This window comes from Brevibacillus parabrevis, assembly GCF_003710905.1.
In the GTDB taxonomy this organism is placed as follows: domain Bacteria; phylum Bacillota; class Bacilli; order Brevibacillales; family Brevibacillaceae; genus Brevibacillus; species Brevibacillus parabrevis.
Genome location: NZ_RHHV01000011.1, coordinates 55,086 through 97,339, shown reverse-complemented (window position 1 = coordinate 97,339; position 42,254 = coordinate 55,086). Strand labels below are relative to the sequence as shown.

Below are 42,254 nucleotides of genomic sequence, written 5' to 3'. Positions count from 1 at the left end.
CCAAAAAGCCATCCCCCCGCCGCTCCTCTCCCCACCCTTCCTGCCACTCGCTCCTGCAAGCGGCAACCAAATGGGAACAGCACCAACGAAAAAATGGCTCTTGATTACTTTATACAATTTACTATTTTTGGATCTTCACTAGATTTTTACAACGCTCTATCTTTTTACCATCTACTACCTTTTCAAGACCGACAGGCTTTTCACAATCCCGCCAACAAAATTCCGCTTCCTTGCTCTTTCTTACCTTACCCCTGCTCCCTAATCCCTGCCCAAAACAACCACACAAAGATAGGTAGGTAACAATCCAAGCCACCTAAATCCTCTCAACCATCAAAACCGCCAACCTACGCAGCAACGCATTTACCCCGCCTGCTCGGTTCCCCCGGCCTTTTCCTCCACGCGCAGCTTGGCTTCCCCGCGCTTGAGTGCTTCGGCTTCCAAGCGGGCTTGTTCTGCTTCCTGCTCATCCCGCATGCGGTGAGCCATGCGGCTGGAGGCGTTTGCGGCCACGCTGGCTACGAGGTCGTCGAGGAAGGTGTGGACGCGGCCCTCCTCCGATTTGGTGTCCAGTCTTTTGATGACGCCCACTTTATGTTTGTCCAAGTGACCAAAAGTGGTAACTGCGATGCTGCCGTATCCGAAGACGGAGCCTAGTGCCAATGTCTCGTCGCATCCGAACAGGCCTTCGTCCGTTGCGATGATCGATTGGAGCGGCTCGGACAACAGTCCTTTTTCCGCCAGCGTATCCAACTCAACGCCTACCAAAATGGCGTGCTGCATTTCCCTTTTTTCCAAGACGGCTTTTACGCTCTCGATGCACGGTTCTATCGTCAGGCCAGGGTGATAGGGGGCCTGCATGAGATAGACAATCTCAGCGATATCCTCCACCGTGACGCCACGTTCTGCCAGACGGTTGAGAGCAGCGTTTCTGACTTCGATGCTGTGTACTTGCTTCTTCATATAAGAGACAACCCCTTCCACAAATCGAGTGAAGTCGTTTCCTACCATAGTATCACATGGTGACAAAATTGCGACAATCTTTCGCCCAAATAATTGGTAATTCGCCCTCCTGCCCCGCCACAGCAAAATGCTTGAAGGGCAAACTAGCTCGCGACGATGCGCGGGAGCACACGAAAGCATTGGGCAGGTTATGTGCTCTCCTGTATAATAAATTTTGCGAAGAACACCCAGAAGGAGGACACTGCTGTGGCCCTTGAGGAAATCGTCTTGGACAGCCGGCTGCTCGGAACGCCGGAAAAATTGATTGTCTATACCCCGAAACGTTACTCGCCGCTTTACTCCTATCCGGTTCTTTACGTGCAGGATGGCGACGATTACTTGGCAATGGGCAGAATGGCGACCTTGCTGGATCAGATGATTGCGGACAAAGAAATTCCCGACCTGCTCGCCGTTTTTCTTCCCGTCGACAAAGCCAAACGCTTCGACCGCTACCATCCGGATGGGAAAGAGCATTTTGCCTATTCCCGTTTTCTCGCGGATGAAGTGGTCAGCTTCATTGATTCGCATTACTCCACGCATCCATTGGGCAACGGACGCACGTTGCTGGGTGAATCGCTTGGCGGCGTCGTTTCGCTGTTCACCGCGCTTGCTTACCCGCATACGTTTGGACAAGTTGCCAGCCAGTCAGGTGCTGTGGACGAGCAGTTGAACCGCCGGATCGCCCAAGCTGATCTCACCGTGTCCCAAACGTTCTACCTGGAGATTGGGACAGAAGAAACAGCCGTGAACTCTTCTCGCGGCGTCTTGAACCTGTACGCAGCCAACGAGGAGCTGCGGGCGATTTTGCAAACGAAAAAAGCCACCCTCTATTACGAAACATTCGAGGGTGACCATACATGGGGCCACTGGCAGAAAAATTTACCGCGCATGCTACGGACGCTTTACGGGTAAACTTACCGTGGCTGTTCTTCCTTGGGACCTTCATCTTTTAAAGGCGAGACGAGTGCTTCTTCGAACTCTCCTTTGCGGATCGCTGTCAAAATGGTGAAGGTCAGGACGGACAACAAAAGCAGGACGAGAAAAATGAATGTAATCATCATGGCCGTGTACATGCAGCGCGGCACCTCCTTGCACTACACAGTGTTTCCTGACGCGGCTGGAATATACGGATCGGCGCATAACATTACACAAATGAAGAATTTTCTGTTAAAATAGTTTCTTGTAGAGCATGATAGATAGTAAGGAGGAGTGGTTCTTATGTTGTACAGTATCGTAGTCTTTCCATCCAGCAAGGTGCAGGAAGTAGCCAACTCTTACCGGAAGCGTTATGACCCGGCATACGCATTGGTCCCTCCATATATCCGCTTGAAAGAAGCTTTTGACCTCGATGAAGCCAAGCTGCCAGAACTGGTGAGCCATCTGGAGCAGGTTGCCTCTTCTTCGGAGAGCTTTACAGCGCACTTCCATCGGGTATCTTCTTTCCATCCTACAACAAACGTGATCTACCTGGCTGTGCAAAACAAAGAGCCTTTTACCGCACTGCACGAGCAAATCGTGAACAAGTGTGTTTCGGAAAAGGAAACGTATGCGTACGTTCCGCATCTGACCATCGGGCGCGATCTGTCCGACGATGAGCTGCGTGATGTAACCGGACAATTGAGCATGGCCAAAATCGATTTGACCAGCGAGATCGATCGCTTCCACCTGATTTATCAACTGGAAGACGGAATCTGGAGCGTTTACCAGACATTCCTCTTGAACAAATAAAGCATTTCTCTTCCCCTCCTCGCGAGCCTGACTTGCCGGGAGGGATCTTTTTACTGCCACCAGAAAAGGACGTGTCCCCACAGTGAAACAACAATCTTATGCGATTCAAAAAGTAAGCTCGGAAAAAGAAATGCAAGATGCGCTCACGGTGCGCAAAGCAGTGTTCATCGACGAGCAACAGGTTCCTGCCGAGCTGGAAATCGATGAGCATGACGAGCAGGGCAGCGGCACGGTGCACTTCGTCGCTTACAACGAACAGGAACCAGTCGGAGCGAGCCGCTTGCGTCCGTACACGCCTGGCGTTGGAAAAGTCGAGCGCGTCGCTGTGCTGCAAAGCGAACGCGGAACCGGACTTGGCCGCCAGATCATGCTCGTGATGGAAGACGCGGCGAAAGAACTCGGCTTCGACAGCCTCAAACTAAACGCCCAGACGCACGCGCAGCGTTTTTACGAAAAGCTCGGTTACGAGCCGCACGGAGATGTTTTTGATGAAGCAGGCATTGAGCATATCGCGATGGTCAAAGCATTGCGATAGATGCGTTGTCCCAGGCATCACAGACGTTCCTTGCGCTACATAAACCACTGGCAGGTCGCCTCCTTAGCAACCTGAGCTTTTCTTTTGCCCTCCCCTCTTTGTCAAAGCAGGCGGAGGGCGTTTTGCTCTTGACGATTTTTGCCATCTGGATTAGGATAGAAGCAAAACATACGCAACCGTATCTTTAGAGGTGAAGCATGCAATATACGCGAGAAGATTGGGTTCGCGCAGGGCTGAATACGTTGGCGGAGGCGGGAGTGGAAGCTGTGCGCGTGGAAGCCATTGCGCGGAAGCTGTCCATTAGCAAGGGGAGTTTCTACCACCATTTTGCCGACCGCCAAGATTTGCTGAACGCCATGATCGACTACTGGGAGCTGCACGCCACGGAGCGGATCATTTCTGCGCCGGAAGCCGAGCAGGCTACGTTGGAGCAGCTCTTGTCGTTCGTGTTTGCAACCGAGCGCAAGACGGAAGCAGCGATGTACGCCTGGGCCAAGCAAAACCCGGAGCTGGGCAAGCGCGTTGCCGGGATTGAAAAACGCAGAATCGGCTACGTAGCTGCCTTGTATGCCAAAAAAGGACTCTCCCCGGACGAAGCAAATGCCCGCGCTCACCTCGCTTACCTCGTCTACATCGGTTGGCTGGTGCGCGGGGAGCTGGACGAGCCGTTTGACATCGCTGCGCCGTTGCAGCATTTTTTGAAATGGACAACGTGAAAGCTTGCCTTGCTGTGGAGACTTCGTAGAGGTAGGGCTGTGTACGATGATGAGCCATATGGTTTCCATCCGGCAACATGAAAGCATTTCTTTCTGAGTGAGCTTCCTCATGCTGGGTACGATGATGTACCGTACAGCTTCATCTGACAACATGAAAGCATCCTTTCTTTCTGCGGAACTTCCTCGATCTAGGCACGATGATGACCATATGGCTTCATCTGACGACCTGAGAAAGTCCCTATCTGCGGCGAACTTCCTCATGCTGGGCACGGTGATGTACCGTACAGCTTCATCTGACACATGAAAGCCTCCTTTCTGCGGAACTTCCTCGATCTAGGCACGATGATGACCATATGACTCCATCTGACAACATGAAAACATCCTTGCTGCGCGAACTTCTTCATGCCGGGTACGATGATGTATCATATGGCTCTATCCGACGACCTGAGAACGTCCCTTTCTGCCCCCTCCCTGCACTGGGGGATTCTCGCGCCCGAAACATACGCTTGCGTATCTTTTGCAAAAAAACGCCCACGAAGCTTTCACCAAGGAGGCACTCGCATGACCACATTCGTCGTCTTATCTACTGCGATTATCCTGGCCGTTCTGTCATTGTTGCATGTGTACTGGGCATTCGGCGGCCGTTGGGGAAGCACTGCGGCCATCCCCGTTACTGCGCACGATTCCCGCCCGCTATTTCGTCCCGGAAAGATCGGGACGCTCATAGTCGCTGGCCTGCTGCTTTTCGCCGACTATTTGCTGCTCGCGCAAAGCGGTTATTTAGCGCCGCTGATGGCGCCCGCCTTGATTCAATGGGGCTGCATCTTCGGTACTGCCGTTTTTTTCTTGCGTGCTGTCGGCGACTTTCGTTACGTGGGCTTCTTTAAAAAAGTCCGGCACACCGTCTTCGGCCGCCAAGACACCAGATTGTTCACTCCGCTCTGCCTGTGGCTCGGAATGGCGTTTTTGCTGACGGTTCTGTAATCCGCCAGTCACGGTAGTTGCCGACATTTCCCAGGCACAAGGCAATATGTAATTTGCCAGACAAAAAAGCCCCTTCATCCGGTTCAGCCAATCGTCTGACGGATAAGGGGCTACTTTTCTACTTTTCTGTTCCAACAGGCAGGGGAGGCTACTGCGTTATTGCTTTTTGCTCCAACAGACAAGACAAGCCCCTGCGTTCTTACTTTTCGCCCCAACAGACAGGCTAAGCCCCTGCGTTATTACTTTTTGCTCCAACAGACAGGCTAAGCCCCTGCGTTATTACTTTTTGCTCCAACAGACAGGCTAAGCCACTACGTTATTACTTTTTACCCCACCAGCACAGGCTAGACTGCTGCGTTCTTACTTTCTACTCCAACAAGCAGACCAAGCCCTTGCATTATTACTTTTTACTCCGACAGACAGGCCAAGCCCCTGCGTTACTACCTTTCACTCCAACAGGCAGACTAAACTACTGCGTTATTACCTTTCACTCCAACATATAAACCCATCTGCTCCAATTACCCCTTCCGCCTCCGAGCAATCTCACGCAACTGCTCTACCGCCTCTGTCGGCGCCGTGTGCGAGCCGAGCATGGCGTGAAAAGGCTCCTCGCCGCGCCAGCCATGAAAGTCGGAACCGCCTGTCACGACGAGGCCGTGCTCTTGTGCCCACTTGCTGTAGCGCAGCTTTTGCAGCTCATCGTTGTCCGGATGGTTGACTTCGATGCCGTCCAGCCCGAAGACGATCAGCTCGCGCACAAGCTCGTCATCGTCATACAAACCTGGATGCGCCAGCACGGCCGCGCCGCCCGCCTCCTTGATCAGCGTGATCGCCTCCTGAGGCGAGATGCGCGGAGGATTGACGTAAGCCGCTCCCCCTTTGCCCAAATACTTGTCAAACGCCTCTTCGATTGTGGCCACGACGCCCAGCTCGATCAGCTCTTCGGCAATATGCGGGCGACCGATGTTTTTATCTGTGCCTTGCTTGCGGCGGTAGACGTTTTCCAGCGTAATCGAAATACCCAGCTCCTGCAGGCGGGCAATCAGCAACTCGTTGCGCTGGTGGCGCGTTTCTCGCAAGCCCACAAGTCGCTCTTGAAACGCCTGATCCTCATATGGAACAAAATAGCCTAACACGTGAATGTCTTGCCCGTTTCCTACCGAGCTTACTTCCACGCCCGGAATGATTTCCACCCCGAGCCTCGCTCCCGCTTCGATCGCTTCTGCCACGCCCGCCACTGTATCGTGGTCGGTAATCGCCAGAGCGGCAAGTCCCGCTTCTTTCGCCAGGCGCACGTTTTCCGCAGGTTCGCAGGTCCCGTCCGACGCCTTCGTATGTGTATGTAAGTCTGCTTGCAACAGCATATTTTCTCCACTCCTTCTTTTCTTTTTCTTCAAGTCTGAAATCTGCCCACCGCACATAGGATGGTAGCAAACCCGAATTTCTCACAGGTTGAGCCGAGGAGGATGTCCATGCGGTTAAAAAACAAGACCCTGACCGGTGTCGTGCAGCCACTCTCCTATGTCGACAAAATGCTCAGACAGCAGGGGTTTCACCGATCAGGCGGGGACGGCATGCCCACGTACGATGTCGTCATGTACGATTCTGCCAGCAGCAGCACGTATTTCCTGCGCATTCCCACCAATTTTACCACCTCGTCCACTGGAAAAGGCGAGATGACAGTCAAGCTGGGCCATCCGTATCTGGAAGCAAAATTTTATATGAACACCTCTGAAGAGATTTTTTTCATCCCCAAATCCGTTCGGGAAGCAGCCGAGCATAAATTGGCCGAAATTGCCGATTATCTCTCTTCTTCGTCTGGTCCATCCTGAACCGTGCTCCACAACCATCTGTTGGCACAAAACCGATAGGTCACTCTCTTTTCTTTTACCAGTCCGACGAGATAGCCCATGAAAGCCGTCCGAAACAAGGCGTAGCTTCCGGCGTTTTCTATGGAAATGTGCAAGCGTTCACACAGGAGGGCGAGAGCGTCTTCTACTCCGCGCTCCTCTCTTAAAATGTCTTCGATGACAGCGTAAATCCGTTCATGCCATTCCATATTTTTGTGCACCGCACCTTGAGAGGAGGTGGTGTACGCTCCGTGACCTGGCAAATATCCTGTGCATGTGGTCGCAAGGAGCTTGTGCAAACTGTTCATCGTCTCATGCGCATCCACAAGAAACGGCAATTTGTGCTTTTCCAATACTTCCTCACCCAAATAGCTGTCGGCTGCAAAGCATATGTCGTCGCAGATCAGACCGACCTGCTGATAGCTGTGCCCCGGCAGAGAAAGGATCGTAAAAGGCACACCGTCGATTGCAATCGTTCCTTCTAATGGAAGGAGGTGGTCCACCCGGGAAGCTTGCGCCAGCAAAAACTTGTTTTTCAGATCGGCAAGAGGTTCTGCCCCCATGTTCAAATAGATGGGTTCCAGAATCGGATAGCGAATGATCGCTTCTTCCAGCGGTGGTGCGTATACTTTGGCTTCGGGCCAGCATCCGAGCAGGTAGGCGTTTCCTCCGAAGTGGTCGGCATGAGCGTGTGTTTGAATGATCGCGCACAAGGGCTGGGCTATCGCGTCCAGCCCTTTTTTGATTTTCTTCGCCGTTTGCGCCTCCAGCCCGGAATCAATCAGGATGGCCCCGCTCTCCCCTATCACCAACCCGATGTTTACGTGACCGGGAAAATAGCCGACCCGCTCCGTAATCATTTGCGGTGTATGTGTAGACACAATGTTCGCCCCTCATTTCATCCTTTTCCTATTTATTTTCTCCAAAAACTTTGCTTCCCCTGCCCTGGTTCTTCCGGTTTGTTTTGCGCGTACAGATGCGAGCTGTTGTCTTTTCCTGTAAAAAACCGGCAAGACAGGAAAGGCTCGCAACCGTTCTTTGCTCCGCTCTGCGCGCAAAGTGTGCAGCGGGCCAACGATGGTATAAGGCGGATGCGGACGCCCGATCCCACTGAACATGTGTGTCGTAGCTGCGACGGCGACGATTGTCAGCAGCGAAAAGGCGGTGCGCACAAGCCCGATCGTATGCAGCGAGCAGGCCACGATCAGACCGTCAATCACCAGGATCAGCAAAGCCACAGGCAGACGAAAGCGCCGGGCCAAAAATTGCGCTACCAGATCCGTTCCTCCGGTATTCGTTTCGAAGGCGAGCATCAAGCCTACTCCCATGCCGATCAGCAAGCCCCCCGTTACAGACGAAGTCGCCGTAGACCAACTGTTGAAATCGCGCAAATCGGACAGGACATCGATCAAAAAGGCTGAGATCAGCATCCCGTGAAAACTGTGCAAAAACAGCCGACGATCGTAAAAAAACACGATGACATACACCGGAATACTGACGACAATCATGATTATCCCGGGCGGCCACTGCATGTAATACGTCGCCAACAGCCCGATCCCGATCATCCCTCCGTCCATGAGGCGGTGCGGCACCAAAAACAGATTGACGCCAATGGCAACCAGGACACTCCCCATGACGATCGCCACGCTTTTTTGCAGCCAGTACACACGCCTCCCCTCCCTCGGACAACTGCTCGTTTATGTGTATGAATCGAGGGATTCCCGTATGTCCGGACAATGTGCAAAATGCGCCCGGGCAAATCGGAACGTTTTGACTCTTCGGTTGACCTATTGGTATACTTACCTGTAACAAGGAAGTTACGAATGTTTATTCCTTTTGGTTCGTACATTTAAAATACAATTAGCGTAACGGAGGTGAATTCTCCACCTTTCGCACCGCGGAAGGCTGGAGGTGCGCTTGGAGAGTCCGATAGGGGAGATTACGCTGAATCTGCTGCTCGTGGTGTTTTTGGTCCTTTTGAACGGCTTCTTCGTCGCAGCAGAATTCTCGCTGGTTAAAGTTCGCCAAACTCGTTTGGCCCAGCTCGTCAGTGAGGGCAACAACAAGCGTGCCCACTACGCGCAAAAGGTCACCCGGGAGCTCGACGCCTATTTGTCTGCCTGCCAGCTCGGCATCACGCTGGCATCGCTTGGATTAGGCTGGGTTGGTGAGCCTGCAATCGCCCATTACGTCGAACCCATGATGGCATACTTTCAATTCCCGCCGTATATGGTAGGCCCTGTTTCTCTTGCCATCGCGTTTGCTATCATTACGTTTTTGCACATCGTTTTCGGAGAGCTTGCTCCCAAATCGCTCGCGATTCAAAAAGCGGAAGCGACTTCGCTGTGGACTGCTGCTCCGCTCATGTTTTTCTACAAGCTCAGCTACCCGCTCATCTGGTTTTTGAACGGAGCGGCCAACCTGTTCATCCGCCGCTTGGGCATCGAGCCTGCTACGGAGAGCGACCCGGCCCACACGGAGGAAGAAATTCGCTTGCTGGTCAATCAGAGCCATAAGAGCGGCCACATCGACCAAACGGAAATGGCCCTGGTGGACAACGTCTTTGATTTTTCCGAACGACTTGCCCGGGAAATTATGATCCCGCGCATCGACATGATTTGTTTGTACGATGACAACACGTTTGACGAAAATTTGCAAATCATCCGGGAATCCCGCCACTCACGCTTCCCTGTCGCCCATGAAGACAAAGACAGGCTGATTGGCTTCGTGCACACTTCCGACTTTTTCCTGTCGGCGCTGACAACCGGGAAAGCCGAGTTAAACGATTTCCTTCGTCCCCTGCTTACGGTGCCAGAGTCCATGGAAATCAGCCACGTGCTGCGGCTCATGCAAAAGCGCCGCTCGCAAATCGCGATCGTCATCGACGAGTATGGCGGCACAGCAGGGATTTTGACCATGGAAGACATCCTGGAGGAAATTGTCGGCGACATTCAGGATGAATTTGACGAAAATGAACGGCCTGAAATTGAAGAAAGTGCGAGCAATGCCCTCTCGGTTTCTGGAAAAACACTCTTGAGCGAGTTGAACGATTTTCTGACGATCGAGATCGTCTCCGATGAGGTCGATACGATTGCCGGCTGGCTCTACAGCCAACTGAACGAAGAAGTGGCATCAGGCAAAGCCGTCATGTACGAAGGCTACCTGTTTACAATTAGCGAGTTGGAAAATCACCGGATCACACGCGTGGCGATCACCCATCTGGATGAGGAAGAATCGGCCGCACTTCCGGAGGACACGATTTTGCTGCACGCCCAGTCATAGCGAACAACATTTGGCAAGTGTCCCCTTCAAGCCAGGGGGCACTTCTTGTTTCCACAGTCAGACCGTTGACAAAGAAGCTGTTTTTTCGAGGTGCCTACATGAACTATGCGTTACTAGACAACAAACCCATCCTGTTGCAGCCTGACACTTACAACCGCATACCGTTTTGGCGCATGGCAGCCCGACAGGACAAGGTTCGCTGTCCGGCCTGCGGCTCCCCGTTGCGCCTGGTTGCGGGCATCAGCTTTGAGCCTTATTTCGCGCATTCACTGGAAACGGACTGTCCGCTTTTGCCGCAAAACAGTCCTGCCACTTTTGAGTGGCTGCAAGCGTTGGACGAGACGGCAGCGGCGACGCTCCACCCTATCGTCACTGGCACCGCTGCTGTCGCCAGCACTGACGCAGTTGTAGAGCATACGCCAGCAGATGCAGATGGTACAAGCTCTGCAACTGGTGCACCAGCTGACGATTCGCTCGGCCGCGCGACGGAAAAAGCATCCGGCGAAGACGATCGCACGGAAACGGAAACCGACACCACAACGATCGGTTCCTTTCGCCTCCCGAAAAAACGGACGATTGGCAGCAGCGTCACACCAGCTCCGCCTCCGCCACAGCCCCCGGTCTTTCGCAAGCGCTTCATGCCGAAAAAGACGATCGCGCACTTGGCGGAGCAACAGCTTGACCAACCGCTCCACCCTACGCAGCAGCAGGCTGTGCATGCGACAGATGGGCCGCTTTTGATTCTCGCCGGAGCCGGCAGCGGCAAGACCCGCGTGATGACAGCGCGCACCGCCCACCTGATCAAAGATCTCGGTGTGGAGCCAAACCGGATCATGGTCGTGACCTTTACCACGAAAGCCGCGGAAGAAATCCGTCTGCGCATTGCCAGACAGCTTCCGTCCGGTCAGGCCCGCGAGCTGATTGCCGGAACGTTTCACAGTATTTTTTACCGCATGCTCTTGCACCATCAGCCGAACAATTGGGATCAGCAGCGGCTTTTGAAAAAAGACTGGCAAAAGTGGCGGCTCCTGCGCGAAACCGGGTCGCTGCTCGGACACGACGAGCTGGCTGCCTTAAAAGAAACTGACATCACCGAAGCGCTCGGCATCGTCAGCCGCTGGAAAAACGAATACATCCTCCCGCGTGAGGTTGCCTACCGTGAACTGGCGACCGATGCGGAAAAGCGGGCGGCACAGCTGTATCCGCTCTACGAGGAAGCGAAGAAAAAGCACCAATGGTTTGATTTCGACGACATGCTGCTCGGCTGCTACGAGCTTTTGCGCGACAATCAAAACTTGCTGCAGCGCTACCAGGAGCGGATTACCCACGTCATGATCGACGAGTTTCAAGATATTAACCGCATCCAGTACGAGACGGTCAAGCTGCTGTGCGCACCGCAAAACAACCTGTGCGTCATTGGCGATGACGATCAGTCGATCTACGGCTTTCGCGGCAGTGATCCCCAGTACATATTGGGCTTCACCAAAGATTTTCCCCAAGCCTCTACGATTACACTGGAAGTGAACTACCGCTCTCACTCTTCCATCGTCAGTCTCGGCTATTCGCTCATCGGCCACAATCGCGCCCGCTGGGACAAGGCGTGCCGTTCGTTCCACCGCGAGGAAGGCGACACGTTTTTGTTTGAACCGGACGACGAAGAAGAGCAGGCATCCCGGATCGTGGATGAAATCATCCATCGGCGCGAGCAAGGAACGGCTTTAGGCGAATGCGCCATCCTCTACCGGACAAACGAGTCGACGCGCCCGCTTTTGGAGCGGTTGAGCGAGGCGGGCATCCCGTTTCACTACACCCAGGAGGAAGAGTCGTTTTACCAGCGTCAGACGGTTCGCTGGACTTTGCACTACTTGCGGCTGGCGCTCAATCCGGACGACACGGATGCGCTCAGGGAAATCTTGCCGACGCTGTACATTTCCGGCGAGACATGGAATGCCGTGCGCAGCCAATCCATTTTGGAGGACAAGCCCGTTTTGCATATCCTCCCGCACCTGACACAGCTCAAACCGTACCAGCGCAAGCATATGCAAGTGATCAACGACATTCTCGCCGCGTGCAAGGATTGCCCTCCTGCCCAGGCGCTGGAGCTGATTTACGAAGACGGAAAGCTGCGCGACTACTTGAAAAAGCGGGCCCGTGACCGGGAAGATGGCCGGGAACGCTGGAGCGACGAGCTGCAACAAATTCTCGCCGCCGCCAAGCGGCACGCCACGATCGGCGACTTTTTGGCTTACATCGAGCAGATGACGCGACAAGAAAAAGAGTGGCGCAATATGCGGCCACTCCCGGGCGAAGCTGTTCACGTATTAAGCATTCATCGGGCAAAAGGGCTGGAGTACGACCATGTCTTCCTGCCAGACCTGGTGGAAGGCGCTCTCCCTCACGAGTACACGCTGGATGAACTGCGCAAAGGGCAGACGACCGCCATCGAAGAAGAACGCCGTCTCCTATACGTTGCGATTACCCGTGCCCGGCGCAGTTTGTGTATCGGTATCCCCCGGGAGCGCTTCGGCCGGAAGACCCGCCCCTCCCGCTTCGTCTCCGAAATGGGCAGGTAAATACTGAAAGCCGCCGCCCATGTAAATCAAAAATTCTTCCATGTTTGTAATCAACGGAAACATAAAAAGGCTCCCTTCGTCGCATTTTTGTATAGTATGCGAGCGGAGGGAGCCTGTTATTCGTTTAGCCGCCGATGATGCTGTAGCCAGCGTCTACGTGCAAAATTTCGCCGGTGATGCCGCGGGAGAGATTGCTGAACAAGAAGAGGGCCGTGTCGCCTACCTCTGTCTGGTCAATCGTGCGACGCAGCGGAGCTTTTTCTTCGATTTCTTTCAGGACCGCATTGAAATTGCGGATGCCTTTTGCCGCCAGCGTTCGGATCGGGCCAGCGGAAATCGCGTTCACGCGGATGTTCTCTTTGCCGAGGTCGTTCGCGAGGTAGCGTACAGATGCGTCCAGCGCCGCTTTTGCCACGCCCATGACGTTGTAGTTTTGCACCACGCGCTCGCCACCCAGGTAAGTCATGGTCACGATGCTTCCGCCTTCTGTCATCAGCGGACGAGCAGCACGCGCTACCGCTACCAGCGAGAACGCGCTGATATCCTGTGCCAATGCGTATCCGTCACGGGAAGTGTTGACGAATTCGCCTTCCAGCTCCTCTGTTTTGGCAAACGCGATGCAGTGTGCCAAGCCGTGAATGACGCCCACTTTTTCCCGGATCGTCGCGAATGCTGCTTCCACTTCTTCGTCCTTGGTCACGTCGCAGTTCACCAGCAAAGATTCCTTGCCCAATTTGGCAGACAGCTCTGCTACGTTTTCGCGCAGACGATCTCCCTGATAGGTGAAAATCAGGTTCGCTCCCGCGTTGTGCAAAGATTGGGCAATGCCCCAAGCGATGCTGCGGTGGTTCGCTACACCCATGATTACGATATTTTTGCCTTGCAACAGTGTATTCATTATGTATTCGCCCCTTCCCAAGCTATTCCCCGCCATTATAACCGATCTTGTCCTTCGTTACGAGAGGGGCGCGTGAAAAGAGCAGGAAACGCTTCGTTTCGACATCGGCTTCATCGGCTTAGGCAGGCTACTCGGTCGCCGCCGAAGACTCGCTCGGGGTGGGAACGAACGTCCCCCACGCTTCGTCAAAAGGATTCAGGGAAGTTCCCATGACCGGGAACTCGCTCGCCGCCTGCGCGGTTTCGTCGACTTGATTACGATTTTGTTCATTCATGCTCACCAAGGCTCCTTTGCGTCAATCTGTCATGCCATTCTGTTCATTAGGCTGGCAAGGAGCGCCCTGGTTTATGCATGAAGATGATTCGCGTGCAAGCAAGCAGACAACACGATATAGACCAGGACGGAACCAAAAAAGTAGACACCGTATTCCGCCCGCCTCGCCTGCACAATGTATGGCACCAGATGACTGGCCGACACGTACAGGAAAATTCCCGTGGTCATCGCAAGCATCACATCCGACCAGTTCGGCGGAAAAATACGCTCGGCAACTCCGAAGCTGCAAGCTCCGACAATCGTGGCAATCCCCAGGGAGGTCGCGGCCCAGAGCGCTTTTTTCCGCGAGTTTGTAGCCGCGAGCATCAGGGAAGCGACCGTGACCCCGTCCGGTATTTTGTGCAGCAGCATAGCCAAAAGGACGGACATGCCTACCTCCGAATCCACCGTCAAGCTTGCCACAAGCGACACACCTTCGACAAAGGCGTGCAGCAAAAATCCGCCTACGACACCGATGATGCTTGTCGAACCGATTTCTCCTCCGGCTTTCCCGAGCAATTCCAGGGCAAACATCGCCGCAAAACCGACGAGCACAAACGGCATCATCCGCATATTCGCGCCCTGGAGCACGTGCGGCATCAAGTCCAGAAACGTAATCGCCAAAAGCAGGCCCGCTCCGGCGCTGATCATGGCGAACAATGCCTTTTGCGACCAGACGCGCAGACAAAGCAACAGCCCGCCCACGCAGCTTGCCAGCGCGGCCGCAAGCAAAACTACCCAAAAGACAGGTTGCATCATCCAGTCCTCTCCTCATCCCGCATGAGTATGGGACGTGTATTCCCTCCATATGTACGCGCCTGTCCGGGCCATTATGAGTGGAAGCAGCCATTTCGTCCTGCTCGCGACTCTGTGACAAAAAACAACGGTCTGTCCAAATCAGACGAAATGCCACTACTTTTTAGAACCTTTGTCGATTCTCTCTTACCCGGAAAAAAATGGTGCTATAATGAGTCCACCGGGAATACCCAGGGGAAAAAGGAGTGATTCGGGATGGATGTACAAGTTTGGATGGCTTCGAAAGAGGTAGCTGATCGCCTTGACGTGCACGTTCGTACGCTGCGCAACTGGCTGGACTTGTTCGTACCTGTCAAGGAACGTCTGAAAAATCCGCAGGGTCACTATTTGATCAGTGAAGCAGGCTTCGCCCTGCTGCGAGAAGTAAAAGAGCGCAAGGATAGCGGAAACAGCTCCCTGAAAGAAATTCAGCGACAGCTCATAGATGAAGGCCGTTTGTCGGAAGAAATGCTGGCAGTCGAGGAGTGCGCCAGCGCGGAAGAAACGGCTGTAGCTTTCAGTGCGGGCACCCAGGTGGAGTCCGGCATGCGGGAAATGGAGCTTGCCGTCCACGAGACGCTGGTGAAGTTTCAGCAGGAACTGACGCAGCTGTCGTCTTTGAACAGCATGCAATCGACCATTTTGCAAAAGATCGCGGATATCGAGGAAATGCAGGAATCATTGCGCCTGGAGATGCGCCGCGTCACATTTGAAATGGATTTGATGCAGCAGCGCCTGACTCGTCGCAAGGAGCGCTACGCCCGTCACGAGCCGCGCTGGTCGTTGAATCCGTTCCGCTGGTTTACCCGCTCCGACCGCGCCGCCGAGCAGTAACAAGTGGAAAAAAACGACAATTTGGCGAAGTGACAGGAAGCGGTAGTGTCCCGGTCTTTCCATATGATAGAATTAGACTATACGATGTGACTGAAAATCAGGACTATTTACATTCTATCGACAAAGGACTGGGGCTTTCGTTGTGAGAAAATTGCATATTACTTCAGTAAAGCCGGGAGATATCATTGCCAAAAGCATTTTTCAGGAAAACGGAAACGTCCTCTTAGGTCTGGGTGTACAACTGACTGAACGCTACATTGAACGTCTCAAACAATTGGGGATTGATACGCTCTACATTCAGGACAAGCGCACCGAAGACATCATACCCGAAGACACGATCCGCGACGAGACGCGCAAAGAAGCCGTCGATACCGTCTACAAAACAATGACGACGCTGATGGATCAGCCGCAGATCAAGCGCCGCACATCCCTTCCTGATTTTGGGGGCACCTTTCAAAAGGTGTTCCGGGAAATTATGCAGGACTTGAGCAGCCGCAAAGACGTTTTGGTCAATTTGTCCAATCTTCATGTCATGGACGGCTATTTTTTTCACCACGCCGTCAACGTTGCTGTGCTCGCAGGAGTCGTCGGTCTGGCCAAAGGCTACAACCAGCAGCAAATGATGGAGCTGGGGATTGGCGCTCTGCTGTTCGACATCGGAATGACGCAGGTGCCAAAGGAACTGTGGAGCTTGCGCAAGGAACTGACCGTCGAAGAACGGCAGCGCCTGCAATACCACACGGAAGACGGCTTCAACATTTTGCGCAGCCAGCACAATATTTCTGTCGTATCCGCGCACTGTGCGCTGCAACACCACGAGCGCTACAACGGAACAGGCTACCCCCGTCAGCTCTGTGAAAAAAACATCCACGAATACGCGCGGATTGTCGCGATCGCGGATGTGTACGATGCGCTGATCTCCCCGCGTCCTTTTCGCAAAAGCTACTCGCCGAGCGATGCGACCGAGTATTTGTTTGCTTCGGGGAACACGTATTTTGACCTCGACCTGCTCAAATTGTTCTTGCAGCATGTCGCGATTTTTCCGATCTCCTCTACCGTCTTGCTCAGTTCCGGGCATACAGGGGTCGTCTCGCGGGTCAATCCGCTCGCGGTCAATCGGCCGATCATTCGCATCCTGACCAACGAGGACGGCTCAGAGGTCGCTTCTCCTTTTGAGATCAACCTGTACGACAAAGACTGGATGAGCGTGACCATCGTCAAAACGCTATAGATACGTTGTTATAAAGAAAGCAGCCTCTTCGCTGGAAGAAGGCTGCTCTTTTCTTTTATATGGGCAACTATTCGTTCAACAGACGGAACACTTGCTCGACGTCTTTGTCGCCTCGACCCGAGAGATTGACGATCAAAATCTGCTCCCGCGAAAGCGTCGGGGCGAGCTTGAGGGCATGGGCAATTGCATGGGCGCTCTCCAGCGCTGGGATGATGCCTTCCGCCTTGGACAGCTCCTGAAAAGCTGCCAGCACCTCTTCGTTCGTCACTGTGTAGTATTCGGCTCGTCCGCTCGTTTTGAGCTGACTGTGCTCCGGGCCGATTCCCGGGTAATCCAGACCGGCTGCAATCGAGTACGTCTTCTTCGGTTCCCCTTGTTCATCGAGCAGCACCAGACATTTGAACCCGTGCAGCACTGCCGGAACCCCTTCGTTCAAAGTCGGTGCCTGATCAGGCTCGACGCCGATCAAGCGCACGGAAGGCTCGTCGATGTAATGCGCGAACGCACCGATTGCGTTGCTTCCGCCACCTACCGCAGCGATCACGGCATCAGGCAGGCGCCCTTCCTTCTCCAAAATTTGGCGCTTGGATTCCTCGCTGATGATCGCCTGGAAGTGCTTGACCATCGTCGGGAATGGATGCGGCCCTACAGCGGAGCCCAACAAGTAAAACGTATTTTCGTAGTTTTCCACGAGGTCGTTCAGCGCTTCATCGACGGCGTCCTTCAAACGGCCTTGTCCTTTGGACACCCCGATGACTTTTGCCCCCAAAAGCTCCATCCGAAACACGTTCAGGGACTGGCGCTTCATGTCCTCTGCACCCATGTAAATGATGCATTCCATGCCGAACATCGCGCAAGCTGTGGCGGTAGCTACACCGTGCTGCCCCGCGCCAGTCTCCGCGATAATGCGATGCGCGCCCATGCGCTTTGCCAACAGGATTTGCCCGATGACGTTGTTGATTTTATGTGCACCTGTATGGTTCAAATCTTCGCGTTTCAAGTAGATTTTCGCGCCGCCCAGCTTTTCTGTCAGCTGGCGGGCGTAGGTCAGCGGATTTTCCCGCCCCACGTATTCTTTCAGGTAATACTTGAACTCTTCGTTAAATTCGGGATCGTCCTTGTACTTTTCAAACTGCTCCGCCAAATAATCCAGCACTTCCTGAAGCTGCGGCGGCACAAAGCTTCCGCCAAATTCGCCAAAGTATCCTTTTTTCGTCTGTCCTGTCAATGACATGCTCATCTCTCCTCAGCTAAAACTAGACTCTTCTAATTTTTTCAATCATATAAGATAGAAAGCGGATTTGTCAATGAATGTAAAGTTTATTCTGAAACTTCCTTTTCACAAAAAACGGGGAGCACAAACGCGCTGCTTCCCGCTTCATTCCTCCCGCTTGTCAACTCGCTTTTCCTTTTGACCGCTGCCTGTACCCTAACAGCAATACCGCCAAAACCAACACCGCTTTGACCAAAAAAGCCAGCCCCGGATACGGATCGACCCAGGCCCGAACCGTTTCCTCCGTCAAAATCATATTGGCCGCGGCGAGTGCGAGCACACCCGAGCCGAAGTAGACGAGCCAAGCAAACCGCTCCATCACGCGAAGGATCAGCTGGCTGCCAAAGACCATCAGAGGGACGCTGATGAGCAATCCGATGACAATCAGCAAAATGTTTCCCTGGGCTGCGCCCGCGATCGCAAGCACGTTGTCCAGCCCCATCATGATATCCGCAACTACGATTGTTTTCACGGCAGAAACCAGATCCTCGCTGGCATCAATGTCGTCCTGATCGTCTCCCTCGCGCAACAAATTGTAGCTGATCCACAATAATATCGTCCCGCCAATCAAATACAAATAAGGAATTTTCAACAGGTACACAGCGAGAATCGTCGCAATCACCCGCACGATAACAGCCAACGTCGTTCCCCAAACGATCGCCTTTTTCTGCTGCTCGGCAGGCAGCCTGCGGCAAGCAATCGCGATGACGACTGCGTTGTCTCCGCTGAGGACGATGTTGATGGTGATAATCAGCAAGAGCGAAGAAAAGAAGTCAGGATCAACCAAGGATAGTTCCTCCGTTTCGGTTTACTCGGTTCTGCTACTGTCATGAACAGCTTGTCCGGGCTTGTTGTCACTCCGCGATTTCAGTATGATGGTAACGAGGAGGGTTGTCGAAATGTCGAAACAATTCGTTATTGAAGCGATTATGTTGGCTATCTACGGGGAGTTGATGGTCCCATCGCAACCGGTAGAATATCTGATACCCGCGTCGACAATCTATGAATTGGACGAATTTATCCAGAGTCCTGAGCCAATCATGCCCTACTCCGGTGACGATCAGTATGTGCGCCGGATCATGCAGGAAATGAGCCAGTTTTTTGCCGATCCATTCAATCGCAAACGACTGGAAAAAGGACTGATTGCCCCTTGGTCGAAAGTTCCTTTTGCCTTTCCGAACGGCGTTACGCTGACCGTCATCAAGGTAGAGGACAATGCCATGTGGGGAGAAATATTTGATCCTGTCGAGACGCAGCTTTTGCTGACGTCCGTACGCTTTGAAGTCCCGCTGCTCACAGACCAGCCCGATTTTCAGGATCGGATTTTGGAATATATCGTGCCTGTTCAATTTTACGATGTGGATGATTTTGATTTCGCCCTGGAGCAAGGCATTTCGCTCAACGACTTGCGCGAGCCGTAATGCGCCCGTGTGCATGTTTGCGCCAAAAAACAGACGAACAGACTGACGAGCCTTTTCGCTTGTTGGTCTGTTCGTTTTCTATTATGGCTGTTTCTCGCCCGAAAAATTGCTCGCTTGGCAAACCGGGCACGAAGATGGAAAAAATGCCGCCCAACAGGTTTGTCCATGGTACAATATGGGTAAAGACATAGGAAAGTGGTCCGGGGAGGAATTGTATAGATGGAACTGACAAAGCGAAACAGCGGCACAGATTGGGAGGGGGAAGCTGCAACAGCCCAATCGATCTTGTTTAAAATGGGAAGTGAGTATTACGGGCTGTCCATCGCGCTGGTGCGCGAAATCATCAAGCCATTGCCGATCACCCGTTTCCCCAAATCGCCTGAGTATGTAGAAGGCGTCATTGACTTGCGCGGACGGATTTTGCCGATCGTCAACCTGCGCAAAATGTTTGGCCTGGAGCCGCTGGAACAAACAGACGACACCCGCTTTGTCGACTTGCAGCTGGAAGGGCTGAACATCGGGATCATCGTCGATGCGGTATCCGAAGTCATGAACATTCCGCAGCACCTGATCGAACCGGCTCCCCCTATCGTAGCGGGTGTCGAGGGCAAGTATTTGCAAGGCATTGCCCGTCTGGATGACAAGCTGATCATGCTGCTGGATATCGATGAAATTTTTGGTCAGTGGAAAAAATAAGCAGACATTTATGGCTGAAGGAAACCAGTACACGTTGTTGGTACTGGTTTTTTGCTGACTCTGTTCCTTTTTGCCGAGGATGTCACGCCAGGAAACTTGAACGCGACCTGGTTCGTACTAGCTGTTGAGATTTTTTGCATACGGAGCGTGATTTTCGATGCTTGCTCACCCGCTTTTCCCGCTGGCTCGTGCCATCCCGCTTGCTTTGAGCAGCGGACAATACTCGGCGCTGTATGACATGTGCAGCAGCGCTTTTCGGGACGAGGTTAGCAGGGAAGAATTTATTTCCTTCGCTGCCGATTTTCATCGCGATCTGGAATGCTACGAGGAACAGCCACTGTCTGTCGTGCCGCTGAATGCGATGACGCGCTTCGTCTGGACGGCTTGCGACGGACAAAAGGGCTTGTCTGCCGCCATCGATGCAGACGGGATCATTCACGGGCTGCGCCTTTCCCACCTGACGTCCCATCCAGACACAGACCAGGCTTGCAGCCGCCATCTGTACCGCCTGCCTTTTCAGGGAACGTGGTTCACTTTTTGGGGCGGGAAAAACGAACTGATCAACTATCACTACGCCTACGACAACCAGCGTTACGCCTACGACTTTTTGATCATGAAAGAAGGGCGCTCCTGTCACGGCGATCCTGCTGTCAACGAGAGCTATTACGCTTTTGATCAGCCCATCGTGGCTCCGTGCGTCGGAAAAGTGGTCAAGGTCGCAAGCGATGTGCCGGACAACGCGCCAGTCGGCGTGATGAACGAGGAACAGCCTGCGGGAAACTTCGTCGAGATCGCTCACGGGCAGGGCGAGTTCAGCCTGCTCGCCCATCTGAAGCAGCATTCCATCACGGTCAAGCCCGGTGACATCGTGTCGGCAGGAGAAATCATCGGACGTTGCGGCAACTCTGGCAACTCCAGCGAGCCTCACTTGCATTTTCAAGTGTCGAATGCCGTGAACTTGTACGCGGCGATTTCCATCCCGATTCGCTTTTCGGAAAAGGAACCGATCATCCAGGGCATGTTCGTCGGCGGCTGAACCGCCCCGCTCCTTCGCCCCTAGCATCGCTCAACCAACCGCTCAAACAAAAACAGGACGGGAGAGCCATTTGCCCCCGTCCTTTTCTGTCGTTACTCCCTGCCTCCGCTTGCCAAGTACGCATAATTGACCCATACCATTTCCTCAATCCCTAAAATCTCTTTGAACAGATCGACTGAGTCGTACAATAGTGAAGCCCCGGTCTCATCGTCTACGTCTGTCAGCAGTTGCAAGTCGAACAGCGAACGCAGTTGCTGCACCTGTTTGGGGCCCGCGATCCGGTTGAAGGATTGCGGTTTGATGCGGGTAATTCCCTTCCCTACCTCTCGCCGATACAACTCCGAACGCACAACCCGGTCCAGTATGTCTTCATACTTTTGCCGAACGTCCTCGCTGTCTGTAATTCTTTCCTGCAGGTCAATCTCCGGATAAAGTCTGCCGAACTCCGCCTCTGCCATCTCCACATCCAGTGAATAGCTGATCGTCGCCGAAGAGACCTCGAAGCCAGCATCGAACAGACGAAACCCCCAGCCATTGTCTTCTGCATCATGAAACCAAAGCAGCGGCACGAATTGCTTCGACAGTGTAAGCAAAAAATCAAGCGTCGAGGAGGTTTCAATCCATTCATCCTGCAGGAAAAATGCGTTCCAGTCGCCATTGATGTTTCTGTGGAAGTACGGTTGCGAAGACTTGGACAAGGCAATCAGCACTTTCGGTTCGTATTTGCGTGGATAAAGAATGCCGGTCGTGAACTCACCCATCCGTTTTCCACCGCTTTCTGGAAAGCTTTCCCCTGGTCCTTTTCTTAGTCTATTCAGGTACCGCTCGTTTTTTGCTGTGATCTTTATCAAACGTGCTCGTATGAATCACGGTATGCACGGCTCCTTCTGGCAAAAGCTCCGAACGGTACAGATGGACATGCCGTACTTTCCAGCGCGGCGAATCGGGAGCCAAAAACCGCTCGTTCCAGTCCATGAGCGGCAGTCCCTCGCTTCCTGCCTGCGGCCCGCGGGCAAGCGTGATGTGCGGCCGATAGCGCTTGCGGTCATACGCCACGCCCTCATGCAGCTCAAAACGTCTGGCGAGCAAGAGATGCAACTGCTTCAGCGGATTCGTTTGCCCGCGCAGCCCGAGCCACAAGACGCGGGGATGCTGGGCGTGCGGGAATGCGCCAAAGCCGCCGATGCGCAAGGTGAACGGCTCGATAATCGCGCTGACGATGTCCATGTCCTCGCAAACAGCCGGGACAAGCCGCTCGTCCACCTCTCCGAGAAAATGCAGAGTCAGGTGCAGATTGTGCAGCGGCTGCCATCTGTCTGCCATCACTTCCGGCTTGAGCCGTTCTTGGACAGCGGAAATATATTGAACCGCCTCTTCTGGAATATCCAATGCCACGAACAAACGCATAGACGTCTTTTCGTCCTCCTTTTGGCTGCCTTCTTGCCTCAACGAAAAATAGCCCTCCTGTGACGGAGAGCCATTTTACCATCTACGCCGCTTTAGGCAGCCATCATCTTTCCGGTTACGATGCCCAAAACGCTGCGCACATATTCGCCCAGTCGTCCAGAGCCAGGTTGATAGGTGAAGCGAAGTGTCAGCTCGACGTGCCCGACATGCCCCGCCGGAGGTATGTTCCAGAACAGGTCAGCTTCGCCGTACAAAATTTCCTCAATCCGCAGTTTTTTGCCCTCGATGTCCAGTTCCGGATCATGAGACAGCGAGAATTTCATCATGATGGAAAATGAGTCTTTTTTTACTCCGCCCCGCAAGTTTAGTTTGCCGTGGATCGCGACGAGTCCCGCTTCCCCCCACAAGTTGTACTCCAGCAAAGCCTGGCATTGGGGCTGCACCTGCAATTCAAGCGCAGGCAGACCTCCCTCAATCGTTAGTGCATGACGCTTTGCCAATTGTTCGATCTCCCCTTGAAAACGGTGAGCGCAATCGGAAACAGCCTGGAACAAATCGGGCTCTACAGCGTACATCGTCGTCACCTCTCCCCAACGGATTATCTGCTTTATTACTTCGTACTTCCCCTTGTCGTATCCTTTGTTGAAAAATGACTTATTTACCCTTATTTCATCGAAGGGCAAAAGATTCCTATGAAAATGCTATTTCACAATGTTGCAACATTTACTGATACGGGACAGGCATGCCCGGAAACGCTTTCACGAACAGGGTTTGCAGGTGCGCCTGTACATTTTCGTCCAGCTCCAAATGATAGAGTACGCCATTTTCATAGCGCAAAAGCGGATACGCGCCCAACCCGAGCGCAGAAACTTCTTTTGTCTCCACATATTCCGGCAGCGTCAACAGGAAGCGGGAAAACGGATTGGCGTCCTCCTCTGCCATGTGGATGACCTCAAACAAGTGCCCAAGCCCTGGGGTGACAATCAGATCGAGCAGTTCGCCGCGCTCCGCCACCCATACGGTAAACGCGGACTCCCGCACCTCGCTGCGCGCGTGTCTGCGCATCACCCAGACAGCCTGGCGAACGGTGCTCATCAGCAGATGCTGGGCGCCTTCTTCGCCATGTACGGCCTGCATCCGTCTGTAGTCGAGGACAAAAGCCAGCCCTTCTTCCGTGAAAACCGTGTCGGGAAAAGACAGTGCCGCGATGCTTCGCATTTCTTCCTCGCGCACCTGCGCTTCCTGCGGGATCGTCTCGACTTTCCCCTCAAAAAGGGAACGAATCATTTCCCGGGTGCGCTCGACCTCTCCTGCGGAAAAAAAGATGGACTCGGAGTAAATATGCGTCAGCTCGCCTTCCCCGTAAGCCAAATAGTGCAGGAGCGTACAAGGCTGTTCCAGCATTCGCAACGCCATTCCCCTCTGCTCCGCCAATTGGATGTCAAAAGTGAGCGGAAAGCCGAGCGGCTGGAGCGGATCAGACAGCGTCCAGATCACGCCCAAAAGCTTGCCTTGATACGTCTTGAACTCAACAGAGACAGCATCCCGCGTCTGCTCGACAAAAGCGTCCACCGATTCAAACACCAGGTACAGCTCGACCTCTCCTGTTCCGTTCATGCGGGCAAAATAGGGCAGCCCCGCTTCGCTGGCGAGCTGGTACAAGTCGAAAAAATCGTGCTTATCGAGAACCTCGCCCTGCGTCTCCTTGACGGGAGAGCGCAGAGCCGGGTCCGGGGCAAGCACGGGATTGAACTCCTCATTCATCTGGCTGCTCCCCCTGCTTTTCCCATGGCTGCATCAGCGGCCAGCCGTCCATCTGCTTGAGCAGCGAACGATCCGTGGCATCGATATGGACAGGCGTGACGGCGATGTAATCATGCTTCACCAGGTCGTAGTCATACGGCTCTGCAATCGGCATCACCTGCGGGTACTCCCGCATCAAAAAATATCCTTCTGCTGCTTCGCTGTACTTGTCCTCATAATGATGCAGCGAAAGCGTCGCCGGAACAATCCCTTTGACTTGCGCAAGCGGGACGTGCGGAATGTTGATATTCCAGAAAACTTCTGGCGCCAATTCGCCTTTTCCGGCTCGCTCCGCAAAATCTTTCACGAGCGGCGCGATCATCTGTACGACGTCGCCGTAATTTTCCTGGTCGTACCAGTTGTCATAGGACAGGGCAACGCCGGGAACTCCCAAAATAACCGCTTCTCTGGCCCCGCTGCATGTGCCGGAGTAATATATGTCGCGCCCCAAATTCGTCCCTACGTTGATTCCCGAGAACACGATATCGGGCTTTTCTTCTGCCGCAAACAGCAAATGATAGGCGGCTTTCACGCAGTCGGCGGGATTGCCGTTCACCGCCCACGCTTTGACGGGAAGACCGTAAAAGTCGCGTTTTTCCGTTGCCAGTGGCGTGCGATAGGTCACCCCGTGGCCAACGCCGCTTTTTTCCTCATCGGGAGCCACCACAAAGATTTCTGCCTGGTCCAGTACGAGCAGCGCTTCCACCAGCCGCTTGATGCCCAATGCCTCGATGCCGTCATCATTCGTAACTAAAATTCGCAACATAAGATCTCCTCCTTCATCGTGGCGCCTAGTCGCATTTGCTTCACACTTCCTTTTATTGTACTTTAGAAAGCTTTGCCAAGCCAAGCTTCCCGCCCGCAACTTGCGACACATCTGGACAATAAAAAAGACCCCAATGCGATTGGGGTCGTAATTAGTCGCCGACGATCTCTTTCCAGCGATCGCGCCAGGCGATCCCTTCGCGAATCCATTCTTCCACTTGCGCCTGCTTCTCCTGGGAAATGCCGATCAGGCAAGCGATGCGCGCGATTTCCTTCGTCTCCAGCGGCGACAGCTTCCGGTCAATCAGCGCCATATGGTACAGCTTGCGCATCATGACGAGCTTCTCGCTCTGGCTCAGGTCGACCATGTCTTCTACGATCACCTCGGGACGTTTCGGGTAATCGATGTCGTCCATGAGGATTTGCCGCTCTTTTAGCGTAAAATGTTCCGAATTGACAATGTCATGAATGCGGTCAACTTCCCGGGAACCTATATAACCGTCGGCATGCCCGACGCAAATCATCAAGCGCAAGGATGCAAACAAAATATGTTTGTCTTTTTCCGTTTTGGTATACAACGTGTCGTTCCTCCTCCGAACAAGTAATAAACAAACGATGATATCTACATCTAATAATACGATAAAAAAGGAAAGCGGTTTCATATGAATGTGTGACAAATTTTTGCTTCTCTTTGGCTGGTAGGCGCGATTTCGCCACATTTGCGGGCGAAGTCGGCCATTCCCTATATGAACAAAGGCAGAGAATGCGATTATCGCCCAAAGACCGTCCGAAAATCGATCCAGCCGTACGCGTCCAGGCTGATTCCCGACAGACGAGGGTGTGCTTTCATCTCGACGCGATTGGCGTACAGGGGCACAAAAATATGATCAGCCATCAGCTTTTCCATCATCGTGCGCACAATCGTCTGACGCTCCTCTGTCAGCGTAGTTTGCCCCAAGCTGCGAATCAGCCGTTCCAGCTCCGCTTTGCCGTGTGCAGTCAGATGGTGCGTGATGCTCAAAGCTTCTGCCAGCAAAAACTCGACGAGCGACAGCTCCGTTCGCTCGTCCACATTGGCGCTGTCGACGACGAGATCAGCGTGTTGCAGCAAGGCAGGTAAAGCCAGTTCTTCCGGAGTGGCGTACTGAATCTCGATCGGAATGCCGTACGCTTTGGCCTTGTCCCGAATCCATTCGGCATCCTCGATGTGATCCGCGTCTGGATAAGTGTACAGGCTGAGCGTCTCTTTGCCGTAGCCTCTTGCATCTACCAGGCGGGCGATTTCCGCTGGATCGTCTGGAGTGGAGCCTGCCGTCTGCCGATATCCTCCCCATACTTCCGCCTGCTCCCTGCCGCCTTGCAACTCCTCCCTGAGCGCAGGGCCAGCCAAAAGCTCCGCAAGCAAGCTGCGAAAGGAAGCGTCCGCCAAAGGGCCTTTTTTGGCTGCATTCAAACTGACGTACTGAAAGCATTTCTCCTGACGGGCGACTTCGTTCCACGCAAGCTCTGCCTCCGCTTCCTGGAGCGAACTCGCTTTCGCCACAGTCAGCACGCTCTCATCTGCCCAGTCCGCTTGCCCCATGCCAGGGACGCACCAGATTTCAATTTTGTCCAAAAACGGCCGCCCGGCAAAATACGGCGCGAACGCCTCAAGGACAAGCATGGAATCGTCGTGGCGCACAACGCGAAACGGCCCTGTCCCTACCGGCAACCGCGAGAACTGCTCTCCCATCTGCTCGGTGTAGTCACGCGGGACAATCGACAGTTGTTCTTTGCTCAACGCTTGCAAGAACAGCTCATCCCGCTCTTTCAACTCAATCGTCACGACATAGTCATCACAGACGTTTACCGACTCGATAGAACGAGCCAGCCAGCGATGCTTGAACGATTGCTCCATCAGGCGCAGCAAGGAAAAACGGACGTCGTCAGCAGTCAGCAGGCGGCCATGGTGAAACAGCACGCCTTTTCGCAAGTAAAACGTCCAGTGCTTTCCGCTCTCGTCCGTCTCCCAATGAAAGGCCAACTGCGGCTCTATTCGCTTCGTGAGCGGATCAAACCGGACAAGCGTATCGAACAGATGCTTGACCAAATGCGTTTGCGAACGCAGCAAAACATGAATCGGGTCCAGTGCTTCAAACGGGCGATCGAGCAGCAAGCGCAATGTATCGACTCGGCTATTACTACCCTTTTCCCGCGTCACCCGCGCTCCAAACTGACTTTTCATCCAGAGTGAAAAATTTTGCGAAAAAGTCGGCCACGCCTCCCCGTATTGCTGCATCAGTTCCTGGGACGCGCGAATTTCCCCTGTTTGGGCAAGCTCCTTGGCTACAGACAGCAGCAAATCTGCCGGTTCCAAAAGGAGGGTCAGAACGGAATGATTCCCCCTGCCTCGTCCCGGCTGCCAGCCGAGCCAGCCGCGGGCTTGCATTTTTTTCAATGTCAATGTGGCATTGCGCAGCGTACAGCACAAAATCGCCGCGACTTCTGCCAGCGTGATCTCCAGCGGACGACCGACCGAATCGGTTGGCCTCAGCGCACATAAACGAATATATTGTTCAACCAGTTGCATCTCATTTCACCGCCAATAAAAAACATGAAAAAATGATTCTCCTAATCGTACGCTTTTTCTGTGTCGTCCGCCAGCTTACAATTCGAAGAACCAACCACCAAGCCGGAACCTCCGGAGAAAGGACACACGTCTATGCATCTGCTCCCCGCTTCCTTCCGCAAATTTATCGCGGAATACCCTGCCTTGCTGTGGGTTCGTCTGTTCGGGGAAACGCTCACTTCCCTGTCCAGCACGATGATCGCGCCTTTTCTCGTCCTGTACTTGAGCGAAAACATCAGCGGCTCCGTCACACTCACCATGCTGGTGATCGGCTTGCAGCCGTTTTCCGAGATTTTGCTGACCTTGTTCGCGGGCGGATTGACTGACCGGATTCGGCGCAAAACGATGCTGCTCGTTGCCTTGCTGATTCAAGGCTTCGCCATGCTCGGGATGGCTTTTGCCGATTCTATCGCCGCTTTTGCCGTCCTGTACGTGCTCAACGGCGCTGGCCGCTCCCTGTTCATCCCGGCAAGCCGCGCCCATCTGGCCGATACGATCCCGCCTGGGCAAATGGCAAGTGCTTTTGCTCTGTTGAATACGTCCTCAAGCATCGGGGCAGCAATCGGGCCACTCCTTGGCGTGATTCTCTACAAGTACGATCCGGCGATGGCTTTTCTGTTTACCGCGATCTCGCTTTTCGTTTACGCGGCGGCGGTCTTGTGGAAAATCCCGCAAACACCGTTGCCGGAATGGGCGGAAGCAGCTCACGAGAAAGCGCCACGCTTCAGTAGAGGAGCATGGAAGGCATACCGCCCGGCATTGGCGATCATGACGCTTTCACTGCCGATCAGTCTGTTCTATGCGCAAACCGAAACAAATTTGCAGCTGCACATGAAAAATACGCTGCCCGACTATTTGCAAGCTCTCGCCTTGCTCATCGCTGTGAAGGGGATTTTGCTCATCCTGTTTGAATTTCTGCTCGTCAAGTGGACACAGCACATGCCCGCTCGCTGGCTCATTACTGCATCATACGGCTGCTTCTTCCTCGTCGCTCTCGGTTATGCCTACATCGATTCCTTGCCGCTTCTGCTCGCCATGCAAGTGCTGCTCGTCATCGGCGAAAGCGTCGGCTTGACCCAACTGCTCGCTTTTGTCACGCGGATTGCGCCATCCTCGATGCGCGGCCGATATTTTGCCATCACCGGAACACACTGGGATATTTCCCGCATGTGCGGCCCGTATTTGGGCAGTCTGGTCTTGCTGCACTACGGCGGTACGCTGCTGTTTACGATCGTCGCTGGCATCCTGGTCATTGGAGCGTTCGCCATGCACCGCTATTTGACCGTCAAAGAAAAAACCTTCCCGCTCGCGCAGGAAGGCTGATGAAAAGCGTTAGGTCAACAAGAATCGGTCTTCGCTGAAGCTCTCTCCGCCACGGGCTGCCTCGAAGGCGCGCAGCAAGTCTTGCGGCTTCATGGTTCGTTTTTTCTCATCCGGAATATCGAGAATGATCCCGCCGTCGTGCAGCATCAACAGGCGATTCCCCATGTTCAGCGCTTGCTCCATGTTGTGCGTGACCATGATCGTCGTCAGCTTGTGGCGAGCGACAATCTTGTCAGTCAGCTCGACAATGAGCTGCGCCCTTTTCGGGTCCAACGCTGCCGTATGCTCATCCAGCAGCAAAATTTTCGGTTCCGTGAATGTAGCCATCAACAGGCTGAGCGCCTGGCGCTGACCGCCGGAAAGGAATCCGACCTTTGTTTTCAAACGGTTTTCCAGTCCTTGGTCAAGCTGCTTCAACTGCTCGCGGAACAGCTCGCGCTTGTGGTTGTTCACTCCGAAGCCTAGCGTGCGGCGGCGTCCACGCCCGAGCGCGATCGCCAAATTTTCTTCAATCGTCATGTTCGGTGCAGTACCTGCCATCGGGTCCTGGAACACCCGGCCGATCAATTCGGCCCGCTGGTGCTCGCCCAGGCGCGTGACATCCTTGCCGTCAATCGTGATCGTTCCGCTGTCCGGGAACAGCCCGCCGGAGATCATGTTCATCATCGTCGACTTTCCGGCTCCGTTACTGCCGATTACGGTGATGAACTCTCCGCGCTTGACGTGCAAGTTTACATTGCGCAACGCGATTTTTTCATTGACGGTGCCCGCATTGAACACTTTGTTAACATAGGAAATTTTAAGCATTGCTGTTTCCTCCCCTTACCGAGCGTACCGCTTGTTTTTTCCAGATTCCTTTGGCAACGGTCGGAACAGTCAATGCGACAATCACGATCAAGGCGGTAATCAGCTTCATGTCGGACGGATTCAATCCCGCCTGCAAAGCCAGGGCAATCACCAAACGGTACACAATCGAACCGAGAATGACAGCGAGTGTGACGCGGAAAATGGAGGAGCTGCCGAACAGCACTTCCCCGACAATAACAGAAGCAAGACCAATCACAATCATCCCGATCCCCATGCCGACATCGGCAAAGCCCTGGAACTGGGCAACCCAAGCGCCAGACACAGCTACCAGACCGTTGGACAGCGCCAGACCGATAATCGTGGTCGTGTCCGTATTCACTCCGAAGCTGCGAATCATTTTTGGATTGTCCCCTGTCGCCCGCAGATCGAGGCCGAGGTCGGTGTGCAGGAACCAGTCAATTACCAGCTTGAGCACGAGAACTCCGACGAAAAATACGATGGATACGCCAGTCAGCAAAGTGACGCCGCCTACCGTCAAGTCGGGAATGCTCAAATCTTTTACATAGGTGAACAACGTATCTTCACGCAGCAAAGGCAAATTCGCCTTTCCCATAATCCGCAGGTTGATCGAGTACAGCGCGATCATGGTCAAAATCCCTGCCAGCAGTGCGTTGACCTTTCCTTTTGTATGCAAAACGCCGGTAAATGCCCCTGCCAATCCCCCGACGATGAACGCCAGGAGAGTAGCCAGGTACGGGTTGGTTCCATCGATGATAAACTTGGCTGCGATCGCTCCGCCCAAGGCGAAGCTGCCATCTACCGTCAAGTCAGGTACGTTTAGAATGCGAAAGGTCAAATACACGCCCAGAGCTAAAATTCCGAATAGCAAGCCCTGCTCGATGGCTCCCATTATTGCCAAATTCATAGAAGAAATCCTCCTGTTGCTGCGATTATTACTCGATCACTTCGCCAGCGCGGTCGAGCATGGATTGCGGAATGGTCACTCCCATTTTCTCCGCTGCTTTTTTGTTCAATACGAGCTTCATGTCTGCCTGCATCTCGACAGCCATGTCTGCCGGCTTCGCTTCGCCCTTCAAGATTTTTGCTGCCATGTCTGCTGTTTGTTCGCCGAGCTTGGTGTAGTCGATTCCGTAAGTAGCAATCGCACCGCTCTTCACGGAGTTTTCTTCCCCTGCGATGACCGGAATTTTTTGCGCTTCGGCAACGCTCAGGACTGCTGCAATCGACGATACGACCATGTTGTCTGTCGGCACGTAGAACGCGTCTACTTTGCCTACCATCGACTCAGCCGCTTGCTTCACCTCTGTTGCGCTGGTGATCGCTGCTTCCTGAATGGACAGGCCCAGCTTGTCCGCTACTGCTTTCGCCGCATCTACCTGCACTTTGGAGTTCACTTCGCCGGAGCTGTAGATAACTCCAACTGATTTCGCATCTGGCTTCAATTCTTTGATCAGCTTCAATTGCTCTTCCACCGGGTTCATGTCGGAAGTACCTGTCACGTTTGCTCCCGGTTTATCCATCGCTTTTACCAGACCTGCCTCTACCGGATCGGTTACTGCCGTAAACAAGATCGGAATGTCTTTGCTTGTTTGGGCAGCAGCCTGAGCGGTCGGCGTCGCGATCGCCAGTACGAGGTCTACTTTGTCAGACTCGAATTTTTGCGCGATGGAGATTGCTGTATCCATGCTCGCTTGCGCTGATTTGACGTCGATTTTCACTTGTTTGCCGTCTTCGTATCCGTTTTTGGCAAGCTGCGCCACAAAGCCTTCGCGTGCTGCATCCAATGCCGGGTGCTCTACGAACTGAGAAATCCCGATTTTAAACTGTTTGGTTTCAGCAGCTGGCGCCGGCTGGTTCGAAGCAGGTGGAGTCTGCTCGTTGCTCGCCGGGGTAGCGCTTTGCTGTCCACATGCGGTAACAGACAAAAGCAGCAAAGGAAATAAAAAACTCTGAATTTTTCTGATAGTCTTTTTCTGTTTGAACATGTGATAAATGCCCCCTTGAAAAATTTTTTCTAATTTTAACACGGATAAAACAGTTTTAAAAGAATAAAAAGAGAGCTTGACGCTCTCTTTTTACTTGGTGATTTCTTTCGCCTGCTGTTTGAGTGCCTCTGAAATCGTGAGACCAAACTTCCCGGCTGCTGTTTCATTGATGTACAGGTCGGCCTGCTTTGAAATTTCGACAGGAGTGTCTGCAACCGCTTGTCCTTTGAGGACACGGGCAGCCATTTCGCCTGTTTGCTTGCCAATCTGGTAGTAGTCGATGCCGTACGTGGCTACTGCGCCGCGTTTTACGGTGTCTGTGTCGGAAGCAAAAACAGGAATCTTGTTCGCTTCCGCTGCTCCCAGTACAGCCTCAAAAGAGGACACGACGGTATTGTCAATCGGAATGAACATGGCGTCGGCTTTTCCAGCAAGTCCCTGAGCTGCCAATTGCACCTCGGAAAGCTGCGAAATGCCCGCCTTGATGATTTCTACGCCTTCTTTGCTCGCTGCCTCTTCCAGCTCTTTTACCTGTACCTCAGAGTTGACCTCGGAGGTGGTGTAGATCACGCCCAGCTTTTTCAACTGGGGCAGGAAGGTTTTGATCAGCTTCAATTGTTGTTCCATCGATACTTTGTCGCTCGTTCCAGTCACGTTCTTGTCCGGTTTTTCCAGACTGCTGACCAGCTGAGCCGAGATCGGATCTGTTACGGAACTGAACAAAACAGGTTTGTCGGTAATCGCCTTGGCTGCAGCCTGAGCGGATGGAGTCGCAATCGCTACGACCAAATCCTTCTTGTCTCCGGCGTACTTCTGCGCAATCGATACCGTGTTGTTCATATCGCCATGGGCGTTCTGGTAGTCAACCTCCAGATTTTTGCCCTCTTCGTAGCCGGATTGTTTCAAGCCATCCAAGATTCCTTGATGAATCGCATCCAAAGCGGGATGCTCTACGAATTGCGTCAAGCCCAGCTTCACCGTTTGGCCTTGGCCGGAACTGGTCGCTGTTGCTTCATTTTGTCCACCTGTTTGATTGCCACATGCTGCCAAAGAAATGGCCAGCAAAGTGGTCAGTGCCATACTGACTGCTCGTCTCATCTGTACTTCCTCCTCTAAGCTCTGCTCTCTGTGCCTGATCACCCTCTGGTAACAAGGCATCTTGCATTTGTGCAACTTGTGTCCCATTATAGCATATTATTGCGTCCTGAAAAGCTTTTTTCATCAATCTTCCGTTCCGGTTTCTTCCTCTGCATTTGGCATTTTTTTCACGAGAACCCTGGTAATCCGGTAGTGATCGACTTCCCCCACCACAAACTCGAACTTGCCCTCCCGCACCCGGTCGCCTACGCGGGGCGGATGGTCGATTTGCATGTAAATCCACCCGGCCAGCGTATCGACCTCGCTGGATTCCAAATCGAGGTCCAGGTAGTCGCCCACTTCCTCCAAAAGCATTCTGCCGTCAAGCGACAGCATGCCGTCGTTCTTTTCTACTTCCGGACGCTCGTCGTCAAATTCATCCTGGATATCGCCGACGATTTCTTCCATAATATCTTCAAGCGTCACCAAGCCAGCCGTGCCCCCGTACTCATCGATGATGATCGCCATTTGCCCGCGCTGTTTTTGCAGCATCGTCAGCAGACGGCTGATCGAGATCGTCTCGGGAACCGTCAAAACCGGGCGCATCAACGTTTTCAGATCGCTGTGCTCGCCTTCCAAAAGCCCTGTCAGCATGTCTTTGATGTGCAAACTCCCCACGACGTGATCCTTGTCGCCATCGACGACCGGATAGCGGGTGAATCGGCCGTTTTGCACGAGGCGGACATTTTCGTCAAACGGATCGCGCACGTTGAGCACAACCATATCGGTTCGCGGAACCATAATCTCCCGCGCCATCGTCTCGGAAAAATCAAAAATGTTGTCTACCAGCATCAGCTCTGTCTGGTCGATCAGGCCGCTTTTGTGACTTTCGTTGACCAGAATACGGATTTCTTCTTCTGTATGCGCCTCCTGATGCGGCTCCATGGAAATGTGGAACAAGGCGAGGATGCGGCTTGCCGACCAGTTCAGCAAAGCGATAAACGGATACATGACTTTGTGAAACAGCTGGATCGGCCGACTGACAGCGAGCACGACCATTTCGGTGCGCTGAATCGCAAGTGTCTTCGGAGCCAGTTCGCCCAGCACGATATGCAAAAAAGTGATCACGGAAAACGCAATAATAAAGGAAATGCTGCTCACCAGCGTCTCGTTCAGCTGGAAGTAGCGAAATACCGGATGCAGCAAGTGAGCCACAGCAGGCTCGCCAAGCCAGCCGAGTCCGAGCGAGGCGAGAGTGATGCCCAATTGGCAGGCAGACAAATAAGCATCCAAATTGTGGATGACTTGCTCCACGTTCTCCGCCCGTTTGTTGCCTTCTGCCACGAGCTGGGCAATGCGCGACTCCCTCACTTTCACCACGGCAAACTCGGTTGCAACGAAGAAGCCGTTGAGGAAAACGAGGATCAAGACCAAACCCAAGTTAAACAAGCTTCCCCACATTCCCATTCTCCCCGCCTCCCTTTCCGACCATTGCTTTGGGATATTGTTTCCCATCCTATCGCAAATGTTACCTGTCTGTTTTTCTTTCTTTTCCGGATTGTGATACCATAGTGCTGATTCATATGCCGTTTGTAACGAGGTGAATCTTTTGTCTTATCGTCCAGACTTGCCGATGATCGTCCAAAGCGATCGCACTGTATTATTGGAAACACAACATCCGTTGTTTGCGGAGGCAAGACAGGCCATCAGCGGTTTTTGCGAATTGCTGAAAAGTCCGGAGTACATCCATACATACCGGATTACCCCGTTGTCGCTGTGGAATGCGGCAGCCAGCGGACTTTCCCCGAATGAAGTAACAGGAGTGCTTGGCGCATACAGCAAATACGGCGTGCCGCCAACGCTCGTCAAAGAAATAGAAGAAACGATGCGCAAATACGGGCTGATTCGGTTGGAACGTCACGGGGATGATCTCGTATTAAATAGTGACGATCCTCTTGTTCTCACAGAGCTAATCGGATACAAATCGATCGCCGCCTTGTTCGAAGAAGGCTATACACTCAAAAGCTACGCACGCGGGCTGATCAAGCAGGAGCTGATCAAGCTTGGACTGCCTGTGCAGGATTTGGCGGGGTATTCGCAAGGGGAAGCCTGTCCGGTCAGCTTGCGGCAGACCAGTGCGTCAGGCAAGCCGTTTGCTTTGCGCTCCTATCAAAAAGACGCTGTCGATGCTTTTCACTTGGGCGGCGCGGTTACGGGTGGCAGCGGCGTGCTCGTCCTGCCCTGTGGAGCCGGGAAAACGGTCATCGGCATTGGCGCGATTGCGCAATTGCAGACCGCTACCCTTATTTTGACGACGAATACGACCTCCGTGCGCCAGTGGATTTCCGAGCTGCTGGACAAAACCGAACTGGACCCCGATCTTGTTGGCGAATACACCGGAGATCACAAGGAAGTAAAGCCGATAACTGTGGCAACTTATCAAATTCTCACATACCGCCCCACCTCTCTGGATGAATTTCCTCATATGAAACTCTTTTCAGAGCGTGACTGGGGGCTTATTATTTACGATGAGGTGCATTTGCTGCCTGCACCTGTCTTTCGTGTTACTTCCGGCATCCAGGCTACACGCCGACTCGGGTTGACCGCCACGCTCGTCAGGGAAGACGGCCGGGAAGAAGACGTCTTTACGCTGATCGGCCCGAAAAAGTACGAGGTTCCCTGGAAAGCGATGGAGGAAGCTGGCTGGATTGCGGAAGCGCGTTGCCGCGAAATCAGGCTGCCTTTTGAGCCAAAATGGCGGGAAGCGTACGCACATGCAACCGCCCGGCAAAAGTTCCGGATCGCTGCCGAAAACCCGAAAAAGCTCGAAGTGGTCCGCAAGCTGCTCGACCGCCACGAGGGCGACAGAGTGTTGATCATCGGCCAGTACGTCGATCAACTGGAGCAAATGGCAACCGCCTTGCAGCTTCCGCTGATTACGGGCAAAGTCCCGGAAAAAGAGCGCGAGACGCTGTACGAACAATTTAAAAAAGGGGAAATCACACGCCTGATCGTCTCCAAGGTAGCCAATTTTGCCGTCGATTTGCCGGACGCCAACGTCGCGATTCAAATTTCCGGCACGTTCGGCTCCCGTCAGGAAGAAGCACAGCGCCTGGGACGCATCTTGCGACCGAAAACGGACAACAACACTGCCCACTTTTATACACTCGTTACACGCGATACGAGAGAGCAGGAGTTTTCGCTCCATCGTCAGCTTTTTCTCGTAGAACAAGGCTATCCATACGAAATTATAGAAAACGAGATGCTGGTCTGAAACGTTTCGACAGAAGCCAGCGTCACATAGAGGGAAGGGAGGCCGGAGATTCAATGCAATCCGACGCCGAAATCATTCAGCGGATTCTTCAGGGCGAAATTGAAGGGTATCGCGACCTCATCCAGCGATATCAGCATATGATCTACGTTTTTATCTACAAAATGGTGAACAATCGCGCTGATGCAGAAGATCTTACTCAGGAAGTGTTCGTCAAGGCGTATGAAAAACTGTCTACGTTTCGAGGCGACTCGCAGTTTTCATCCTGGTTACATACGCTTGCCCGCAACAAGAGTATCGATTTTTTGCGCCGCCGAAAGTTTCACGACTCTGACGAGCAATTGGCGTACGTGCCGTCCAATACACGAGACGAATCTCCGCAGGATTCGCTCATGAACAAGGAGCAGCGCAGGGAAATCCAGGAAGCATTCGCCTTGCTGTCGGATACTTACCGGGAAGTAATCGTTCTGCGTTGCACGCATGAGTATCCGTTTGAAAAAATTGCAACTCTTCTCGGCATCGCCGAGTCTACAGCACGCGTCCGCTACTTGCGCGCTCGCCAAGAACTCGCAAAATTGTTAACCCGCAAGGAAGGGGGACTCGTACATGAACTGCCAGGCATTTAGAAAAGCATGGCTAGATGACACAGACAGCGATATTTTCTCTCATATAGAAACTTGTGAGGAGTGTATCGCATGGATTGAAACGCAAATGACAACAGAAGAGGAGGTGCAGTTCTTGAAGGAGGTTCCACTGCCCCAAGCGAATCTGGAAGAGCGGATTATGCAAGCCATCTACCAGAACGCAGGACAAGGTGTGCCCCCTCATGCCGCCACCGCAACCGTCGCTGTGCTTCCACAGCAAGCGGCAGCACCAGCAACCAGCAAGCGTCGGCCCAAAGGCTTCCCTTCATTCGCCTGGGTCAGCGCCGCAGCAGTCCTCCTGGCAGTGGGCTTCCTGAGCTATCAGCAGCTTCAGGACGATCAGATGATGCAGACAGCCGCCCAACCGGAAGCCAATCAGGCAAGCGCAAGCAATCAAATCGTGGCGTACAGCGGCAATGCGACGCAAGCGCAAGAGACAGCTCCAGCCGCTCCTCCTGCACCAGCCCAGGCGACAACAGGTGCAACAGGCGGCAGCAGTCAGCCAATGGCGAAGCAAAACGAAGCGGCTACTCCGTCCACAGGAGCGGCAGCAGCAGTTAATCCGAACGGTGATGCCGCGCCAGCTGCCGCCAATGCCCTTGTTGCGCTGGACGACACGCAGCAAAGCAAAGCGGCGCCGCCGCAAGCGCGCACCGCTCAGCCGGAAAACCAGGGGGCTGCGGCTGCCCGAAGTCAACCGACTGCCAAAGTACCTGCGGTGAATGCCAAAGAAAACGCGGCAAGCGAAGAAAACGTCGCCGAGAACGCCCTGATGGCTGCGAAAAAAGGCGGGGCACCCGCGATCACGGCCGATCAGCCTATGGGAATGACCGCCGTGCCCGAGCAAGAGAACAGCGAAAACGGACTCGTCGGCCCGTCGTTGGCCATGGCAGCCAAACAGCCGATCACGCTGTCGACCTTTACGGATACAGATACAGCCGTACAAGCGTCCGATATGCCCGTTCCCGTGCTGGCCCAAAACCCGAACAGCTTTTCGCTAAGCTCGATTTCCGTGCAATACGAATCAGAAACGAGCCAAAAAGTAACGCATCTGGCCGCTGATTACAAGCGCAACAACGACTGGATTCGGATCGACGTAGTACGGAACACACAAGGCAAACGCAGCTTGTCGATTCCCGGAACGTTTTCCGCCACTCAGCTGTTTGCAGTCAATGGCGAGCAAGCTATTGCCGTCTCGTTTGACAACAAGGACGCGAAAAATGCGGTCGCGGAGCACGCGGTCCATTTCAACGCCCAGTCCAATAATCAGTCCCTGTACGTAGTGATAACCGCCCACGGTGTTTCGCTGGACGAATTGATTGAAGCTTCCAAGCAACTGACCTGGAAGCCTTAACGAAAACACGATTTTCCAAAGACACGACCTGTTCCATCAGGCTCGTGTCTTTTTTTATTTGCCAAGCCTGGCTTCGAGCGGCCGGGTCGGGGGATGGAAAAGTTTTAGTACGGTATTGATCACTTTAAACTAATGTGTATAATGTTTGTTATAACATAAACAAAAACAACTTTTGTTTATTGAAAAGGAGTGCATCCACATGTCTAATGCTTCACCTCCCCGCTCGTCCCTGTTTCAAAATACGTATTTTCGCACCATCCTGTTGTCAGGAGCGCTTTTGCAAATCGGCGTCTGGGTTCGCAACTTCGCGATTCTTTTGTTTGTCATGGATCAGACGAACAACGACCCTTACGCCGTTTCCCTGATTTCCGTCGCGCAGTTTGGCCCGATCTTTCTGTTTTCCATCATCGGCGGGACATTTGCGGACCGCTGGCGCCCGAGAAAAACGATGATCATCTGCGACTTGCTTAGTGCGCTCTCTGTTGGCGCTGTGTTGCTCACCCTCGTGCTCGGCACATGGAAGGCAGTCTTTTTCGCCACCTTGATCTCGGCGACGCTCTCCCAGTTCTCGCAGCCTTCTGGCATGAAACTGTTGAAGCTTCACGTTCCCGGACACGAATTGCAACCTGCCATGGCGATGTTTCAGACGATGATGGCAGTGTTCATGGTAATTGGTCCGGCTCTCGGCACTCTCCTCTACCAATCTTTCGGGATCTCGTCCGCCATTGGCGTGATGGGCGTCTCTTTTGTCCTCTCCGCTGTCGTTTTGTTCCAGCTCCCGCGCGACGAGGACGGGCAAAAAAATCACACTGGCGAAAGCTTCTGGACCGAGTTTGCAGCCGGGTTCCGCTATGTGTGGTCAAAACCTTCCTTGCGCGCGCTCGGCGCGATCTTCACTTGCATCGGGCTGGCATCTGGCTTGATTCAGCCGCTGTTTGTCTTTTTGGTCGTCGAACGCCTCGGGCTCCCCAAGGAATATTTGCAATGGCTGATGATGGTCAACGGAGCCGCGATGCTGATCGGTGGCGGTGCCGTCATGAATGTCGCGAAAAAAGTCTCACCGCAAATGCTGATTGCTGCCGGTCTGCTCATAAGCGCCATCGGGACTTTCGGGAACAGCCTGTCTACCGCATTGTGGGCAGTCATGTTTTTCCAGTTTATCAACGGTCTGTTCTTCCCGTGCATTCACGTCGGAATCAACACGCTTCTGCTGAAAACGAGCGATGCAGCGTATATCGGCCGGGTAAACGGCGTCCTGACTCCCCTGTTTATGGGAACGATGGTCGTCTCCATGAGCATCGCGGGATGGCTGAAAAGCCTGTATTCCCTTCCCTTGCTTTTCGGTGGTGCGGGCCTGTTGTTTGCCGTCAGCATTTTGTTTGTCCTGCCTATGCTAAGACGAAAAGAGGTGCTGGCTGCTCCTTCGCAAAAAGCTTGAACGACTAGACAAACAGCTTTCGCGTCTTCTCCTTTTGCCCTGTTCGCTTCCGACTGTCTGCTATAATCAAGAGGGTTGCCCTTTCAGAAACAGGAAAAGGAGAAAAGATATGCAAACTTTTCATATCGGCTTCGGCGATTCTGCGTGTGGGACGTTGCGCGTATTTCTGCGTGCAGCCAGGCTGCCAGGCTCGATCATTTGCCTTCGCGATGACTTCTCGATCGGCCCGATTGCCCATTTGACTACCGAGGATGGAATGGAGCAACGCTGGCAATGGTTCAAAAACTTGCTCGTCGCAACAGAACCTGACTTTCAGGAGGATTTGGAGCTGTTCGCCCAACAATTTCAGCAAGACCGGACGTTCGCTGCCGACATCCCCGCAGGCAGCACGGTTGTTTTGTGGCATGGCGGACGGTGCACTTCCGATCAGCTCGGGATACGTTACGTCGTCTCCATGCTCCAATCCAAAGCAATCCGCTTCGAAGCCGTGGATGTGTCCGCCTATAGTCAGCGCATCCACTACACCGTCACAGATGAAGAGAACAACACCATTCCGTATGTGATCAGAAGTGTCGGCGAGATTTATTCGGAACGTCTCCATGGTGCATGGGAGACAAAAGCAAGCTTGTCTAGCGCTCAAATCGAGGAATGGGTGCATGACTGGGAAGCTCATTGGCTGCACTCCACCAGCCGCCTGCGCATTATCGAAAACGGGCTGGTTCAAGCGGTGCCGGAAGATTACTACGATGCGGCACTGCTTCAGTGCTCCACCCGTTCGTTCCAGAAAGCCGGCCGCGTCATTGGCGAGGTGATGGGCCGCAGCGAGCAGTGCATCGGTGACATGTATTTGTTGCAACGGATTCAGGAGTTAATCCGAGCAGGAAAACTGAGCTATCGGGGCGAGCTTGCTCCTATGCGATACTTGGAGATTCGGTTAGCCGACGCCACTCTGACGGAATAAGGTTTTTGCACACCAAAAAACGCCGCCTTTTGCCATGAAGCACAAAAGGCGGCGTTTCTTCTTTTATTAATGGGTCTGATTTTTAGCCTGGTTCCACTGCTTGATTTGCTCGATAATCTCTCTGATCTGATTGCGGGCATCCTGATGCTCCGGCTCGCTGCCCCAATGCTGGATGAGCGGCGGCATTGCTTTTGCCATCGTCGTATACAAACACCATACTTTCACCATCTCGATCCGCTCCGGCGTCGCTTCGCCTGTCAACAACTCGGTAAACTTGTGCAGCAACTCCTCCAGTTCAGGCACCAGCACTTCCTTTTTCTCACTCATGAATGATCCCCCGCTTTCCTATGTTTTCCTTATTCATCTATTGATCTTCGTATGCAAAATTTCCACTAGCCAAAAGCAGCGGTTGCCTTCGTGGGCCTCTACAGTGTGAGGAACGTAAGCAAGCCGTACGCAACGGCTACAGTCAGGATGATGCTCCATAAAACAATGCCGATCGACATCCACCACATCAGCTTGCCGACTGGTGCGCCGAGCGAAATCCCGATCGCAGCACCGAGCGGAGCGCCAGTTAACAGTGGCGAGGCCAGTCCAAGTCCGATGACGCCGTACTTCTCCCAAATGCGCCCCATTCGTCCTTGGTTTTTCCCCTTTTTCTCCACACGTTTCATCAGCCAGCTTCGCAGGGAGCCGCCCAAAAAGATGACGATACCCGCGCTTGCTATTGCACCAATGGCACTGAACAGCCCCGTCAAAAACGGCGGCAACTGCAATAAAAATCCAACGGGAATCGCTCCCCACAATTCAAGCATGCTTGTCAAAGCGACTGTCCCGCATTTCCATAATACGTCCATACTCTCTCGTCAATCTCCTCTCGTTGCCATTCCTGATCCTCTCAGTAAATACGAACGAGAAGGAAAAAGGTAGCGCTTTTTTCCAAATTAGGAAGTGACGTCCCGGCGGATAAAGACGGTGTAGGCTACGATCAGAGCAGCTACGGCCCATATACTCAGCACAGTCAAGGAAAACGGAAGCGTCATTCCTTTGATCGGAGGCAGTGTGCCGTTCAAATAATCGGTCAACTGCAAATTGACGACGAACAAGTATTTGGACGACTCCCAGGAAGAGGCCATCTGGGTCAGGATCATGCCGCTGATCAGGGCCGCCATCATGACTCCCATCCCGGCGGCGGCGCTGCGGATCAGCACGGAAACCATGAACGTGATCGTTCCGACTACGAGGCACACGAACCAGCCCAGTCCGTACTGCATGAGCAAAAACTGCCACTGCGGCAACATGAACGCCCCTGCTGTCTGCAACTCTCCGCCTGCCACTTCGAAGCCGGTGAGCACAGGCAAGTCCCATCCGGAATAGCCAAAGACGAAGCCTGACAGCGAATAAGCCATAAACAGCGTCATCACCACGGTCAAGGACGTAAACAGCAGCAAAGTGATGTACTTGCTGGTCAACACCTTCCAGCGCCGAACGGGTCTGGTCAACAACAGCTTGATCGTCCCTTCGCTCAATTCCGCCGAGACGATATCGACTGCCAAAATGACGATGATCATCGGCAAAAACATGGAGATCGTCTGATCCATAAAGCCGCGGGCAAAAGTCGGACCTC

44 protein-coding genes (1 of these 44 only partly in view) are annotated in these 42,254 nt (G+C 53.4%); 19 read left to right on the top strand and 25 right to left on the bottom strand.

Going from position 1 to position 42,254, the window contains the following annotated elements; genetic code table 11:
* Positions 1 to 360: 360 nt before the first annotated feature.
* Positions 361 to 960, bottom strand: coding sequence for a phosphatidylglycerophosphatase A family protein (locus tag EDM60_RS15800; protein WP_122964839.1), 600 nt, complete (start codon positions 958 to 960; stop codon positions 361 to 363).
* A gap of 246 nt (positions 961 to 1,206) precedes the next feature.
* On the opposite strand from EDM60_RS15800, the gene EDM60_RS15795 reads away from it, so the two are divergent.
* Positions 1,207 to 1,911, top strand: coding sequence for an alpha/beta hydrolase (locus EDM60_RS15795; protein ID WP_122964838.1), 705 nt, complete (start codon positions 1,207 to 1,209; stop codon positions 1,909 to 1,911).
* Positions 1,912 to 1,913: 2 nt separating this feature from the next.
* Here EDM60_RS15795 and EDM60_RS28680 read toward each other — a convergent pair whose 3' ends face one another.
* Complete coding sequence (locus EDM60_RS28680) at positions 1,914 to 2,072, bottom strand: hypothetical protein (RefSeq protein ID WP_167470313.1); 159 nt, start codon at positions 2,070 to 2,072, stop codon at positions 1,914 to 1,916.
* Positions 2,073 to 2,217: 145 nt separating this feature from the next.
* Here EDM60_RS28680 and EDM60_RS15790 point away from each other — a divergent pair, with 145 nt between their 5' ends.
* The 4 genes from EDM60_RS15790 (at position 2,218) to EDM60_RS15775 (ending at position 4,962) form a co-directional block, all read left to right on the top strand.
* The gene (locus EDM60_RS15790; RefSeq protein ID WP_063230116.1) at positions 2,218 to 2,727 is read left to right on the top strand and encodes a YjcG family protein; all 510 of its coding nucleotides are present in this window, start codon (positions 2,218 to 2,220) and stop codon (positions 2,725 to 2,727) included.
* Between the two features lie 82 nt (positions 2,728 to 2,809).
* Positions 2,810 to 3,262 (top strand): GNAT family N-acetyltransferase, encoded by a 453-nt coding sequence (locus tag EDM60_RS15785; RefSeq protein WP_122964837.1) that lies wholly within the window; start codon positions 2,810 to 2,812, stop codon positions 3,260 to 3,262.
* A gap of 197 nt (positions 3,263 to 3,459) precedes the next feature.
* Complete coding sequence (locus tag EDM60_RS15780) at positions 3,460 to 3,978, top strand: TetR/AcrR family transcriptional regulator (RefSeq protein ID WP_122964836.1); 519 nt, start codon at positions 3,460 to 3,462, stop codon at positions 3,976 to 3,978.
* 561 nt (positions 3,979 to 4,539) lie between these two features.
* Positions 4,540 to 4,962, top strand: coding sequence for a DUF3995 domain-containing protein (locus EDM60_RS15775; RefSeq protein WP_122964835.1), 423 nt, complete (start codon positions 4,540 to 4,542; stop codon positions 4,960 to 4,962).
* A gap of 518 nt (positions 4,963 to 5,480) precedes the next feature.
* On the opposite strand, the gene EDM60_RS15770 is transcribed toward EDM60_RS15775, so the two are convergent.
* Positions 5,481 to 6,326 carry a PHP domain-containing protein gene (locus EDM60_RS15770; RefSeq protein WP_122964834.1) on the bottom strand — a complete coding sequence of 282 codons (846 nt, stop codon included), beginning with the start codon at positions 6,324 to 6,326 and terminating at the stop codon, positions 5,481 to 5,483.
* A gap of 108 nt (positions 6,327 to 6,434) precedes the next feature.
* On the opposite strand from EDM60_RS15770, the gene EDM60_RS15765 reads away from it, so the two are divergent.
* Positions 6,435 to 6,794 carry a hypothetical protein gene (locus tag EDM60_RS15765; RefSeq protein ID WP_122964833.1) on the top strand — a complete coding sequence of 120 codons (360 nt, stop codon included), beginning with the start codon at positions 6,435 to 6,437 and terminating at the stop codon, positions 6,792 to 6,794.
* On the opposite strand, the gene EDM60_RS15760 is transcribed toward EDM60_RS15765, so the two are convergent.
* Together EDM60_RS15760 and EDM60_RS15755 are read right to left on the bottom strand one after the other, a co-directional pair.
* Positions 6,764 to 7,672, bottom strand: a complete 909-nt coding sequence (locus EDM60_RS15760) for an MBL fold metallo-hydrolase (protein WP_122964832.1) — start codon at positions 7,670 to 7,672, stop codon at positions 6,764 to 6,766. The genes EDM60_RS15765 and EDM60_RS15760 overlap by 31 nt on opposite strands.
* 33 nt (positions 7,673 to 7,705) lie before the next feature.
* Positions 7,706 to 8,479: a YitT family protein gene (locus EDM60_RS15755; RefSeq protein WP_122964831.1), complete on the bottom strand. Its 774-nt coding sequence runs from the start codon at positions 8,477 to 8,479 to the stop codon at positions 7,706 to 7,708.
* 244 nt (positions 8,480 to 8,723) lie between these two features.
* Here EDM60_RS15755 and EDM60_RS15750 point away from each other — a divergent pair, with 244 nt between their 5' ends.
* Positions 8,724 to 10,094: a hemolysin family protein gene (locus EDM60_RS15750; RefSeq protein WP_122964830.1), complete on the top strand. Its 1,371-nt coding sequence runs from the start codon at positions 8,724 to 8,726 to the stop codon at positions 10,092 to 10,094.
* A 98-nt stretch (positions 10,095 to 10,192) separates the two neighbouring features.
* Positions 10,193 to 12,667 (top strand): UvrD-helicase domain-containing protein, encoded by a 2,475-nt coding sequence (locus EDM60_RS15745; RefSeq protein WP_122964844.1) that lies wholly within the window; start codon positions 10,193 to 10,195, stop codon positions 12,665 to 12,667.
* A gap of 124 nt (positions 12,668 to 12,791) precedes the next feature.
* Here the strand turns inward: EDM60_RS15745 and fabI are convergent, their stop codons facing one another.
* From fabI to EDM60_RS15735, 3 genes are all read right to left on the bottom strand, one after another.
* Complete coding sequence (gene fabI / locus EDM60_RS15740) at positions 12,792 to 13,565, bottom strand: enoyl-ACP reductase FabI (RefSeq protein ID WP_063230109.1); 774 nt, start codon at positions 13,563 to 13,565, stop codon at positions 12,792 to 12,794.
* A 127-nt stretch (positions 13,566 to 13,692) separates the two neighbouring features.
* Positions 13,693 to 13,839, bottom strand: coding sequence for a hypothetical protein (locus EDM60_RS28675; protein ID WP_167470312.1), 147 nt, complete (start codon positions 13,837 to 13,839; stop codon positions 13,693 to 13,695).
* 71 nt (positions 13,840 to 13,910) lie between these two features.
* Entirely contained in the window at positions 13,911 to 14,636 is a 726-nt protein-coding gene (locus EDM60_RS15735) for a ZIP family metal transporter (protein WP_122964829.1), read from the bottom strand.
* Between the two features lie 252 nt (positions 14,637 to 14,888).
* On the opposite strand from EDM60_RS15735, the gene EDM60_RS15730 reads away from it, so the two are divergent.
* Entirely contained in the window at positions 14,889 to 15,506 is a 618-nt protein-coding gene (locus EDM60_RS15730) for a MerR family transcriptional regulator (RefSeq protein WP_122964828.1), read from the top strand.
* Positions 15,507 to 15,648: 142 nt separating this feature from the next.
* Positions 15,649 to 16,737, top strand: coding sequence for an HD-GYP domain-containing protein (locus tag EDM60_RS15725; RefSeq protein WP_122964827.1), 1,089 nt, complete (start codon positions 15,649 to 15,651; stop codon positions 16,735 to 16,737).
* A 67-nt stretch (positions 16,738 to 16,804) separates the two neighbouring features.
* Here the strand turns inward: EDM60_RS15725 and trpB are convergent, their stop codons facing one another.
* Positions 16,805 to 17,971: a tryptophan synthase subunit beta gene (trpB, locus tag EDM60_RS15720; protein ID WP_122964826.1), complete on the bottom strand. Its 1,167-nt coding sequence runs from the start codon at positions 17,969 to 17,971 to the stop codon at positions 16,805 to 16,807.
* A 160-nt stretch (positions 17,972 to 18,131) separates the two neighbouring features.
* A complete protein-coding gene (locus EDM60_RS15715) occupies positions 18,132 to 18,797 on the bottom strand; it encodes a TerC family protein (RefSeq protein WP_122964825.1) in 666 nt (221 codons plus the stop codon).
* A gap of 112 nt (positions 18,798 to 18,909) precedes the next feature.
* Here EDM60_RS15715 and EDM60_RS15710 point away from each other — a divergent pair, with 112 nt between their 5' ends.
* The 3 genes from EDM60_RS15710 to EDM60_RS15700 all read left to right on the top strand — a co-directional run bounded on the left by EDM60_RS15710 (position 18,910) and on the right by EDM60_RS15700 (position 21,163).
* Positions 18,910 to 19,431: an ADP-heptose synthase gene (locus EDM60_RS15710; RefSeq protein WP_122964824.1), complete on the top strand. Its 522-nt coding sequence runs from the start codon at positions 18,910 to 18,912 to the stop codon at positions 19,429 to 19,431.
* 219 nt (positions 19,432 to 19,650) lie between these two features.
* Complete coding sequence (locus tag EDM60_RS15705) at positions 19,651 to 20,127, top strand: chemotaxis protein CheW (protein ID WP_122964823.1); 477 nt, start codon at positions 19,651 to 19,653, stop codon at positions 20,125 to 20,127.
* A 157-nt stretch (positions 20,128 to 20,284) separates the two neighbouring features.
* Positions 20,285 to 21,163 (top strand): M23 family metallopeptidase, encoded by an 879-nt coding sequence (locus EDM60_RS15700; protein ID WP_122964822.1) that lies wholly within the window; start codon positions 20,285 to 20,287, stop codon positions 21,161 to 21,163.
* A gap of 92 nt (positions 21,164 to 21,255) precedes the next feature.
* On the opposite strand, the gene EDM60_RS15695 is transcribed toward EDM60_RS15700, so the two are convergent.
* From EDM60_RS15695 to EDM60_RS15665, 7 genes are all read right to left on the bottom strand, one after another.
* Positions 21,256 to 21,924: a hypothetical protein gene (locus EDM60_RS15695; protein ID WP_122964821.1), complete on the bottom strand. Its 669-nt coding sequence runs from the start codon at positions 21,922 to 21,924 to the stop codon at positions 21,256 to 21,258.
* Positions 21,925 to 21,973: 49 nt separating this feature from the next.
* A complete protein-coding gene (gene thpR, locus EDM60_RS15690) occupies positions 21,974 to 22,570 on the bottom strand; it encodes an RNA 2',3'-cyclic phosphodiesterase (RefSeq protein WP_122964843.1) in 597 nt (198 codons plus the stop codon).
* A gap of 92 nt (positions 22,571 to 22,662) precedes the next feature.
* Positions 22,663 to 23,145, bottom strand: coding sequence for a hypothetical protein (locus EDM60_RS15685; RefSeq protein ID WP_063230099.1), 483 nt, complete (start codon positions 23,143 to 23,145; stop codon positions 22,663 to 22,665).
* 148 nt (positions 23,146 to 23,293) lie between these two features.
* Positions 23,294 to 24,334, bottom strand: a complete 1,041-nt coding sequence (locus tag EDM60_RS15680; protein WP_122964820.1) for a hypothetical protein — start codon at positions 24,332 to 24,334, stop codon at positions 23,294 to 23,296.
* Positions 24,327 to 25,139 carry a 5'/3'-nucleotidase SurE gene (gene surE, locus EDM60_RS15675; RefSeq protein WP_122964819.1) on the bottom strand — a complete coding sequence of 271 codons (813 nt, stop codon included), beginning with the start codon at positions 25,137 to 25,139 and terminating at the stop codon, positions 24,327 to 24,329. Before surE ends, EDM60_RS15680 begins: the two co-directional genes overlap by 8 nt.
* A gap of 151 nt (positions 25,140 to 25,290) precedes the next feature.
* Positions 25,291 to 25,716: a TerB family tellurite resistance protein gene (locus tag EDM60_RS15670; protein ID WP_063230096.1), complete on the bottom strand. Its 426-nt coding sequence runs from the start codon at positions 25,714 to 25,716 to the stop codon at positions 25,291 to 25,293.
* A gap of 191 nt (positions 25,717 to 25,907) precedes the next feature.
* Positions 25,908 to 27,707 (bottom strand): SgrR family transcriptional regulator, encoded by a 1,800-nt coding sequence (locus EDM60_RS15665; RefSeq protein WP_122964818.1) that lies wholly within the window; start codon positions 27,705 to 27,707, stop codon positions 25,908 to 25,910.
* A gap of 132 nt (positions 27,708 to 27,839) precedes the next feature.
* On the opposite strand from EDM60_RS15665, the gene EDM60_RS15660 reads away from it, so the two are divergent.
* On the top strand, positions 27,840 to 29,069 hold the full coding sequence (locus EDM60_RS15660; protein WP_122964817.1) for an MDR family MFS transporter: 1,230 nt from the start codon (positions 27,840 to 27,842) through the stop codon (positions 29,067 to 29,069).
* Between the two features lie 9 nt (positions 29,070 to 29,078).
* On the opposite strand, the gene EDM60_RS15655 is transcribed toward EDM60_RS15660, so the two are convergent.
* The 5 genes from EDM60_RS15655 to EDM60_RS15635 form a co-directional block, all read right to left on the bottom strand.
* A complete protein-coding gene (locus EDM60_RS15655) occupies positions 29,079 to 29,876 on the bottom strand; it encodes an ABC transporter ATP-binding protein (RefSeq protein WP_063230093.1) in 798 nt (265 codons plus the stop codon).
* The gene (locus EDM60_RS15650; RefSeq protein WP_122964816.1) at positions 29,869 to 30,801 is read right to left on the bottom strand and encodes an ABC transporter permease; all 933 of its coding nucleotides are present in this window, start codon (positions 30,799 to 30,801) and stop codon (positions 29,869 to 29,871) included. The genes EDM60_RS15655 and EDM60_RS15650 overlap by 8 nt, the downstream gene beginning before the upstream one ends.
* 28 nt (positions 30,802 to 30,829) lie before the next feature.
* On the bottom strand, positions 30,830 to 31,882 hold the full coding sequence (locus EDM60_RS15645; protein ID WP_122964815.1) for an ABC transporter substrate-binding protein: 1,053 nt from the start codon (positions 31,880 to 31,882) through the stop codon (positions 30,830 to 30,832).
* 90 nt (positions 31,883 to 31,972) lie between these two features.
* Positions 31,973 to 32,980 carry an ABC transporter substrate-binding protein gene (locus EDM60_RS15640; protein ID WP_122964814.1) on the bottom strand — a complete coding sequence of 336 codons (1,008 nt, stop codon included), beginning with the start codon at positions 32,978 to 32,980 and terminating at the stop codon, positions 31,973 to 31,975.
* A 123-nt stretch (positions 32,981 to 33,103) separates the two neighbouring features.
* Positions 33,104 to 34,426 carry a hemolysin family protein gene (locus tag EDM60_RS15635; protein WP_122964813.1) on the bottom strand — a complete coding sequence of 441 codons (1,323 nt, stop codon included), beginning with the start codon at positions 34,424 to 34,426 and terminating at the stop codon, positions 33,104 to 33,106.
* A 142-nt stretch (positions 34,427 to 34,568) separates the two neighbouring features.
* Between EDM60_RS15635 and EDM60_RS15630 the strand changes: the two genes are divergently transcribed.
* From EDM60_RS15630 to EDM60_RS15610, 5 genes are all read left to right on the top strand, one after another.
* The gene (locus tag EDM60_RS15630) at positions 34,569 to 36,233 is read left to right on the top strand and encodes a DNA repair helicase XPB (protein WP_122964812.1); all 1,665 of its coding nucleotides are present in this window, start codon (positions 34,569 to 34,571) and stop codon (positions 36,231 to 36,233) included.
* Positions 36,234 to 36,286: 53 nt separating this feature from the next.
* Complete coding sequence (locus EDM60_RS15625; RefSeq protein WP_063230087.1) at positions 36,287 to 36,856, top strand: RNA polymerase sigma factor; 570 nt, start codon at positions 36,287 to 36,289, stop codon at positions 36,854 to 36,856.
* Between the two features lie 103 nt (positions 36,857 to 36,959).
* A complete protein-coding gene (locus EDM60_RS15620) occupies positions 36,960 to 38,228 on the top strand; it encodes a hypothetical protein (protein ID WP_307723376.1) in 1,269 nt (422 codons plus the stop codon).
* A gap of 199 nt (positions 38,229 to 38,427) precedes the next feature.
* On the top strand, positions 38,428 to 39,666 hold the full coding sequence (locus EDM60_RS15615; RefSeq protein ID WP_122964810.1) for an MFS transporter: 1,239 nt from the start codon (positions 38,428 to 38,430) through the stop codon (positions 39,664 to 39,666).
* Between the two features lie 109 nt (positions 39,667 to 39,775).
* Positions 39,776 to 40,627 (top strand): DUF1835 domain-containing protein, encoded by an 852-nt coding sequence (locus EDM60_RS15610; RefSeq protein WP_122964809.1) that lies wholly within the window; start codon positions 39,776 to 39,778, stop codon positions 40,625 to 40,627.
* Positions 40,628 to 40,693: 66 nt separating this feature from the next.
* On the opposite strand, the gene EDM60_RS15605 is transcribed toward EDM60_RS15610, so the two are convergent.
* The 3 genes from EDM60_RS15605 to EDM60_RS15595 form a co-directional block, all read right to left on the bottom strand.
* On the bottom strand, positions 40,694 to 40,954 hold the full coding sequence (locus tag EDM60_RS15605) for a DUF2573 family protein (RefSeq protein ID WP_063230083.1): 261 nt from the start codon (positions 40,952 to 40,954) through the stop codon (positions 40,694 to 40,696).
* A gap of 98 nt (positions 40,955 to 41,052) precedes the next feature.
* A complete protein-coding gene (locus EDM60_RS15600) occupies positions 41,053 to 41,484 on the bottom strand; it encodes a small multi-drug export protein (protein WP_122964808.1) in 432 nt (143 codons plus the stop codon).
* Between the two features lie 87 nt (positions 41,485 to 41,571).
* On the bottom strand, positions 41,572 to 42,254 hold the 3' portion of the coding sequence (locus EDM60_RS15595) for an ABC transporter permease (protein ID WP_122964807.1). It continues 313 nt past the right edge of the window; only the last 683 of its 996 coding nucleotides appear in the window; the start codon falls outside the window, past its right edge; the stop codon is at positions 41,572 to 41,574.

Coding starts and splice junctions, on each gene's coding strand:
- EDM60_RS15635 (WP_122964813.1), bottom strand. CDS start 34,426: ATGGGAATGTGGGGAAGCTTGTTTAACTTGGGTTTGGTCTTGATCCTC.
- EDM60_RS28675 (WP_167470312.1), bottom strand. CDS start 13,839: ATGAATGAACAAAATCGTAATCAAGTCGACGAAACCGCGCAGGCGGCG.
- EDM60_RS15645 (WP_122964815.1), bottom strand. CDS start 31,882: ATGTTCAAACAGAAAAAGACTATCAGAAAAATTCAGAGTTTTTTATTT.
- EDM60_RS15680 (WP_122964820.1), bottom strand. CDS start 24,334: ATGAATGAGGAGTTCAATCCCGTGCTTGCCCCGGACCCGGCTCTGCGC.
- EDM60_RS15790 (WP_063230116.1), top strand. CDS start 2,218: ATGTTGTACAGTATCGTAGTCTTTCCATCCAGCAAGGTGCAGGAAGTA.
- EDM60_RS15625 (WP_063230087.1), top strand. CDS start 36,287: ATGCAATCCGACGCCGAAATCATTCAGCGGATTCTTCAGGGCGAAATT.
- EDM60_RS15735 (WP_122964829.1), bottom strand. CDS start 14,636: ATGATGCAACCTGTCTTTTGGGTAGTTTTGCTTGCGGCCGCGCTGGCA.
- EDM60_RS15615 (WP_122964810.1), top strand. CDS start 38,428: ATGTCTAATGCTTCACCTCCCCGCTCGTCCCTGTTTCAAAATACGTAT.
- EDM60_RS15610 (WP_122964809.1), top strand. CDS start 39,776: ATGCAAACTTTTCATATCGGCTTCGGCGATTCTGCGTGTGGGACGTTG.
- EDM60_RS15800 (WP_122964839.1), bottom strand. CDS start 960: ATGAAGAAGCAAGTACACAGCATCGAAGTCAGAAACGCTGCTCTCAAC.
- EDM60_RS15770 (WP_122964834.1), bottom strand. CDS start 6,326: ATGCTGTTGCAAGCAGACTTACATACACATACGAAGGCGTCGGACGGG.
- fabI (WP_063230109.1), bottom strand. CDS start 13,565: ATGAATACACTGTTGCAAGGCAAAAATATCGTAATCATGGGTGTAGCG.
- EDM60_RS15685 (WP_063230099.1), bottom strand. CDS start 23,145: ATGTACGCTGTAGAGCCCGATTTGTTCCAGGCTGTTTCCGATTGCGCT.
- EDM60_RS15710 (WP_122964824.1), top strand. CDS start 18,910: ATGTCGAAACAATTCGTTATTGAAGCGATTATGTTGGCTATCTACGGG.
- EDM60_RS15600 (WP_122964808.1), bottom strand. CDS start 41,484: ATGGACGTATTATGGAAATGCGGGACAGTCGCTTTGACAAGCATGCTT.
- EDM60_RS15665 (WP_122964818.1), bottom strand. CDS start 27,707: ATGCAACTGGTTGAACAATATATTCGTTTATGTGCGCTGAGGCCAACC.
- EDM60_RS15640 (WP_122964814.1), bottom strand. CDS start 32,980: ATGAGACGAGCAGTCAGTATGGCACTGACCACTTTGCTGGCCATTTCT.
- EDM60_RS15605 (WP_063230083.1), bottom strand. CDS start 40,954: ATGAGTGAGAAAAAGGAAGTGCTGGTGCCTGAACTGGAGGAGTTGCTG.
- EDM60_RS15780 (WP_122964836.1), top strand. CDS start 3,460: ATGCAATATACGCGAGAAGATTGGGTTCGCGCAGGGCTGAATACGTTG.
- EDM60_RS15700 (WP_122964822.1), top strand. CDS start 20,285: ATGCTTGCTCACCCGCTTTTCCCGCTGGCTCGTGCCATCCCGCTTGCT.
- EDM60_RS15760 (WP_122964832.1), bottom strand. CDS start 7,672: ATGATTACGGAGCGGGTCGGCTATTTTCCCGGTCACGTAAACATCGGG.
- thpR (WP_122964843.1), bottom strand. CDS start 22,570: ATGCGTTTGTTCGTGGCATTGGATATTCCAGAAGAGGCGGTTCAATAT.
- EDM60_RS28680 (WP_167470313.1), bottom strand. CDS start 2,072: ATGTACACGGCCATGATGATTACATTCATTTTTCTCGTCCTGCTTTTG.
- EDM60_RS15695 (WP_122964821.1), bottom strand. CDS start 21,924: ATGGGTGAGTTCACGACCGGCATTCTTTATCCACGCAAATACGAACCG.
- EDM60_RS15775 (WP_122964835.1), top strand. CDS start 4,540: ATGACCACATTCGTCGTCTTATCTACTGCGATTATCCTGGCCGTTCTG.
- EDM60_RS15745 (WP_122964844.1), top strand. CDS start 10,193: ATGAACTATGCGTTACTAGACAACAAACCCATCCTGTTGCAGCCTGAC.
- EDM60_RS15765 (WP_122964833.1), top strand. CDS start 6,435: ATGCGGTTAAAAAACAAGACCCTGACCGGTGTCGTGCAGCCACTCTCC.
- EDM60_RS15650 (WP_122964816.1), bottom strand. CDS start 30,801: ATGAATTTGGCAATAATGGGAGCCATCGAGCAGGGCTTGCTATTCGGA.
- EDM60_RS15660 (WP_122964817.1), top strand. CDS start 27,840: ATGCATCTGCTCCCCGCTTCCTTCCGCAAATTTATCGCGGAATACCCT.
- surE (WP_122964819.1), bottom strand. CDS start 25,139: ATGTTGCGAATTTTAGTTACGAATGATGACGGCATCGAGGCATTGGGC.
- EDM60_RS15705 (WP_122964823.1), top strand. CDS start 19,651: ATGGAACTGACAAAGCGAAACAGCGGCACAGATTGGGAGGGGGAAGCT.
- trpB (WP_122964826.1), bottom strand. CDS start 17,971: ATGTCATTGACAGGACAGACGAAAAAAGGATACTTTGGCGAATTTGGC.
- EDM60_RS15730 (WP_122964828.1), top strand. CDS start 14,889: ATGGATGTACAAGTTTGGATGGCTTCGAAAGAGGTAGCTGATCGCCTT.
- EDM60_RS15655 (WP_063230093.1), bottom strand. CDS start 29,876: ATGCTTAAAATTTCCTATGTTAACAAAGTGTTCAATGCGGGCACCGTC.